Here is a 57,671-nt window from a genome sequence, read left to right on the forward strand (position 1 = left end):
TGTCGGCGCTCGTGCTCGGCGCCGCGCTGTTCGCGTTCTCGCCGCGCCCGCTGCCGGCGTTCCCGGTCACCGCGATCGAAGCCGCGAAGACGCACTACTACAGCGTCAACGACAACGGCACGCAGCAAGGCAACTACGCCAACGACGGCGCGACGGGCGTCAACTCGCTGGCAGCCGGCGTGAACGCCAGCGCGGCAGGCGCCAGCAGCGTGGCAGTCGGCGACGGCTCGAACGCGCAGACGGCGGGCGCAGTCGCCATCGGCCAGAACGCATCGGCCACCGGCGGCAAGGCGGTGTCGATCGGCTCCGGCAACACCGCGAGCGGCGACGGCGCGGTCGCGATCGGCGACCCGAGCATCGCGACGGGCACCGGCGCAGTGGCGCTGGGCGCGAACGACACGGCGACCGGCACCGGCGCAGTGGCACTCGGCAACGCGAACACGGCAACCGGCAACAGCGCGCTCGCCCTCGGCAGCGCAAACCAGGCCACCGCGGACAACACGATCGCGCTCGGCAATCAGGCGACGGCCAGCGCGATCGGCGCCCAGGCCTACGGCTCGAATGCGAAGGCCACGGCAACCGACGCCCTCGCCTTCGGCACGAACGCGCAGGCCAATGTCGCCAACTCGATCGCGATGGGCGCGAACTCGACCACGGGCAACGCCGTCGGCGTATCGAGCGTCACGGTGGGCGGCATCACGTACCCGGTCTACGGCACCTCGCCAGTGGGCGTCTTCAGCGTCGGCGCACCGGGTGCGGAACGCCAGATCACGAACGTCGCGGCAGGCCGGGTATCGGCCACCAGCACGGACGCGATCAACGGCAGCCAGCTCAACGCGACGAACCAGGCGGTCAACAGCCTGTCCACGTCGACCGCGTCGAATATCGCGTCGCTGTCGACCGGTATCGGTTCGCTGTCCACGGGCCTCAGCTCGACCAACAGCAACCTCACGTCGTTGTCCACGTCGACCTCGACGGCGATCAACTCGCTGTCGACGGGCCTCAGCTCGACGAACAGCAACCTCACGTCGTTGTCGACGTCGACCTCGACCGGCATCGGCTCGCTGTCGACCGGCCTGAGCACGACGAACAGCACGGTGGCTTCGCTGTCGACCGGCGTGACGAATCTTGGCGATCAGGTGAACCAGTTGTCGACCACGATCAACAACAACACGACACGTGCGGCGAACAACACCGGCATCGCGGCCGACATGAACGGCACCGGCAACGACCGGCCGACCGTCACCGCCGGCTCGAACTCGGTGGCGATCGGCGCGAATTCGAACGACGGCGGTCGCTCGAACGTGGTGTCGGTCGGCAGCGACACGCAGCAGCGCCAGATCACGAACGTCGCGCCGGGTACGCAAGGCACCGACGCGGTGAACGTGAACCAGCTGACGCAGGTGCAGACGACGCTGTCGACCGCCTTGTCCGGCCAGCAAGGGCAGATCAACGCGCTGGGTTCGCAACTGCAGCAGACCGACCAGATGGCGAAGCAGGGTATCGCGGCCGTCGGCGCGATGGCGTCGATCCCGCAGCTCGATCGCGACGCCAACTTCGGGATGGGTATCGGCACGTCGACCTTCCTCGGCCAGAAGGCGATGGCGGTCAACATGCAGGCGCGCATCACGGAGAACCTGAAGGCGTCGATCAACGGCGGCTTCAGCGGCGGTCAGAAGGTGATCGGCGCCGGCATGCTGTACCAGTGGAAGTAACCCGTCGCGCCGCCACGCCGCCGGCTCGCGAGCCGGCGGCGCCAGGGGGCCCCGACGGCAGGACGAGCCCGCCGCGCAACGCGCGGCGGGCTTCAGTCAACCCAAGTATTGAGGACGTAACCGTGAACAAACTCGCTCTTGCGCTCGCGCTTTCCGCGCTGGCCCTCGCCGCGTGCTCGACCGCATCCGGCCCGACCTTCAGTGCCTCCGAACTGCAGCCGCGCGACGGCGTGCGCACCTTCCAGGTGGACTGCCACGGCCTGCTGTCGGGCCCGCAGACCTGCATGAAGGCCGCCCGCAAGATCTGCGGCGACCAGCCGGTGCGCACCGTCGATTCCGCCCGCGCGCTGCGCGACAATTCCGATCCCGCGACGCTGGTGTTCCAGTGCGGCGCCGCACCGGCCCAAGCTGCGTCGACGGCCGAGCCGGCCCCCGCGCCGGCCGCGGTCGAACACGTCAACCTCGCGGGCGACGCGCTGTTCGCGACGGGCATGGCCACGCTCACGCCGGCCGCGCGTGCGTCGCTCGACAAGTTGCTGAACGAACGCGAAGACCGCACGTACACGCATGTGACGGTCACCGGCCATACGGATTCGGTCGGCAACGACGCCGCCAATCTCGCGCTGTCGAAGCGCCGCGCGGAAACCGTCGCAAGCTACCTGAAGGCACACGGACTGAAAGCGCAGGCCGTGTCGGTCACGGGCCGCGGCAGTGCCGATCCGGTCGCGTCCAACGCGACGGCCGAAGGCCGCGCGAGCAACCGCCGCGTCGAGATCTCGCTGCAGCGCTGAGCAGCCGGCCGTCGCGGCCCCGGCGCACCCCGCGCCCGCACGCGACGGCCTCGACCGGCAACGCGCAGCCGCCCCGCCGCCACCCCGCCCGACCGCACCGACCCCGCTTCGCCGGGGCCCCGGCTCCCGCGCGGGCGGCTATGTCAAAGTTCGTCAGGCCCCCTCCACAAGACGGCGCCTTCCGTGCCACAATCGCCGCAGACAGCTGCCGAGGCGTTCCGCCCGCGTCGCGCGCCGTGACCCGCCCGACGACACACCGGAATCCGGCGGCCGCCCCGCGATCCGCGCCGCTCGACGCATATTCCGGCGCGTGCCGGCGCGAACACAACCACGACAATCCACGGCGCGCCGTTTCGCGGCCACGGCCGAACGCACGACGCCGCAGAGGAAACCAACCGGTGACGGACATCAATCAAGCCGCCTCGGGCGGCACCCGCAAGCAACGGCCGGCCGTCGGCATCTCGCTGTTTGCGCGGGACGGCCAGGCGATCTGGGAAAACGGCATTCACCAGAACATCGCGTTCCTCGCGATGATGCTCAAGCGCTCCGATCGCGTCGGCCCCGTCTATTTCCTGAACGGCGGCGACGCCAACGCGTTTCCGGCCGGGCTCGATCTCGACGGCCTCGACGTGCCGCTCGTGAAGCCTTCCGACGTCACGCACGACCTCGACGTCGTGATCGAGATGGGCGCGCAATTGCCGCTCGAATGGCGCAGGCACATGAAGGCGCTCGGCAAGAAACTGGTCGCCTTCTTCTGCGGACACGTCTACGCCGGCCTGGGTGAAACACCGATCTTCGGCAAGCCGTCGGGACACATCTTCAACGACACGCCGTTCGACGAAGTATGGCTGCTGCCGCAGTACGAGCAGACCGGCGCACCGATGCTGCAAACCCTGTTGCGCGCGCCGGTGCACCTGATGCCGCATATCTGGTCGCCGTATTTCCTCGATCGCCGCATCGCCGCGCTGGCGAGCGAAGGCCTGACGTTCGGCTATCGGCCCGGCCGTCGCCCGTGGAATCTCGCCACGCTCGAGCCGAACATCTCGGTCGTGAAGTCCTGCCACTACCCGATGCTCGCGTGCGACGAACTCTACCGCGCGCATCCGGACGCCGTGCAGCATCTGTTCGTCGTCAACTCGATGCACATGAAGGCCCATCCGACCTTCGTGCACTTCGCGAACAGCCTCGACCTCGTGCGCCATCACAAGGCGACGTTCGAGCCGCGCATCGACCTGCCGGGCTTCATGGCGCGCCACGCGGACGCCGTCGTGTCCCATCACTGGGAAAACGCGCAGAACTATCTGTACTACGACGTGCTGTATGGCGGTTATCCGCTGATCCACAACTCGACGCTGATCGGCGACGCCGGCTACTACTACCCGGACTTCGATTCCGCCGCGGGCGGCCGCGTGCTGCTCGATGCCTGGCTGCATCACGACGAGCAGCTCGACGACTACCGCGCGAAAGCCGACCGGCTGCTGCGGTCGGTCTCGATCGACAACCCCGCGAACCTCGACGCGTTCGTCTCGCGTCTGGTCGCCTGAACCGGAGAATACGCATGTCGGACTCCAATGCCCGTCAAGCGCCCGGCGAGGGCAAGCGTCTCGTCGTCGGCGTGTCGCTGTTCGTGCGCGGCGCCGGCCAGTCGCTGTGGGAAAACGGCATCTTCCAGAACTGCCTGCTGCTGATCCTGTTGCTGCGCCAGTCGCCGCTCGTCGCTGAAGCCGTGATGGTGAACGGCGGCGAACAGCTCGCCGATCCGCAGATGATGCTCGGCGAATGGGACGTGCCGCTGCTGTCGATGGACGAAGCGCTCGAGCGCTGCGACGTGCTGATCGAAATGAGCGCGCAGTTCGGCGCCGATTACCTGCGCGCGTTCCGCGACCGCGGCGGCAAGGTCGTCACGATGCGGGTCGGCAACGACTACGTGATCGACATCGAGCGGGCGATGTTCGACAAGCCGTCGGGCTTCCTGTTCTCGGGCGCGCCGTACGACGCGGTATGGACGATTCCGGAATTCGAGCGCTCGTGCCTGCACTATTACCAGACGGGCCTGCGCGCGCCGGTGACGATCGTCCCGCACATCTGGCATCCGATGCTGTTCGACAAGGCACGCGCAACGCTCGGCGCCGGTTTGTCGTTCGGCTATCAGCCCGGCAAGCCGCGCTGGCGCGTGACGATGTTCGAGCCGAACATCTGCATGGTGAAGACGAGCATCATCCCGATGCTGGTGACCGAGGAAGCATATCGCGCGAAGCCCGATTTCGTCGAATTCGTGCGCGTGTGCAATACGCTGCACCTGAAGGAACATACGACGTTCGTCCATTTCGCGAAGAGTCTCGACATCGTGAACCACGGGATCACGACGTTCGAAAGCCGCTACGCGGTGTACGAGTTCATGGCCGCCTACGGCGACGCGGTGGTGTCGCACACGTGGGAAAACGCGCAGAACTACCTGTACTACGAACTGCTGTACGGCGACTATCCGCTGATCCACAACTCGCCGTTCCTCGGCAATGCCGGGTATTTCTATCCGGACTTCGACTGCCAGGCCGGCGGCCGCGCGCTGCTGCGGGCATTTGCCGAACACGACGCGAATCTGGATGCATACCGCGAGCAATCGAAGCACGTGCTCGACTCGGTCAGCATCTACAACCCCGACAACGTCGCCGCGTATTCCGACGCGATCGCGTCGCTCTATCGCGACGCTTGACGCGCACCGTCCGCCCGGAGCCGCCGATGAAAATCAATGTCGCGATTACGATGAACGTGCAGCGCGACGCGACGCAGTCGATCTGGTACAACGGCGCGAACCAGCATTGCGTGTACCTGTACATGCTGCTGAAGCGTTCGCCGCTGATCGGCGAAGTGTGGCTCGCGCACGACGACGGCATCACCGACTACCCGCAGGCGCTGATGATGGACGCGTTCGGCGACGCGCTGCGGCCGTTGTCGGCGATCGTCCACCAGACCGACCTGCTGATCGAGATGAACGCGTTCGTCGACCCGTCGCACACGGACGCGGTGCGCCGGCGCGGCGGCAAGTGCGTGTCGTACCGCTTCGGCAACGACTACGTGATCGCGGTCGAGACGATCAATTTCGAGAAGAACAACTGGCGGCCGAACCCGAACCGCGTGCAGTTCGACGAGATCTGGACCAACCCGCAGCACATGCACACGTGCGCGGCCTACTTCCAGGCCGTATATCGCGCGCCGGTGATCGAGCTGCCGCACATCTGGTCGCCGTACTTCATCGAACGCAGCCTCGACGCCGACCCCGAGCTGAAGGCGCGCTTCGGCTACCGCAACCACGGTCCGGCCAAGCGCATCGCGTTCTTCGAGCCGAACCTGAACGTCGTGAAGAGTTCGATCGTGCCGATGCTGGCCGCGAACGCGTGCTACGTCGAGCATCCGGAGCTCGTCGAACACGTGTACATGACCAACACGTTCGACAAGAAGGAAAACGTCGCCTTCAAGCATCTCGCGCTCGGGCTCGAGATGGTGCGCGACGGCAAAGCGACGGCCGACGTGCGCGCGCCGTTCGTCGCGTGGGCCGCGCATCACACCGACATCGTCGTGTCGCACCATTGGGAAAACGGCCTGAACTACCTGCTGTACGACGCGCTGTACGGCAACTATCCGCTCGTGCACAACTCGCCGTTCCTGCGCGACGTCGGCTATTACTACCCGGACTTCGAGATCTTCGACGCGGCACGCGCGATCGCGACCGCCGCGCAGACGCACGACGCGCGGCTCGACGACTACGCGGCAGCGGCCCGCCGCTGCCTGCAGCAGGTCGACACGCTCGCCGACCACAACGTCCGCGCGTATTCCGGGCAGATCCAGCGCCTGTTCGCCGGGCGCGCGCTCGGCTGACCGCGCCCGTTCGCCATCCGTTCATGAAGCACACCGTCCGCCACTTCGTCGTGATCGATTCGATCCACGGCCCGTTCGTCATCGACCGGCACAGCACGCGGCAGGCCGACGCGCTGCTGGAGACCGGCCGGCCGCACAACCAGGGCGAGCTCGACACGATCATGCAGGTGATCGACCAGTTGCCCGACGGCGCGCTCGCGGTGGACGGCGGGGCCAATGCGGGACTCGTCTGCGTGCCGATCGCGCAGCGCTTGCGCGATCGCGGCGGCCACGTCCACGCGTTCGAGCCGCGGCGCACGCTGTTCCATGCGCTCGGCGGCACCGTTGCGCTCAACCAGCTCGACAACCTTCATCTGCTGAACATGGGGCTCGCGAGCCGCAACGGCACGATGACGGTGCCCGACGTAGACGGCGGGCACCCCGCCGGCGCCGAACCGGCCGCACGCGTCGACGCGCACGCGGCCGACGGCACGCCCGCCCCGACCGTCAGGCTCGATTCGCTCGGCCTGCCGCGCCTCGATTTCCTGAAGCTCGACATCGACGGGATGGAGGTCGACGCGCTGCACGGCGCGCGCCTGCTGATCGAAACGCATCTGCCGTGGTGCTGGATCGCCTGCCGGAACGCGGATGACGCACGCGTCATCGATACGTTCGCCGGCCTCGATTACACGTTCTACCGGTTCGACGGGCCGAATCTGTTGTGCGTGCCGAACCCGCGCTGGGACCGGCAACGCCTGTTCATCTCGGGCGAGCCCGTCGGCCGCGTATCCGCCCGGGCAGACGATGACGCGAATGCCGCCGTGTCAGCCGAGGCCGACGACGCGCCCGAAACGCACTGGAACCGCGCGCTCGACCACGAATCCCGCTGCGAATGGGGCCACGCGATCGCCCGCTGGCTGTGCGCGCGCGGCCGGGGCCTCGACGACGATGCGATCGCGTTCCAGCTCGCGTCGTGCTACGGCTTCGCCGGCGCGCCCGACGCCGGGCTCGCGGCACTCGAACGCATCGGCGAACCGGCCGCGCTGCCCGACGCGCTGCGCGGGCGCGTCGAACTCGCGCGCTCGGCGCTGCTGCTGCGTGCCGGCCGACGCGACGAAGCCGCGCGCGCGACCATCGCCAGCGAGAACGTGCTGACGGCCGCACGGTTCGGGCTGCCGACGGAACGGCTCTACGACGGCCAGCCGCTGCACGGCAAGCGGCTGCTCGTGATCAGCTACGGCGGGGTCGGCGACCAGCTCCAGTACGCGCGCTACCTGCATGCGCTCGACGCGCTCGACGGCGTGGCGGTGACGGTCATCGTCCCCGCGGCGCTGGCCGACCTGATGCGCCATACGTTCCCGCGCATCGAAGTCGTCGCCGCACACGGCGCGTGGGTCGACACGTCGCAGATCGCTCACGACTACTGGTGTTCGTTCCTGGTGCTGGCCGCGCAGTTCGGCTACGCGCCGGCACCGGCCGGCGCGCCGGCCGCCTACCTGTCGTGCCCGCCCGAACGGGCGGCGGCATGGCGCGAACGCGTCGCGCGCGACGGCAACGCGCCGGGCACGCGCCGCATCGGCCTCAACTGGCGCGGCCGCGACGAAAGCGATGCGCGCTTCCTGCGCGCGGCCAGCCTGCGCGACCTCGCGCCGCTCGCGCGGCTGCGCGGCCATGCCGCATACTGCATCAACCGCGATATTGCCGCGCAGTCCGAGCCGTCGGATCTGCCGGTCACGTTCCCGCATCACGCGATCGGCGATTTCAGCGATCTGGCCGCACTGATGCTCGCGATGGACGCCGTGGTCACCACCTGCACCGCGCACATCCACCTGGCCGGCGCGCTGGGCGTGCCGGCCGTCCTGCTGCTGAGCCCGAAAGCCGATGCGCGCTGGGAAACCGGCTCGCGTACCGCGCTGTACCCGGGCATCCGGATCGTGCGCGCCGCGCATCCGGGCCGCTGGGACGATACGGCCGACCGTGCGCTGGCGCTCGTGCTGGGTGGCTTCGGGAAGGATTGACGAGTGACCTTGCCGCGCGACGCCGGGCGGTAGTGCTCCTGATTAGCGTGATAAGAGCCCGACGAGGACGTGATGCGCGAACCGGCGTCAAGCCGGAACACGCTGGCCCCGTCGCTCGGCGAACGCACGGCCATGTCGCCGGCCGATGCGCGCAAGCCTCGCGAAACAACGTGCCGCCGCGGGACCGACAGCGCCGGCCTGTTGCGCCAGGCTGCCCGATACACCGCACGCGATCGCCGAATCGTCGCCGCAAGCGCCCGCGAACACACCGGCGAAATAGTGTCGCGCCGCGCGCTCGCGACCGTCGGCATCGAGCGGCTTCATCCGGTGAATGTGTTGCGAGACGTCCTTCAGGCCGTGGAGAAACGGCATGACGTCGACCGGTGCAACGGTCGCGTCAATCGCGTCGGCGCCGAGTTGCTCCAGCATCTCGGCCAGTTCGGCGATCGCGACGAGCTCGCGCGCATCGGCCGCCTGCGTGCCCGTTCCGTGCCCGGCCTTCTTCGTCGCCGCCATGCCCACGCCCCTATTCAATTCTTCGTTGTCCGATGCCGGCGCGCCGCGCCCGCGCCGCAGCGTCATGCGGCGGCCGGTGACCGCCATGTAAAGCGGATGCCCTGCGCCCATGAGACGCCGGAATCCAGGATGATCTGCCGGTCGATCTCGTTCTCCACGCCTTCGACGACGACGTGCCGCGCGCTTTCGTGCGCGAACGCGATCAGCCGGCGAAACTGGTAGCGCCCGATCGCGTTGCGCTTGATCAGCGACAGGACCGACCTGTCGAGCTTCACGATGTCGGGATTGCCGACCACCAGGTTGTTCAGCGCGCTGAAGCCGACGCCGAAATCGTCGATCGCGACGCGGCACCCGGCCTGGCGGAACCGGTTCACGAACGACCGGCCCGCGACGGGGTTCAGCGGCCCCGTCTCGGTGATTTCGACGACCAGCCGCGCCGCGACCGACGGCTCGCGCTCGAGCCGCCTGAACAGCGCGAGCCACGCGTCGTCCACGACCGCGCTCGTCGCCGTGACGTTGCAGCCGTACACGGCCTTCGGATCGGCGCGCAGCGCGTCGATCGTCCGGCCCACCACGAGCCGGTCGAACCAGCGCATCAGCCCGAGCGATTCGAGGCGCGGCAGGAACGCGAGCGGCGGCAAGACATCGCGCGCGCCCCAGCGCAGCCGCGCGAGGCATTCGTGATACAGCACGCCGCCCGACAAATCGGCGCGGCAAACCGGCTCTCGCGCGAATCCGAGCCGGCTTTCGACGAAACTGCGTACCGACGCAAGGTCGGGGTGATCGTCAGGCGCGCCGAATACGAGATCGATCTCGTCCCGATTCGCTACGCTGTTCGCCTCCAGGCGAGGTTCGACCGCATTCATCCGGCGCTCCGGCAATTGTCGGACCGCCGATGACGGCCCGCGCTCTCGATACATGTGGCGCGAGCCGACCACGACGCGCACCACCGCCTACCCGGCCCAACCTCTTTTTCGATCTTTTTCGGGAGCGTACTTTTTATTCCGGCGTGCCGTCAAATCAGATATTGTCAATGATATTCAAACACCGAAAATACACCACACGCGCACGTCGACAACAGTGCGACAGGTTACACAAAAACGTCGACGATACTCCGATCGATACTGGTTATTTGCCCCATCCGAACATCTTCGGGTGAATCGATTTATCGCAAGACCCGTTTCAAAAATCGGATGTTTGAAATATCATATGACAAATGCGCGCCAGCGAAACGCGACCCGGACCCGACGGCCGGATTCCTCGCAACTGCTGGCAAACCGTGCAGCCATTGCATTGCGACGACGCATTCGGTCTCCACAGAATTCAATTTTGCCGTTTCAAACGATATTGAAAATATTTGAATGATAATCCGGCTGATTTGAACGACAATAATTAAGTCGAATTATACGACAACCATCCATCGAAAGATATTTAACAATCTTTCCGACTAGTTAACCTATAAAATTATTTTTGACGGACTTCCCTCGGAGCCGTCAAATTCGTGCCTTCAAAAACCGTCGAATCTCCCCGGTTCGGCGGTTTCTTTTTTAACGGCTCATTTCTTCAGACATTAACCCGGGTCAATCCGGTTGACGGCAGGCGGCGAAATCGAGCCGACCGCCTCGATCGCGCAAATCGCGATCGAATGCACCCGCTGGCCGCAGGCGGCGGCGCGTGCCGCGTCGTGCAGCCTTATGCCGCCGTCGCGCCGATCAGGTTCGCGAGCAGCGCGTCGTAGTCGGCGACGAGCGCGGGGTTCGCCGACGTATAGCGGCGCAGGATCTCGCGCTGCCGCCGCGCATACCCTTGCCAGTCGTCGTCGTGCGTATGCAGCACGTGCAGCAGCGCCTCGGTGCCCTTCTGCACATCGTTGCCAGGATAGTAGTAGCCGAGGTCCGGCACGAGGCTCGCGTTGTGCACGAGCGGATAACCCTGCCAGCACACGTCGAAATAGAAATAGTTGAGCGGGTTCGCCCATTGATGCGACACGACGATGTCGGTCATGTCGGCCAGGAACAACGGCGTGTCGAAACGCCCGACGAAGCTCGCCTTACCCGCGCGCACGATGTCCAGGTAGTTCATCAGCGTCACGAACTCGGGGCTGTTGTGCGCGAGGCGATCGGCGTTCGTCACGTGCGTGAAGCAGATCGCGTCGGGGTCGCGGCGATACGCCTCGTCGATGATCAGCATCGGATACATGCAGAACTTCACGACGTTGTGGTTCGGCTCCATCACCGTCAGCCGCTTGCCCGGTTCGCTGCGCGGCCGGTATTCGCCACGCTCCGGCAGCGATTGCGCACGCGCCTCCAGACACATCGGGTCCCACACGAACGGCACGACGCGCCCCGGGCAACGGCGCAGCGACTGCAGGAACGGCAGCGACGACTCCGCGATCTGCGGAATGGCCCACAATTCGTCGTAGCCGCGGTTGATGAACAGCGAATCCCACATGCGGCGGCCGAACAGTATCGATTCCATCGAGGTGATGTACTCGAAGCCGCAGCAGTAGCTGACGATCTTCGCGCCGCGCGCCTTCAGGTAGGCCGTCTGCTCGCCGTCGATCTGACCGCCCAGCTCGATCACCACGTCGAGCGCATCCTTCATGTCGGCGAACGCGCGCGTGTCGTATACGCGGCGATCCCAAGGCAGCGCGTCGGTAAGCGCCACGTCGGTCGTGTTGACCAGCGTCACGCGATACCCATGCGGCGACGCCATCAACAACTTCGCGAGAAACAACGCGTTCTGCTTGATGCCGTTGATCCACAGGCTTTCGTCGGGGGCGCGCAGGCCGATCGTGATACCGATGCGCAGGCCGTTCAGGGCAGGAGACTTCATCTCGTCGGCGGGGTGGTGATTGAATGGATGCAGTGTAGCTCACGGCAATGGCCACGTGAGCAATCCGCCAGTCTAGCGGAGCGCCGGCCGCCAGACTGTCAGGCATGGTCATACGCGATGCGGCAGCGTTTACAATGGAACAGGAGCCGGTTGTTGGCCCGACACGCGCGAATTGACCGACACTGGAGCACCAGGGCGGATGATCATCAATTTGAACGAATCGCAAATCCGCGCCCTGGACCAAGTGCGCGCCGTCCTCGACGGCACACGGACGCTCGACTTTGCACCCGCCGCGTGCCCTCACGAACGTCGCGAATGGGTCGCGTCCGTGCTGCGGCGCTTTCGCTACGATCAGCTCAAGCGGCCTCACCGCGGGCTCGTGCTGCGCTATCTGCGACGCTTTAGCGGTTTCAGCCGAGCTCACATGACACTGCTGGTACAGCGCTGGGTTCAAGGGCCAAGGCTCGCGTGGCTGAAGGGCACGCCGGCGAATGCCTTCGCCCGTCGCTAAACCGATGAGGACATCATCGCCGTGCACCGGGCTCCCGCGCCAGAGCTCCCTTTAACGATCGTCCCCCAGGAACTTCTCTTCTTCCAGGCTCCTTTTCGCTTTTGGAAAGTACCGACGCAACACGCGATGCTTTCGCACCGGTTATATCCTCCATCGTCCGGTCTCGATTGCAGACTCCATCATTTTAATGGTCAGCGGACGCTCCAGTATTTTATCCCTGGCGCCGGCACTGAACGGAGATCTCAGCACCTCCATCAAAAACTGACCGAATCGCATTTTTCTCGACGGATAGTAATAATCTATATCGAAGTCCGACATATCAACACCGAATTCATCCGAAAGCCTTCTCATTAGCCGCAACATAGCCCGATCGGAAATTTCGAGATCGACACAGAGATCTGTTTCCGGAGAAATTTCGAGCTCGCCCCACAATGGTGAGTCAGCTTCATCCCGCACCATCTCGATTAGACGAGCATCCATTAGATGCGATCCTCCGGCTTGACCAAGTCATTGTACTTGACTGCAGAACGATACATTATGATCGATATGTCGGCAGCGGTAATAACCCATCCAACCACCGGCACGGCCCGCCCGACAAATACACCGAGTTCCCTGGTAAATTTGACCTTCAGAAGCACAAGACTCTTGAATGACGTCACCGTCGGCAAAATTTTGTGCTTGACCTCATAAGGCAGCAATCTCCGCGAAACCCGCGATGCGATCGAGGTTCCCTTGACCGCTCCGCCAAACTTTCCCCTTGTCGGCACGAATCGTTGCCCCAGCAAAATCATTGCGATCCCGACCGCGTCGTCGATACCCAATTCATCGCAGGCTACGTCGATAACAATCAGGAAAAAAAGTTCTGGTGGCGTAAGGTTTCCATGCACCCCGTAATTATATTTCTTCGTCATCTCGATTCGTCTCTCGGCAACGCTCATTTGATGAGTGTGCAGCGCACATGCTGCACCCCGGCTGTTACCGTAGCCTAATCACTCGAACGCGGGCAGGAAGATGCGACCACTTCTCGAGCCGGCCTGACCTTTTTGACGCTTGCAAACGATGGTTACTGTGGCTCGCCCCCCTTCATTTACAAGAGGAAGAAGCCGGCTTGGCTTGACGAAGCAGCCCGGACAAGCCGGCTGTCAATTCTTCAACAACCGTTGCAGCAAACGACCAGTGCGAAACGGTGCCGCTGTGCCGCCGGTCAACAGTTGGAAACAGTTGAATTGTCAAAAGCCTCGACAGCGTTGCGTGCGTATCATTGTTTTTTTCTGCAGGCAACGAAAGCGACCGTCAACGCGAAATGCGGATATCGTCCTGATGCATTTGCGTCGGACATCCCGCTACAGGATGCTGCCGTAACGATTCAGCAGCACGAGCCACGATGGCCGGCGTCGGTCACCGCTGCGACGCCGGGCCTTTTTCTGCATCGAAGCGCGGAGCTTGCGCCATCCGTGAGAGTCGGCAGCGGCTCTCACGCACACACGTCACTCAATCTTCCGCCATCATCAGCAACTGCGCGCCATCCGCGACCTGGTCGCCGACGCCGTACAGCACTTCCGCGACGACACCCGCGCCGGGCGCGCCGATCGTGTGCTCCATCTTCATCGCCTCCATCACGATCAGCGGCGTGCCGGCCTCGACCTTCTGGCCCGGCTCGACCAGCACCGCGATCACCTTGCCGGGCATCGGCGCAGTGAGGCGGCCGCCGCCATGCTCGGCATCGCCAGCGTGCGCGAGCACGTTGCGCCATTCGAAGGTCTCGGCGACACCCTGCGTGAACACGTGGAAACTGTCGCCGTCCGCATACACCCGGCCGCTGCTGCGCACGCCGTCGAGCGTCACGTCGAAGTCGAGCGGCGTCGCGCCGCGCGTCCACGCGAACGGCTGCGCGGCCGCGTCGCCGGTGGCGAGGCGCGTGCTGCCGCCGTCGTCCTCGTAGGTGACCGTCACGTCCGCTTCGCGATCGGGCGCATGCCATTCGAGCGTGCGGCGATAGCCGCCGTTCAGCCGCCAGTCCGGCAGCGCGCCCCACGGCGACGCGCCTTCCCGTGCGGCCGCGCCGCGTTCGCGCGCGAGCAGTGCCGCGCAGGCCAGCGCGAGCGTCGCGCGCGGCGGCTGTTGCGGTGCGAACAGCGCATCGTGGTTGCGCTCGATCAGGCCCGTGTCGAGATCGGCGCTCGCAAACGGCCCGCAGGTGACGATCCGCTGCAGGAACGCGGCATTCGTGTGCAGGCCCACCACCTCGCAGGCCCGCAGCGCGCGCAGCATCCGGCCGAGCGCTTCCGCGCGGTCCGCGCCGTGCACGATCAGCTTCGCGATCATCGGATCGTAGAACGGCGTGATCGCGTCGCCCTCGCGCACGCCGCTGTCGACGCGCACCGGCGCGCCGATCGCGAACTCGACGCCTTCCGGCAGCCGCAGGTGCTTCAGCGTGCCGGTGGACGGCAGGAAGCCGCGCGCCGGATTCTCCGCGTAAAGACGCGCCTCGATCGCATGACCCTGCACGCGCAGTTCGTCCTGCTTCAGCGGCAGCGGCTCGCCCGCTGCGACGCGCAGCTGCCATTCGACGAGATCGAGCCCCGTGACCATCTCGGTGACCGGATGCTCGACCTGCAGGCGCGTGTTCATTTCCATGAAGTAGAACGCTTCGCCCGTCATGATGAACTCGACGGTGCCCGCACCGACGTAATTCACCGCGCGCGCGGCCGCGACGGCCGCCTCGCCCATCGCCTGGCGCACGTCTTCATGCAGCCCCGGCGCCGGCGCTTCCTCGAGCACCTTCTGGTGACGGCGCTGCACCGAGCAGTCGCGATCGAACAGGTAGACGGTGTTGCCGTGCGTGTCGCCGAACACCTGCACTTCGACGTGACGCGGGCGCGTCAGGTATTTCTCGATCAGCACGCGGTCGTTGCCGAAGCTGCTCGCGGCCTCGCGCTGGCACGACGCGAGCGCCGCCGGGAAGTCCTCGGAGCGCTCGACCACGCGCATGCCCTTGCCGCCGCCGCCCGCGCTCGCCTTCAGCAGCACCGGGTAGCCGATCTCGTCGGCTTCGAGATGCAGGTTCGCCGCGTCCTGGTCGTCGCCGTGATAGCCGGGCACGAGCGGTACCGCGGCCGCGTGCATCAGCGCCTTGGCGGCAGCCTTCGAGCCCATCGCCGCGATCGCGTCGACCGGCGGCCCGATGAACGCGATGCCGGCCGCCTCGCAGGCATGCGCGAAATCCTCGTTCTCCGACAGGAAGCCGTAGCCCGGGTGGATGGCCTGCGCACCGGTCGCGCGCGCGGCCTCGATGATGCGCTCGATGCGCAGGTAGCTGTCCGCGGCCGCCGCGCCGCCGATGTGCACGGCTTCGTCGCATGCGGCGACGTGCTTCGCGTTCGCGTCCGCGTCGGAATAGACGGCGACGCTCGCGATCCCGAGACGTTTGCACGTCGCGGCGACGCGGCAGGCGATTTCACCGCGGTTGGCGATCAGAATCTTGTCGAACATGGCTTCGATGTCGTCCGGAAAGTTAGGGGCACGCCGTCATTCACGCCACGAAGGCGTGCGTTTCTCGAGGAAGGACGCGATCCCTTCGCGCGCTTCCGCGCCGGCGCGGGTGCGCGCGATCCAGTCGGCCGTCTGCTCGATCAGCGTCGCGTCGAGCGGCCGGCCGGCCACGTCGGCGACGAGCCGCTTGCACGCCTGCACGGCGTCGGGGCCGTTCGCGACGAGCGTCGCGGCCAGCTTCGCGACCGTTTCGTCGAGCGCATCGGCCGGCACCGCGTCGTGAATGAAGCCGAGCGACGCGGCGCGCGCGCTGTCGAACACCTCGGCCGTCGTGAAGTAGCGGCGCGCCGCGCGCTCGCCCATCGCCCGCACGACGTACGGCGCGATCGTCGCGGGAATCAGCCCGAGCCGCGCTTCGGACAGGCAGAACTTCACGCCGTCGGCGGCGATCGCGATGTCGGCCGCCGCGACGAGACCCACGCCGCCCGCATACGCATCGCCGTGCACGCGCGCGATCACCGGCTTGCCGCAGCGATGGATCGCCTCGAGCATGCGCGCGAGCTTGCGCGCGTCGGCACGGTTCTCGTCGTCCGAGTAACCGGCCATCTTCTTCATCCAGTTCAGGTCCGCGCCCGCGCAGAACGCCGCGCCTTCCGCGGCGAGCACGATCGCACGCACGCCGGCGTGCGCGTCGAGCCATTCGAACGCGGTGGTCAGCTCGGCGATCGTCGTCTCGTTGAACGCGTTGCGCACGTCGGGCCGCGCGAGCGTGACGGTCGCCACGCGGCCGGCTTCGCTTACCTTGATCGTTTCGTATCGCATCGGTCAGCCCTCCCGGCCGTTACATGCGGAACACGCCGAAGCGCGTGTCGTCGATCGGCGCGTTCATCGACGCGGCGAGGCCGAGGCCCAGCACGTCGCGCGTCTGCGCGGGGTCGATCACGCCGTCGTCCCACAAGCGCGCACTCGCGTAGTACGGATGCCCCTGGCGCTCGTACTGGTCGCGGATCGGCTGCTTGAATGCCTCTTCGTCCTCGGCCGACCACGCGCCGCCCTTTGCCTCGATGCCGTCGCGGCGCACGGTCGCGAGCACCGACGCCGCCTGCTCGCCGCCCATCACCGAGATCCGCGCGTTCGGCCACATCCACAGGAAACGCGGGCCGAATGCGCGGCCGCACATCCCGTAGTTGCCGGCGCCGAACGAACCGCCGATGATCACGGTGAACTTCGGCACCTTCGCGTTCGACACGGCCGTCACCATCTTCGCGCCATGCCGCGCGATGCCTTCGTTCTCGTACTTGCGGCCGACCATGAAGCCCGTGATGTTCTGCAGGAACACGAGCGGAATCTTGCGCTGGCAGCACAGCTCGATGAAATGCGCGCCCTTCACGGCCGATTCGGAGAACAGGATGCCGTTGTTCGCGACGATCCCGACCGGATGGCCCCAGATGTGCGCGAAGCCCGTGACGAGCGTCGTGCCGAAGCGCGCCTTGAATTCGTCGAACTCCGAATCATCGACGATGCGCGCGATCACCTCGCGCACGTCGAACGGCTTGCGCGTGTCGACCGGAATCACGCCGTACAGGCTCTTCGCGTCGTAGCGCGGCGGCTTCGGTTCGCGCAGCGCCACCGGCGACGCGATCTTCGGCGCGAGGTGACCGACGATGTTGCGCGCGATCGACAGCGCATGCGCGTCGTTCTGCGCGAGGTGGTCGGCCACGCCCGACAGGCGCGTGTGCACGTCGCCGCCGCCGAGGTCCTCGGCGCTCACTTCCTCGCCGGTCGCGGCCTTCACGAGCGGCGGGCCGCCGAGGAAAATCGTGCCCTGGTTCTTCACGATGATCGACTCGTCGCTCATCGCCGGCACATACGCGCCGCCCGCCGTGCACGAGCCCATCACGACCGCGATCTGCGCGATCCCCGCGGCGGACATCGTCGCCTGGTTGAAGAAGATGCGGCCGAAGTGATCGCGATCGGGAAACACGTCGTCCTGGTTCGGCAGGTTCGCGCCGCCCGAATCGACGAGATACACGCACGGCAGCCGGTTTTCCGCGGCGATTTCCTGCGCGCGCACGTGCTTCTTCACGGTCATCGGGTAGTAGGTGCCGCCCTTGACCGTCGCGTCGTTGCACACGATCACGCACTCGCGGCCCGCGATCCGGCCGATGCCGGTGATCACGCCCGCGCCCGGCGCGTCGTCGTTGTACATGCCGTTCGCCGCGAGCTGCGACAGCTCGAGGAACGGCGCACCCGGATCGAGCAGTTGCGCGATGCGGTCGCGCGGCAGCAGCTTGCCGCGCGACAGGTGCTTGTCGCGCGCGGCCGGGCCGCCGCCTTGCGCGAGCTGTTCGATCTTCGCGCGCAGGTCGGCGACGACCGCCTCCAGCGCCGCGGCGTTCGCGCGGAATTCTTCCGAACGCGGGTTCAGTTTCGATTCGATGATCGGCATCGACGGGGCTCCGTTCGCGTGACGTGGGGCGTTACATCGTTTCCGCGAACAGCTCGCGGCCGATCAGCATCCGGCGGATCTCGCTCGTGCCGGCGCCGATCTCGTAGAGCTTCGCGTCGCGCCACAGGCGCCCGACCGGGTATTCGTTGATGTAGCCGTTGCCGCCGAGGATCTGGATCGCCTCGCCGGCCATCCACGTCGCCTTCTCGGCCGTGTAGAGGATCACGCCCGCGCAGTCCTTGCGCACCTGGCGAATATGGTCGCTGCCCGCCGAGTCGAGATGGCGGCCGACCGCGTACAGGTACGCGCGGCACGCCTGGAACGTGGTGTACATGTCGGCGACCTTGCCCTGGATCAGCTGGAACTCGCCGATCGACTGGCCGAACTGCTTGCGGTCGTGGATATACGGCACCACCGCGTCGAGACACGCGGCCATGATGCCCGTCGGGCCGCCCGACAGCACCGCGCGTTCGTAGTCGAGGCCGCTCATCAGCACCTTCACGCCGCCGTTGAGCTGGCCGAGGATGTTCTCCTCCGGCACCTCGACGTCCTGGAACACGAGTTCGCCCGTGTGCGACCCGCGCATGCCGAGCTTGTCGAGCTTCTGCGCGACCGAGAAGCCCTTCATCCCCTTCTCGACGATGAATGCGGTGATGCCGCGCGGGCCGGCGTCGAGGTCCGTCTTCGCGTAGACGACGAGCGTGTCGCAATCGGGGCCGTTGGTGATCCACATCTTCGTGCCGTTGAGCACGTAACGGTCGCCGCACTTGTCCGCGCGCAGCTTCATGCTGACGACGTCGGAGCCCGCGTTCGGCTCGCTCATCGCGAGCGCGCCGATGTGTTCGCCCGACACGAGCTTCGGCAGGTACTTCTGCTTTTGCGCGTCGGTGCCGTTGCGGTGGATCTGGTTCACGCACAGGTTCGAGTGCGCGCCGTACGACAGGCCGATCGACGCCGATGCGCGCGAGATCTCCTCCATCGCGACCATGTGCGCGGTGTAGCCCATGTTCGCGCCGCCGTATTCCTCGGCCACCGTCATGCCGAGCACGCCGAGATCGCCGAACTTCTTCCACAGATCCATCGGAAACTGGTCGGTGCGGTCGACCTCCGCCGCGCGCGGCGTGATTTCCTTCGCCGCGAACGTCGCGACGGCGTCGCGCAGCATCTCGATGTCCTCACCGAGCATGAATTGCACACCGGGCAGGTTGATCATGTCTCCTCCGTCTCCAGAAAGTGGGTCGCACGCGCCGATTTCTGAGTTTCGCTCAAATCGGATCAATGCGTCGATTCATTAAGCCAATACAGCGGAAATTTTGCACAGTTTCGCGCCTCGTCCGGCTTGCCGTCAATAGTTTTTTGAGTGACACTCAGATATCATTGCGAGATGACAGCCGCTACCGCCGACACCATGACCGCCACCGCCAAAGCCGACCGCGCCGAGCCGTCGCGCGCACCCGCCGGGCGCAAGTCCCAGCAGCGCGTGCAGGACATCCTGCGCGCCGGCCGTGAAGTGTTCGCCGAAAAGGGCTACGAGCATGCGACGGCCGCCGAGATCGCGCAGCGCGTCGGCGTGTCGGAGGCGACGGTGTTCAGCTACTTCCGCGGCAAGCGCGAGCTGTGCGCGCGTGTGATCGCCGACTGGTATGACGAAATCATTGCCGCGTTCGAACTCGGGATGCCGCAGGACGCGCCGGTGCAACAGCAGTTCGCGTTCATCGTGCGCACGCACCTGCGGCTGATGCTCGTGAACGGGACGGGGTTGTGCGCACTGGTGCTGTCGGAGGGGCGTGCGAAGCAGCATGCGCTGAGCGACGAGCTCACCGCGCTGCAGCGCCGCTACACGGCGCCGCTGATGGACGTGCTCGCGCGCGGCCAGGCGGCCGGGCAGGTGCGCCGCGACATGCCGCTGAGCCTGCTGCGCTCGATGGTGTTCGGGCCGATCGAGCACGTGCTGTGGGATGCGATCCTCGGGCACCGCAAGCTCGATACGGAAACGACGGCCACGCAGCTGATCGACATGCTGTGGGCGGCCGTGCAGCCGCCCGCGCCGGAGCAGGCGGCGCTGGTGCGCTTCAGGAACGAAGTCGCGGAAGCGGTGCGGCGGCTCGAAGGCGAGGCGTGACGCGGGCGGGCGACGGGCGCGGCCGCCGTGCTGCGTCGCGATCGTTGCGCGCGGCTCGGAGCCGCTACGATTCCTCGCTCACCCGCAGCGGCGCGCGGCTCTGCTCGTTGTTCAGATGGACGAACTTGCGCAACAGGCGCATCAGTTCCTGCGAATCGTCCTCGCCCATGCCGTCGAACAGGCCGGCGCGCAATTCCTTCACCGACGGAATCAGGTGCGTGAGCAGCTCGACGCCCGCCGGCGTCAGCAGCAGGCGCCGCTGACGCCGCGGCAGCACTTCGCGGACGATCAATCCTTTCGCCTCGAGCCGGACCGCGAGATCGGCAGTCGTCGACGTGTCGAGCGCCACCCGCTGCGCGAGCGTCACCTGATCGAGCCCCGGGCACTCGTAGAGCATCCGCAGGACCGCGTACTGCACCGGCGTCACGTCCCGGCCCAGCTTCTCGTAGAACATCGCGACTGCGATCTGGTGCGCGCGCCGGATCAGGTGCCCGGGCTCGTCGTACAGGTCGAGCGGGAAAACCGGCGTGTCGGCGGGATTCGTTTTTTCCATGAATGAGTCGATGACATAGGCGGCGCACGCCGTTGCGTGCGCCGACGGCATGGCGCTGCCTCGCGCCATTTCCCGGGAAAACCAGTATACCGCTCGCCTTGCTCCAGCCAATCTCAATGAGTACACTGAATCACATTCAGTACACGGAATGACGAGTTGCCGCGTACCGGCGGCACCGCCCTGAAGGAGACGAACAACGTGTTTCTCAAGAACGCTTGGTATGTGGCCTGCACGCCCGACGAGATCGACGGCAAGCCGCTGGGACGCAAGATTTGCAACGAATCGATGGTGTTCTACCGCGCGGCGGACGGCCAGGTCACCGCGCTCGAGGATTTCTGCCCGCACCGCGGTGCGCCGCTGTCGTTGGGCTTCGTGCGTGACGGCGTGCTCGTGTGCGGCTATCACGGGCTCGAAATGGGCTGCAACGGCAAGACGGCCGGCATGCCGGGCCAGCGCGTCGGCGGCTTCCCGCCGATCCGCAGCTTTCCGGTGGTCGAACGGTACGGATTCGTGTGGGTCTGGCCGGGCGACGCGTCCGAAGCCGATCCCGCCAGGCTGCCCGCGCTGCAATGGGCCGAAGATCCGGCCTGGGCGCACGGCGGCGGCCTGTATCACATCCGTTGCGACTACCGGCTGATGATCGACAACCTGATGGACCTCACGCACGAGACCTACGTGCATGCGACGAGCATCGGCCAGAAGGAAATCGACGAAGCCGCGCCGAAGACCACCAGCAATGGCGACGAAGTCGTCACCAGCCGCTTCATGGAGAACGTGATGCCGCCGCCGTTCTGGCGGATGGCGCTGCGCGGCAACGGCCTTGCCGACGACGTGCCGGTCGACCGCTGGCAGATCTGCCGCTTCACGCCGCCGAGCCACGTGATGATCGAAGTGGGCGTCGCGCATGCGGGCCACGGCGGCTACGACGCGCCGGCGGAGCTGAAGGCGTCGTCGATCGTGGTCGACTTCATCACACCGGAGACGGACACCTCGATCTGGTACTTCTGGGGGATGGCGCGCAACTTCCGGCCCGACGATCACGCGCTGACCGCCGAGATCCGCGAAGGCCAGGGCAAGATCTTCGCCGAGGACCTCGAGATGCTCGAGCGCCAGCAGCTCAACCTCGAGCAGTGGCCGGAGCGCAAGCTGCTCAAGCTCAACATCGACGCCGGCGGCGTGCTGTCGCGCAAGGTGATCGAGCGGCTGCTCGCCGAGGAAAATGCGGCGAGCCCGCAGCGGCCCGTGATTCCGGTCGCGCACATCAAGGAGGCGTCATGAGCGCCGCGACGCTGACGGTCCGCGTGGCCCGCAAGTGGCAGGAAGCGCGCGACATCTGCGGCTTCGAATTCGTCAGCGACGACGGTTCGCCCCTGCCGCGCTTCGACGCCGGCGCCCATATCGACGTGCATCTGCCGGGCGGGCTCGTGCGCCAGTACTCGCTGTGCAACCACCCGGAGCACGGCGATCGCTACCAGATCGCGGTGCTGCGCGATGCCGAGGGCCGCGGCGGGTCGCGCGCGATTCACGACGAAGTCCGGCAAGGCGATACCGTGCGGATCGGCATGCCGCGCAATCAATTCCCGCTCGCGCCCGACGCCCCGCACCACCTGTTGCTCGCCGGCGGAATCGGCGTGACGCCGATCCTCAGCATGGCCGAACGGCTGTTCTCGTCCGGCCTGCCGTTCGACATGCACTACTGCGCGCGTTCGACCGATCGCATGGCCTTCGTCGAGCGGATCAACGCCGCCGGGTTCCATGACCGCGTCCGCTTCCACGTCGACGACGGCGCCCCCGCGCAACGCTTCGACCTCGCCGCGGTGCTCGCCGCCGCGCCGGACGGCACGCACCTGTACGTATGCGGCCCGCGCGGCTTCATGGATGCGGTGCTGAACGCCGCGCGCGAGCGCAACTGGGCCGAAGCGCGGCTGCACTACGAGTTCTTCGGCGGCGCGGTCGAGTCGTCCGGCGCGGATCGCGCGTTCCAGGTCCGGATCGCGAGCAGCGGCAAGGTGATCGACGTGCCGGCCGAATGCACGGTCATCGCGGCGCTGGCGGCCAACGGCATCGACGTGCTGACGTCGTGCGAACAAGGCGTATGCGGCACCTGCATGACGCGCGTGCTCGAAGGCGAGCCCGATCATCGCGATTCGTATCTGACGGAAGCGGAACAAGCGGCCGGCGACCAGTTCATGCCGTGCTGCTCCCGATCGCGAAGCGACCTGCTGGTCCTCGATCTGTAGACGGACCGCCCGATACGCGGCGGCCAATCACAATACTGGAGACGATCAATGGAACGACCTGCCCAGGCCCCCATCAGTACTGCTCAATTCCCGGTCGATCGATGGTGGGTCGCCGCGCTGTCATCCGAACTGACGGACCGCCCCGTCGCCCGCACGTTGCTCGGCCGTCCGGTCGTGCTGTTCCGGTTGCCGTCCGGGGAAGTCGGCGCGCTGGAGGATCGCTGCTGCCACAAGTCGCTGCCGCTGTCGTGCGGCTCGCTCGAGGCGCGCGGCCTGCGCTGCGGCTATCACGGGCTGCTGTTCGACCGCGGCGGCACCTGCGTGGAGATTCCCGGGCAGGAACGCATTCCGGCGAAGGCGTGCGTGGCGTCGTATCCGGTGCAGGAGCAGGACGCGATCGTATGGATCTGGATCGGCGCCGACGCGCACGCCCAACCGACCTGCGCGCCGCCGCGCTATGCGTTCCACACGGATCCGCAATACCGGTTCGGCGGCGGCCACTACCATTACGACGCGCCGTATCAGCTGATTCACGACAACCTGATGGACCTGAGCCACCTCGGCTACGTTCATCTGAAAACGATCGGCGGTAACGCGCCGCTGCATATGGGCGCGGAAACCCGCGTCAGCAGCGAAGGCGACACGGTGACGCTGGTCCGCCGGATGCCGGCGTCCGACCCGCCGCCGACCTACACGGCCGCGTGGCCGTTCGCGGGCCGCGTCGACCGCTGGCAGGAAATCGAATTCCACGTGTCGCATATCCGGATCTGGACCGGCGCGATGGACGCAGGCACCGGCGACCTTCACGACCCGGCGCGCGGCGGTTTTCACATGCGCGGCTTCCACGGCATCACGCCCGAGACGGAAACGACGACGCACTACTTCTGGACCGTCGCGACCAATCCGCAACACGACGTCGAACGCATCGCGCAAACCGTCATCGAGCAATCCGCGGCGACGTTCGACGAAGACAAGACCGTGATCGAAGCGCAATACCGGAATCAGTTGCGGTTTCCGGACGGCCGCCAGATCGACATTCATGTCGACGCGGGCCCCAATCGCGCGCGGCGCGTGATCGAGCGGCTGCTGCTGCAGCCCGACCCCGCGTAACCCTCGCCCCGGCGCGCGAACGACGCGAGCCGGCCGCGACGGGCGTTCCCCGGGTTGCCCGTCAACCCACGCATTCGCTTTCGTCCCATTCGCCCTGTCGGCTTCGATTTCATCCCATTCGATTAGTCATACTATTTTAATCAAGGATCTTTGACGTGAGCGAAAATATCCGCAATACGATCGACGCGTCCCCGATGAGCGCGTTCCAGACGATGGCGGTCACGGCCTGCGTCGTGCTGAACATGCTCGACGGCTTCGACGTGCTGGCCATCGCGTTTGCCGCGCCGCACCTGGCGGCCGAGTGGAAACTGAGCGGCAAGGAAATCGGCCTGCTGCTGAGCGCCGGGCTGGCCGGCATGGGGATCGGCTCGGTGCTGATCGCCCCGCTGGCCGACCGCGTCGGCCGCCGCCGCATCATCCTGCTCTGCCTCGCCGTGATCTCGACCGGCATGCTGGCCTGTGCGGCCACGCACAGCACGTTGCAACTCGCCGTCGCGCGTGCCTACACGGGGCTCGGCATCGGCGGGATGCTCGCAAGCCTGACCGTCATCAGCGGCGAATACGCATCGAACAAATGGCGCAGCGCCGCGATCGGCATGCAGTCGACCGGCTACGCGATCGGCGCCACCGCGGGCGGCGTTCTCGCCGGTTACCTGCTGTCGGTATGGGGATGGCGCAGCGTGTTCACGTTCGGCGGCATCCTGACCTTGATGGCGATCCCGATGGTGCTCGCACTGCTGCCGGAATCGCTCGACTTCCTGCTGGCGCGACGTCCGGACGACGCGCTGCAGAAGATCAACCGCATCCTCGCGAGAATGAAGCGCGCGCCGATCGATGCGCTGCCGGCCGCGAGCGCATCCATCGACACGGCGAGCCCCGCCTCAAGTTGGACAGCCGTGCTGCGCGCGCCGCTCACGCGTCGCACGATCGCGCTTTGGATCGCATTCTTCCTCGTGATGGGCAGTTTCTATTTCGTCGTCAGCTGGACGCCGAAGCTGCTGGTCCAGGCCGGCCTGTCGGCCTCGCAGGGTGTGACCGGCGGCGTGCTGCTCAACCTCGGCGGCATCGCGGGCGCGTCGCTGTTCAGCCTGCTGTCGACCCGGTTCGGCCTGCGCAGCCTGCTGGGCGCGACGCTGTTGCTGGGCGGCGCACTGATGGTCGCGTTCGGCGCGAACACCGGCTCGCTCGGCACCGGGATGATCGTCGCGGTGTTCCTCGGCGCCGTGATCAACGCGTGCGTGGCCGGCATGTACGCGCTGTCGCCAACGCCCTATCCCGCCGAGATCCGCACGACCGGCATCGGTCTCGCGGTCGGCATCGGCCGCCTCGGCGCGATCCTGTCGCCAATGACGGTCGGCGCGCTGCTGGACGACGGCTGGTCCGTGCCCCATCTCTATTTCGCGTTCCTCGTGCCGATGGCCGGCGCGGCGATCGCCGTCGCCGTGGCGGGCGCGCGTGTCGCGGCGCCGCACCGGCAACGCGATCCGGCGATCTCGTAACACGCGACACCCGCAGTCCTGCCGATACCCGTCGGCATCCCGGGCAGGTCCGGGGCAATAAAAAAATCGATAAGTACATCTACATACTGTTTGGAGACAGCCATGAAAACGAAACTGGGCGTTGCACTCGCGACGGCGATGGCGCTGGCCGGGCCGGCCTGTGCGCAAAGCAGCGTCACGCTGTACGGGATCATCGATACCGGCGTGTCCTACTACAACAACGCCGCGCGCGGCGGGTCTTTCACCGGGATGCCGACGCTGACCGGCGAAGTGCCGTCACGCTGGGGCCTGAGAGGCACGGAGGATCTCGGCGGCGGCTACCAGGCCTTCTTCGTGCTCGAAAACGGCTTCCAGCCGGGCACCGGCGCGCTGAACTACGGCGGGCGCCTGTTCGGGCGGCAGGCCAACGTGGGCGTAAACAGCCCGTTCGGCGCGCTGACCCTCGGCCGTCAGATGAACATGTCGATGATCGTGCTGACCAATGCCGACGTGATCGGCCCGTCGATTCATTCGATGGCGGATTTCGATTCGTATCTGCCGAACGCGCGCAGCGACAATGCGATCGGCTACAAGGGCACGTTCCACGGCGTGACGCTCGGCGCGACCTACAGCTTCGGCCGCGACGCGGCCGGGCCGGCGGGGCCGTCGGCGACGGCCTGCGCCGGACAGGTGCCCGGCGACATCGTCGCGTGCCGCCAATACACGGCGATGCTCGCGTATGACGCGAGCAGTTTCGGGCTGGCCGCGTCGCACGACGTGATGCGCGGCGGCGGCGGCGCGCTCGCGCCGCTGAACAATCCGGCCTACACCGACACGCGCGACATCGTCGCGGGCTACGTGAAGATCGGCCCCGCGAAACTCGGCGCCGGGTGGATCCGCCGCAACCTCGCGGCGGCCGAACATCTGCAAGCCGACATCGTGTTCGCGGGCGGCACGTACTACGCGACGCCCTACCTCGCGCTCGACCTGCAGGGCGTGCGCTACCTGCAACGCCGCGAAAACAAGGAAGGCACGAACGCGACGCTGGTCGTCGGGCGCGCGAACTATTTCCTGTCGAAGCGGACGACCGTGTATACGTCGGTGGGCTACATGTTCAACAGCGCGCTGGCCGCGAACGCGGTCGCGGCCGGCGGGACGGTCGGCACCGGGATGAATCAGCTCGGCGTGATGGCCGGCATCCAGCAGAAGTTCTGAACGCCGGACACCACACCTCGATCAATCGGCGAGCCGGCAATGCGACAGCTTCAGCCCGGGCAGCACCGGCGCGTCGATGTAACCTTCGTTCACGCAGCTGAAGCGGAAATTCGCGGACGCCGTGAACGGCTTGATCTCGCCGCCCGGGAATTTCGGTTTCAACGCGGCCTGATCGGCCGCGTCGAAATGCGTGTCGAACTGCTCGCCATCGGCCGTCAACGCACCGAAGTACGTACCGCCCGGGTCGCTGCCCATCCGCATCACCGCGCCGACGAACGCGAGGCGCCTGCCGTCGTATTTCGTCTTCGCGGCGGCCATGTCCTGCGTGTAGGCCTCGATCACGGTGGCGTAGTGCGCGTCGATCGCGGGCTCGGCGGCCGGCGCAGCGTAGCCGCTCTGGTGAACGCCCGCCAGCATCGCGCAGGCAGCCAGCGCGGCCGTCATGAACGGTGCGGAACTCTTTTTCATTGGGTGGTCTCCCGTCAAGCGTGGTGGTTGAAGTAATCGATCGCGGCGCTTCGCCGGCTGCCCGGCGAAACACCAGGGAATGACGTGCGGCCGTTGCGTCAATCGTTCGAATCGTGGAACACGGCTGCAATCACTTCAGCACCCGCGTGGTCGGCTGCGGTGCGCGACGTCGCGCGGCACGCGACGTGACAGGAAGATGACATGGTGCGGCCCCCGGCTCTCATTGAATTTCACTGCGTCTATTTTTGGGCGCTACGGTAGCAGACGGCCGGCGGCCCGGCAATCACGATGCCCGGTCCGAATCGGCCTCTTTACAATTGCAAACGATTCTCATTACGTATATCATGCACATCCTCCGCGCGACGCAGTAACGGCGCTGCGGCCCGCGTCATCGTCCTTAGCACTCCGTCCATTCATCGATTCATGCCATCCCGCCGAACGCCCCACCGCGCCCGGACGCTTCGTCCGTGGCGCGCGAGCCTGCCTGCCCTGATCACGCTTTGCGTCGCAAGCGGCGCGCATGCGGATGCCGAACCTGCCGCCACGGCTTCGGCGGCCACGCCCTCGCCCTCGTCGACGCCCGCGCGCCCCGAACGCGAACTGCCGACGATCAGCGTCAGCGCATCGTCAGCAGTCGATCCGACCGTCGGCTACCAGCCGCGCACGAGCAGCGTCGCCGGCGGCGACGATCGCCCGCTCAGGGAGATTCCGCAATCGGTCGCCGTGGTCAGCAGCAGCGTGATGCAGGACCAGCAGGCGCGCTCGCTCGACGACGTGCTCGGCAACATCAGCGGCGTCACGCAGACCAACACGCTCGGCGGCACGCGCGATGCGTTCATCAAGCGCGGCTTCGGCTCGAACAACGACGGCTCCGTGCTCGTCGACGGCGTGCGCACGCCGGTGCTGCACAGCTACCTCGCGACGATCGACCGCGTCGAAGTGCTGAAGGGCCCGGCTTCGCTGCTGTACGGGATGCAGGACCCGGGCGGCGTGATCAACCTCGTCACGCGCAAGCCGGAGGACACGTTCGGCGGCTCGATCTCGGCCTCGCGCACGAGCCACGGCGGCAGCAGCGCGCAGTTCGACCTGACCGGCCCGCTCGGCAAGCCGGGCCAGGTCGCGGGCGGCACGCTCGCATTCCGGCTCACCGGCGAATACGACACGAGCCGCTACTGGCGCAGCTTCGGCCGCGAGCGCAATGCGCTGATCGCGCCCGCGCTGTCGTGGCACGACGCGAACACGTCGATCGACGTCAGCTACCAGTACGTCGACTACACGATGCCGTTCGATCGCGGCACGGTGCTCGTGAACGGCCGCCCCGACGATGCGCTGCGCTATCGCCGCTACGAGGAAGCGTGGGCGCAAAGCAGCGGCATCCAGGAAACGCTGCGCGCGCGCGTCGAGCACCGCTTCTCCGACGCATGGCGCATGCGCGCGACCTACGGCTGGGGCCGCGACCGCTACGATCAATACATCGCCCGCGCGACCGCCTTCAACAGCACGACCGGCGCGCTATCGCGCTCGTCCGACGCGAACCTCGGACGCAACGACTCCGACCAGATCGCGACGCTCGGCCTGCTCGGCAACCTGACGCTCGCGGGGATGAGCCACGCGCTCTATGTCGGCGGCGAATACGAGCGGCAGCGCAGCTTCCGCGGCGACACGATCCGCGGCACCGCGACGAAGGGCTTCGATCTCTACGATCCCGTCTACGGCCTGCTCGCGCCCGGCGGCACGGTGAGCGCGAAGCAGAGCGATTCGCTCTCGAAGGTCCACACGTACTCGATGATCGTGCAGGACTCGGTGAAGATCACCGACCGGCTCACCGCGGTCGGCGGGCTGCGCTGGGAGGACTGGCAGCAGGAATCGGGAATGGGGCGGCCGTTCGTGTTCGCCGACCGCTCGCACGGCAACGTGTGGCTGCCGCAGTTCGGGCTCGCGTATGCGCTCACGCCGTCGCTGACCGCGTATGCGAACGTGAGCCGTTCGTTCAAGCCGAACGTCGCGTCCAACGTGGCCGCGCCGCTCGCGCCGGAATTCGGCCGCGTGCTGGAAGCCGGCTTGAAGTTCAGCCTGAAGCCGGGCATCACCGGCACGCTCGCGGCCTATCAGATCGACAAGCGCAACGTCGCGGTCACGGTCAACGACATCACGTCGACGATCGGCACCGCGCGCTCGCGCGGGATCGAACTCGACGTCGCGGGGCAGCTCACGCGGCACCTGAGCCTGATCGGCAGCTATGCGTACACGAACGCGAACGACCGCGACAGCAACACGCCGCTCGTCAACGTCGCGCGCCACACCGGCAGCCTGTTCGCGGTGTACGACACGGCGATCGCGAACCTCCCGGGGCGCTGGCGCTTCGGGGGCGGCGCGCGGCTCGTCGGCGCACGGCCCGGCGACACCGCGAACAGCTTCACGCTGCCCGGCTACGTGACCGTCGATGCGTTCGCGGCCTATGAAACGACGATCGGCAAGTTCCCGACGCGCATCCAGCTCAACGTGAAGAACCTGCTCGACAAGACCTACTACCCGTCGAGCAACAGCAACCTGATCGTCGCGGTCGGCGAGCCGCGGCTCGTCACGCTGACGACGACGGTGTCGTTCTGACGCATCTTCGCGCCGGGTGGCCGGGGCTGGGGCCGTGCCACGCGCCCCCGCCGGCGACACGAGCCGATCTCACCCGCCCGCGAAATCGAGCAGGATCTTGCAGCTTTTCTCGGGATTGCGCTCGGCCATCTCGAACGCCTGCGCGATGTCGCGAAAGCCCACCTTGTGCGTAACGATGTGCTCCGGCTGGATCAGCCCGCGAGCAATCCAGTCGATCACCTGCGGGAACATCGCGCAGTTCAGCCGCGATGCCGCGAGCGTCAACTCCTTCTTCGTCAGCTCCGCCTGCACGATCGCCGACGGTTCCGACGAAAACCCGAGCACGCCGATCCGGCCGGCCGGCGCGGCGATCCGCACGGCCTCCTCGAGAATCGACGGATGGCAGACCGCATCGAAGATCAGCGTCGGGCCGCCGTCGACGCCGCGCTTTTCCAGCGCGTCGGGCAACGACTCGACGCTCGTGTCGATGATTTCGTCCTCGGCCGCGCCGCACTTGCGCGCGAGCTGAAGCCGTGCATCGAGCCGGTCGGTAATGAATGCGCGAATGCCGTACACGCGCTTGAGCACCTGCAGGATCGTCAGCCCGACCGTGCCGGCGCCATAGATCAACGCGACGTCGCCCGGCAGCACGCCGGTGCGCGACGTCGCGTTCGCGGCCACCGCGAACGGCTCGACGATCGCCGCGCAGGGTTCGGCGATCGCGTCCGGAATCCGGTACGCATTGCCGGCCGGCACACACGTGTACTGGCTGAAGCCGCCGTCGCGATGCACGCCGAGCACGGTCAGGTGCCGGCAGACGTTGCGCCGGCCGATCGTGCACGCGTGGCAATGCCCGCAGCTGATCACCGGATCGACCGCGACGGTCTCGCCGAGCCGCGCGGCGTCGACGCCCGCGCCGACCGACTCGATCGTGCCGACGAACTCGTGGCCGATGATGCGCGGATACGACACGAACGGATTCTTGCCGTGAAAGATGTGCAGGTCCGACCCGCAGATGCCCGCATAGCGCACCTTCACGCGCACTTCGCCGGCTGCGGGTACGGGCAGCGGCACTTCGCGCACGCCCATGCTGTTCGGACGATCGACAACGACGCTCAACATTTCGGTTCTCTCCTTCCGGTCTTCGGCGCTTACCAGTTCCACATCGATCCGTCGCGCAACCGGGCGACCGGCAGGTACGCGCGCTCGTACGGGTATTTCGCGGCCAGTGTCTCGTCGATGTCGACGCCGAGGCCCGGCACGTCGTCCATCACGAGATAGCCGTCCTCGAAGCGGTAGCTGTGCGGAAACACTTCGTCGGTCAGCGCGCTGTGCGGCATCAGTTCCTGGATGCCGAAGTTCGGCGCCCACAGCCCGAAGTTCACGGCCGCCGCCATGCAGACGGGCGACAGGTCGGTCGCGCCGTGGAAACCGGTGCGCACCTGGTACATCGCCGCGTAGTCGGCGATGCGCCGTACGTGCGTGATGCCGCCAGCGTGCACGATGGTCGCGCGGATGTAGTCGATCAGCTGGTCGCGGATCAGGTCCTTGCAATCCCAGATCGAGTTGAATACCTCGCCGACCGCGAGCGGCGTCGTCGTGTGCTGGCGAATCAGGCGGAACGCGTCCTGGTTCTCCGCGGGTGTCGCGTCCTCGAGCCAGAGCAGGCGATACGGCTCGAGATCGCGGCCGAGCCGCGCGGCTTCGATCGGCGTGAGCCGGTGATGTGCGTCGTGGAGCAGGTGCGGCGCATCGCCGACCGCGTCGCGCACCTTGCGGAACAGTTCCGGCGTGTGGCGCAGGTAGAGCGCGGTGTCCCACGGCTCCTCGGGCGGCAGCCCCTTCTCGGCGGGCTCGTACGCGCCGGCCGTCTTGCCGACGCCGTACACCTTGTCGAGCCCCGGCACACCGGACTGCACGCGGATCGCGCGGTAGCCGGCGTCGATGTGCGCGCGCACCGCGTCGACCGCTTCCTCGTGATCGCGCCCGTTCGCGTGGCCGTATACCATCAGGCCGTCGCGGCTCTTGCCGCCGAGCAACTGATAGACGGGCATGCCCGCGAGCTTGCCCAGGATGTCCCACAGCGCCATGTCGATCGCGGCGATCGCCGCCATCGTCACGGGCCCGCGCCGCCAGTACGCGCCGCGATATAGGTATTGCCAGATGTCCTCGATGTTGCGCGGGTCGCGTCCGACGAGGCACGGAAACACGTGGTCTTCCAGGTACGCGCGCACCGCGAGCTCACGCCCGTTGAGCGTCGCGTCGCCCAGGCCGTAGACGCCTTCGTCGGTCACGATCTTCACCGTCACGAAATTCCGGCCCGGACACGTGACGATGGTCTGCAAGCGTTCGATTTTCACTGCGCTCCTCCAGCGGGCGTTTCAGTCGACAAAGTAATGGGGCGCGCGGCTGCGCACTTCCGGCAGATGCGAGCCGATCCGGTCGACGTGCGACGCGACCGATGCGCCGAGCAGCGCCATGTTGCGCGACGCGATGTGCGCAAGGATCTGTTCGTGTTCCTGCAGCGCGCGGCGCGCGTGATCCTCGACGCGGTCGAGCAGCAGCCAGCGCACACGGTCGAACTGGCGCTTCATCGGCTGCAGCATTTCCCACACGTGCGGCCGACCCGCGAACGCGAACATCCGGCCGTGCATTGCCTCGTCGAGATCGAAGAACGCTTCGACGTCGCCCGCGGCCACCGCCTCGCGCTGCGCGTCGATGATCCGCGACAGCTCCGCGAGCTGCGCCGGCGTGATCTTCTGCGCGAGCTCGACATGGTTCGCGCATTCGAGCGTGCTGCGCGCGAAGCGCCCTTCCTCGAGGATCGACACCGGAATCGGCGCGACCAGCGTGCCGACCTTCCGGATGATCTGCACGAGCCGCTCGTCGGCGAGCTGCGCGAACGCTTCGCGCACCGGCGTGCGGCTGACCTTGATCGTCGTGGAGATCACCGCCTCCGACAGCGCGGTGCGCGGCGGCAGCGCACCGCGCACGATCGCGTGGCGCAGCAGCGCATGCACCTGCTCCGTATACGACCGGCTCTCGTCCAGCGAGAACCCCTGCAACGCCGTGACCACGACGTCCGCTTCTTCCAGTGCTGCCGTTTCGCTCATGGTTGCGATGGATCCGACTTGATATCGATGCCTACCATGGTACATAAGCAGTCGATTTCAGGCGATCTAGCGTTTACACCGATAACTTCGCGCTAAAACTCGAAATAACCTGCACGCATTCCATCATCTACCATGGTACAAACCGTTACCGACCGTCATGCTATCTGCCCCCGATTTTCTGCGCACTGCGCCGCCCGGCACGGGCCGTCCCGGTTATGACCGGCAGGCGGTTCGCACGGGTATCGTCCATCTCGGCCTCGGCGCGTTCCATCGCGCGCACCAGGCGCTGCATACGGAGACGGTGCTCGAACAGGGCGACCTGCGCTGGGGCATCGTCGGCGTCGAACTGCGGCGGCGGCATACCGTCGACCTGCTCGCCGCGCAGGATCACCTGTATACGGTGATCGAACGCGATGGCCAAGGCGCGCGCGCGCGCATCGTCGGTGCGGTGCACGACGCGCTGTTCGCGCCCGAATCGCTGCCCGCGCTACTGGCGCTGATCGCCGATCCGGCCGTGTCGATCGTCAGCCTGACCGTCACCGAGAAAGGCTATTGCCGCCGCCCCGGCGGCGGTCTCGATACCGACGATCCTGCGATCCGGCAAGATCTCGCGACGCCCGGCACGCCGCGCACCGCGCTCGGCGTGATCGCGGCCGGCCTGCGCCTGCGGCCGGCCCATGCGCCGCTGACCGTCGTCTGCTGCGACAACATGACATCGAACGGCGACACGCTGCGCGCGCTGCTGATCGACTACGCGGAACGCATCGACGGCGCGCTCGCGCGGCGCATCCGCGACGACGTCGCGTTCCCGAACAGCATGGTCGACCGGATCGTGCCGGCCGCGACGCCCGAATCTCTCGACTGGGCGCACGCCCATCTCGGCGCGCGCGATGCGGCTGCGATCGTCTGCGAGCCGTTCTCGCAATGGGTGATCGAGGATCGCTTCGCCGGCCCGCGCCCGCGCTGGGAAGACGCCGGCGCGCACCTCGTCGGCGACGTGCGGCCCTACGAAACGATGAAGCTGCGGCTGCTGAACGGCTCGCATTCGGCGATCGCGTATGCGGGACAGTTGCGCGGCCGCGCGACGGTGTCCGACGCGATGGCCGATCCGGCGATCGCGGCGCTCGTCGACGGCGTGATGACGCGCGACCTGCTCGCGACCGTCGACGTGCCGTCCGGCTATGACGCGCACGGCTATTGCGCGACGCTCGTGCAGCGCTTCCGCAATCCGACTCTCGCGCATCGCACCGAACAGATCGCGATGGACGGCACGCAGAAGGTGCCGCTGCGCTGGCTTCCCGCGCTCGCCGAAAGCGCGCGGGCCGGCGTCGAGCGGCCCTATCTGGAACGCGCGCTCGCGCTCTGGCTGCACTACCTCGCCAACGCGCGCGACGAATCGGGCCGCGCGCTCGCGGTCAGCGATCCGGGCGCGGCCGCACTCGGCGCGGCGCTGTCGGCAGCCGGCGATGCCACCCGCGCGGTTCGGGCTGCCCTCGGCAGCCTCGCGCTCGCCGGTTCGGCGGCATGGCCCGATGCAGTGATCACGCGCATCGGTGCCCATCTCGCGACGCTTCGCGCGAGCGGCACCGATGGGCTGCTCGCACCGTTGTACGCGCGCTGAACGACCGCTTACCCCGGTTCGCTGGACTCCTGATCGAACCGCGCAGTGCCCTGCCCGCCGACGCACATGCCGACGCGGCAAACGATCGACAAGACAACCATGACAGCCGGCCCACCGGCACGAAGGAGACGGACATGAAGCAGAAGTCGCAGGCGTGGTTCACGGTATTCCTGCTGTTCCTCGTGTATGGCATCAACTATCTCGACCGCGTCGCGCTGTCGATCGTCGCGCCGATCGTGCAGACCGATCTCGGCATCGACGCCGCGCAGATGGGCCTCGTCTTCAGCACGTTCTTCATCGGCTACGCGCTGTTCAATTTCATCGGCGGGCTCGCGTCCGACCGGCTCGGGCCGAAGCTCGTATACGTGCTGTCGGTCGGGCTGTGGTCAGTGTTCTGCGGAATGACCGCGCTCACCGTCGGCTTCGTGAGCCTGCTGATCGTGCGGCTGCTGTTCGGCATGGCCGAAGGGCCGCTGTGCTCGGCCGCGAACAAGATGGTCAACAACTGGCTGCCGCGCGACGCCGCCGCGACCGCGATGGGCCTGCTCAGCGCCGGCTCGCCGCTCGGCGGCGCGATCGCCGGGCCGATCGTCGGCCTGCTGGCCGCGCAGTTCGGCTGGCGACCGGCGTTCTGGATCGTATGTGCGATCGGGCTCGTGTGGGTCGTCGTGTGGATGATGTCGACCTCGGACCGTCCGGCCACGCCGGTCGGCGGCGCAGCGGGTGCGCCCGCAGCGACACCCGCCGCTGCGCCCCCCCACGCAGGTGCCGCCGCCGGCCCCGCAACGCCCGCACACACGCTGTCGCACTACGTGCGCCAGCCGCGCATCCTCGCGACGGCCGCCGCGTTCTTCAGCTACAACTACGTGCTGTTCTTCTTCTTGAGCTGGTTCCCGAGCTACCTCGTGCGTGCGCACCATCTGAACATCAAGGAGATGAGCGTCGCCACCGTCGTGCCCTGGCTCGTCGGCACGGTCGGCCTCGCGTGCGGCGGCGCGATCTCGGATGCGCTGTACCGGCTCACCGGCAACCTGCTGCTGTCGCGCCGGATCGTGCTCGTCACCTGCCTGCTCGGCGCCGGCGCGTGCGTGGCCGTCGCGGGCGCCGTGCAGTCGACGCAAGGCGCGGTCGCGCTGATGTCCGTGTCGCTGTTCTTCCTGTACGTGACGGGTGCGATCTATTGGGCGATCGTGCAGGACGTCGTGCACCCGGCGCGCGTCGGCGGCGTCAGCGGCTTCCTGCATTGCATGGGCAGCCTGTCGGGCGTGATCGGGCCGGCGGTGACCGGCTTCATCGTCGAGCGCAGCGGCTCGTTCGCGTCCGCGTTCGTGCTGGCCGGCGCGATCGCACTCGCGGGCGCGGTGCTGGCCGGCGTGTTCGTGCGCAACGCACGGCCGTCGGAAGTGCTGCGCGAACGCACCGCACACTGACCTTTCAAGGCTGACGAAGGCCGCGCGGCGCCGCATGAGTCAGCACCGCGCGGCCTTGTCGTTTCATCCAATCATCGCACCCTCGAATATCTCCCATCCGATATCGCGATTTCCGCTGTCGATCGCGCGCCTCTAGACTGGCTACGCGATGGCGACGCTGCGCAGCGGCACGCCCCCACGAAAACGATATGGGAGAGTTCGATGTCCGACCGGGATGCGCGCCGCGGCGCGCTCAAGACACTCGGCCTCGCGGCCGCCACGGCGCTGCTCGGCGCCGCGCGCACCGCTCAGGCTGCGACGCCCGAATCCGGCGCGCTGCTGGCCGGCGGCGCGACGCGCCTCGCCGACCTCACCCGCCGCCTCGCGGCCACGCCGAGACGACGCGACTTCAAGACGGTGCCGATGATCGTCGAGCGCCCCGATCAATGGGATCACGCGGCGCTCATGGAAGTGATCGGCTATCGCGGCGGCCCGAAGCAGGTGTGGGACAACACCGAGCTCGCGGCCCGTGGCTGAACCTGATGCGCAATGCGCTGAACGCGCAGGTCTGGGGATTCGGTCATCCGGACTTCCTCGTCGTGTCGGCCACGCACGGCGCCGCGCATCTCGCGCTGTTCGACCCGGCCGCGTGGGACAAATACGGCCTCGCGACATTCGCCGGCGCCGCGTTCGCGACCAACACGCTGCTCGCCGCGGAACCCGCGCAGTCGAAAGACGCGCAGGATCACGAACTACCTGATGGCGCGTTCTCGTCGCACGACAACAGCATCGCCGCGCTGCAGCAGCGCGGCGTCGTGTTCCTGGCATGCCACAACGCGATCTGGGAGCTCGCGGAACGGCTCGACCGCGCGAATGCAAATCCGGACAAGCTCCCGCTCGACGCGCTCGCCGCCGACCTGACCAACCACGTGATTCCGTCGGCGATCGTCACGCCGGGCGTGGTCGGTACGCTGCCCGAGCTGCAGCACGCCGGTTTCACTTACGCGAAGTGAGGCGCCCGATGACATCGATCCGCACGCGTTCTCCGTGGCGACGCCGGTGGCTCACGGCGCTGTCCGCCACGCTGGCCGCGCTCTGCTGCACGTCGGCGCTGTCGCTCGCTGCCCCGGCCGATGCTTCAAACAGCGTCTTTCCGCCGTGGCAGGACGGCCGCAACAACGACGCGACGAACCGCGGCCTCGAATTCACGGTGCCGCAGGTCGACGTGCTCGCCGATTTCCACGGCGACCTCACCGCGCCGAAGCTCGTGCTGTACGTCGGCGGCAACTACTTCTTCGTTATACAGACAGGTTAAAGACCATAGATTGAAGTCTGTAGCTCACCCGCACATAAGCAGGTATGGACGTTCACCCCGGAATCGGAAGCGTATGGACGTCGGCCGCGAGCGTATGTCTTTGTGACAGACGAGTAACGGCGGTCCCGGCCCAGCCTACGAGCGTTAGGCAACAGATCCGAATCGACCGACAGCAACCCTCTCGGGTTTTCCATTCCTCTTTTTACAGATAGGGGCGAGTTGCCAAAGCCGGCGCGTCAGACGTTCGAGTGTGTGCAACTGTGGTACCGCCCGCAGGGCGGCTGTCCACACCCTTGTGGTGTGGGCAGCAGAGTTGTGCATACGGGGACCTTGCAGTGCACCGTCATCATGACAACGGCCATTGTTACAGATGATGCTGCTCGTTCTCGATGAGCGCACTCAATCGGTCAAAACTTCTGCTCAAGTTCAGCGACGAACTGGCTGGCTGTAATGTCCAAAACCTCACACCAGCTACATAGCTCAATAACATCCAGCCGGCGCTCGCCGCACGGATATCTGGGCGCGCATTCGCGCGTAAACTCGCTTGCTAAACCAGCATGTGCGGTATGTTGTACATCTGCGCCGTCCAAGTGCTGGACCGTCGACCGTACCCGCATGTTGCTGTCGACCGCCACAGCCGGCGACAAATCCCTCGAACCAGACTCGAATCTTCCTAGCCATAGCGGGAACGACAATTGTGGTGAGTGATAGTAGGTACACCGTGCTCGTGCTCGACCAGCCGACACCTACCCTCTTCGTCGACTATGACGGCACGCTCCACCGGGGACACGCCGCTCTCGACCAGAACGGCGATGTGTTACTGGATTCGGGACATCCGCTGTTCGAATTTGCTCCTTTGCTGGCGGAAATGCTCGAGCCGTACCCGGACGTACAGATTGTCCTGACAACGTCTTGGCTCGACACACTACCGCTCGACCAGGTCGTCTCGTACCTGCCGGCTGCGCTTGCCAGACGGGTCGTGGGCACAACTTGCGGCATCAAAGCGCGCTTTGGGTATCTGATGGACGGGTCGGCACGGACCTATATCATCAGGTTTTACGTGTTCGCGAAACGCCTGAAAAATTGACTGGCGATTAACGACTCAGTCTACGGTGCATATCACCTGAGCACCGATTTCCTCGACCTGAGTCCGCACCTGGTCTTGCTCGACGCCCAGCGCGGAATTGGCGACGCGCAAGTCCAGCAGCGCATCCGGGAGTGGCTGGTCGAAGTGCATCCACCCTTGAGTTCCTAGCATCCAGCCGATGGTCCAGCGACTGCAGGAGGTGGTGGGCAAGCTGTACAAGCCACCGGCGGACGGTGCACGCCAGGTGTTTGCGCTGTCGCGCCGCGACGCCGAGAAACTGCCGCGGCTACCGTCGGTTGCCATCATCTCGGTCACCGCACCGGAGCGCCCGCCCGCCAGCCTCGATGGCTTCGCCCATCTGCTTCGCCTGAGCTTCGCGGACGTCGATTTCCTGAGTCCGAGTCTCTCGGAGAAGGCGCGGGAAAAGCTGGGGGAGGCGTTCACCGCAGAGCAGGCTCAGGCGATTCGCGCGTTCGTCGAGGCCCTGCCTGACGAAGTCGTGTCGGTGGTCGTCCACTGCGAAGGAGGTTGCTCGCGTTCATGTACCATCGCCTTGGCGCTCCACCAGCTATATGGCTATCGCGCGGAAATCGAACATCTTTCTCAAGCCAACCCCTCAGTCGTTCGCACGCTGATAGGAAATGACCGTAAAGCTCATCGCGAGCGGCAACGGGCCCGTCGTTGAGACGTTTCAACGACCACGCCCGTTGTCCTGCAACAGGCAGCGACGCCCCGTCATGCCTTTATTGAGCCAAGAGTCTGTGACGCCACCAGCTTCGGCAGTGGCTCACATTTGCATTGGCACAAATCGTTCTCCAATGCGACCTGCTTACCCATCATCGTCATCGTGCGCGGTGAGCCGCCGCTTATGATGACGCCCGTCGTACCACAGGCGGGGCACTGAACAGGGGCGCCCAGATAAGCGAAAGGTTGGCCTTGCAACGAGGTCCCAGCGATACCGTCAACCACGACACCGTTGCGGTCAGTCTTATCGCCCTGACGAATGAACCGTCGGCTCATACCGGAAGCCCCGTGGACGAAGCCTCGGCATTGCACGCACGTTCGATATTTGCGGGCCACACCGGTTCGCGGCAAGTCAGTTGGGCGAACCACTGCATCAGGGAGAAAATGAATGCTGGAAGTGCGCCAATACCCATTACCAGCCACACCATCGGATTGCGCGAGTTAGTCAGGGCAGACCAGCCTTCAAAATTCAACCTAAGCGAATTGCGCAGGGAGGCTCCCCTCGGCAGAAACTCTGTCACGGGCGGCACGGAAGCGGGACCTTCCTCCATAAACCGCCGATAAAACTCGAAGTCTTGGTAAAGGATTTTCATGACCTCCCGGCCTCCCACACTGCTCTCATCGAATGCCATGACGACTCGTGTTCCTATCGAAAAAGTGTCCCTAACCAGTCCCTTGTCGTCAAGAACAAGGCAGCGAACCATACGCGGCGTGGTACGCGCGAGGCCCTGTCTGGGTTTGCGTTCAACGTACAGGAAAGCACTATCCCAAGGTACTGACACAACCCCGCCAGGGCCATTGTGCCTGAACGCATAAATCATCCGGTTGCGCCGGTCAAAACGGACGGGTTTGCTGATGTAGTTGAAACAGTCGCGCGTCAATGCCCAAATGCCAATCCCCGAGAAGCAAAGCCCGACAAACAGGAAAAAGCCCAGCGCACCGTACATGAAGCCCTGTTGTCCTCGCTGCTCGTAGATTGGAGGTACATGAGTCAGCATCCAAAGTAGGGCCGCCGTGAATGCCAACGAACCGAGCCCTGGCAGCATAAAGGCAAAAACCCCCCAGCCCTTCTCCGAGTAGGTTCCATCGCGGACCTCAAGACAGGTATCGCTCATCGAGAATACGGAACGGTCGTCCTTGGGCGTGTCAGATGCAGGCTGTCCGATTGCGAGACGAGCACCCTGTTCTTCCTCGCTGACCGGCCGATTCAGGCGGTACCACGAGAGTCCATCAAATGCCATCTCTTTTCTCCATCACGAAAGCATTGCCGCAAATGCCTTTTGGTCTTCGGCCAGAGTCGGAAACCGGTCTTTCGCCTCTTTCAACTTATAAAACATCGTTCGAGCTACTCATCCACTTTCTTTCCTTTGAAGTAGTTGTGCCGCAGGCCGGACACTGAACGTGTGGCGCCCAGATATGAGAAAGGTTGACCTTGAAACGAGGTCCCTGCGATACCGTCAATCACAGCCCCACTCCGGTCGGTCTTATCGCTCTGACGAATGAACCGTCGGCTCATGCTGTAAGCCCGTTGGATGGCGTCACAGCGTTGCACGCCCGCTCGACTTCCTCGGGCCACACCGGTTCGCGACAGGTCAGTTGCGCGATGTAGTAGGCAACAGCCAGGGCGAGTGTCGGTACCGCTGCAATAACCGTCATCAGAGACATAACCAGACTCCCCGACTTCAACAGGTCCGATGCGCCGTCGAACTGCAACTTTAGCGAATTTCGAAACGAGACTTCCGTACTGAGAAACTCGGCTACCGGAGGTACGGCAGATGGCCCCTCTTCCATGAAACGCCGATAGTATTCAAAGTCTTGATAGAGTTCTTCCATCGCCTGCTGTCCAGCCGGGCTGTTCTCGTCAAATGCCAGCTCTACGTATTTTCCGACGGAGAACGTCCCGACAACCACCCCCTTGTCGTTAAGCACAAGGCAACGGACCACACGAGGCGCGGTTGCCGCGAGCCCAGCTTTTGGCTTGCGTTCAATATACAAAAATGCGCTATCCCACGGAACTGAGAAGACGCCGCCTGGCCCATTGTGACGGAAGGCGTATATCGTGCGGTCCAGGCGGTTAAACCGTATCGGCTTGCGAGTGTAATTAAAGCAATCGACGAGAAGCGCTCGCACTGTTATTGCGAGCCCTCCAATGCCAGCCAATGTGAAAATGGTCAGCAGGAAGTAAACAATACCCTCCTGCCCTTTTTCCCGGACAGCGATTGGCATGTGTGTCGCTATCCACATAAACATCGCGACTAGGCACAAGAAGAGGAGACCAGCGGTAGAGAATGCCAGTAACCCCCAGCCTTTTTCACGATAAAGGCCATCACACACCTCAAGGTAGGAATCGGTTGCTTTGAAGGCCGTCCCAACACTCTTTGCACTATCAGTGCACCGTTCGTTGACATACAGTCGTGCTGATGACTCCGTATCCGTTACCGGTCGATTTAGTTTGTACCGGGAGTGTCCGTCGAAAGCCATACTGGTTCCATTCAAGAAAAAATTGCTGTAAACGCCTTCCGATCTTCTTCAAGGCGCTCAAATCTTTCACTAGTCGCCTTGATACCGAAATAGCATTGCTCTAGCCAATCGTCCACTTCGCGACTTTTGAAATAATTAATCAATACACCGATAAGAGCAGCGAGAAGGAGCAACGGCAACGTCAGAACACTTCCCAAAAACGCGGCAACGACCAAGGCTCCTCCGATAAGTGCCGACGTGGTGTAGAGCGCAAACATAAGAATATTTCCGTGCTCCAGTTCGTCGTAGGCATGGTATGCATCGATAGCCGCCGATACTAACCCGACTATAGCCCCACCGAACCTGCCCACGATGGCTAGGAACCGCCCAACCTTGGCCAAGCTCTCGGAAAGCTTGACGCCCACCTTCTCCATCTGCTCAAGCGCGGATGAACCATATTGTGCGACGCCCGCTACGAGCCCACCGACTGCATTGTCGAACTTGATGCCAGCTTCCGTCTGATTGAACCGATTCGCTTTCTTCAACTCCTCACGAGCGAAACGAAGATTGATTGCACCGAATATCGCACCAATACCCGCAAACCCGGGTTCTCCCTTCGTCATAAGCCGGAACTTCGGCATGTAAATCGTCTCGACCACTTCAGACGTCAGCGTCGCACCGGCCAACTTCTCGAAGCCGGGTTTGGCCTTAACGTTTGCCAGGGCGGCGGCCTCCGTCGCAGGGCTTTCGACTAGCACGAATTGCTTCGCCTTAATTTCCGGCTCGGCACTTCCTCCTACGGTGGCCTTGTCCTGAAGCTGTTTCTTCAGGTCCTGCACGCTAATTTTCTGCCGACCCGGCATCATTTCCTGCATCTGGCGGGCGACGTAATTCACCCACTGGTTTACCGACCCGTATACGGCCTTAAACTCGAACAGCTGTTTCGTCCGCATGCACAACGTGACATACAACGTCTTCGCCGCCGCAGTCTCCACGCCCGTACTGACCGCTTGAACGACTGGCCCACCGGTCTCGTGCAACAGTCGCGCCAGGGATTTCGCGACGGCAACCTTAATGCCCTTGTCCTTCGAATCCTCCACCTGCTCTATCTTGCTGTAGGACTCGATGAGCTTCGCCACAAACTCCCTCAGTTCCATGTACGGGTAACTGGACGCTTCCTTGACCTTCTCGGCCAGCACCGGGCTATTTAAGACGAACGCGCGCAGCAGCGGGTTGCGGGTATCGGATACGCTTCCTTGGGCCCACTTGACGAGCACGTCAATGGTTTCTTTGCGGTCCGCCGAGCCTTCGATGCACCGAGTAAATGTGTTGGTATAGTTCAGCCCGCAACGCCAGCTTCCCGACTCGTAGTCGAATTCGAACACATTGAGAAGCGCGGGACTGGAAAGCCATACCTGATGGTCTTGCGATAGCGGCACAAGCGTACTAGTTTGCTCCTGCCTCATGTCGTTTGCCATCTTTTGCCGAAAGTCGACGATGGCCTGCTGCCGATAGTGGGTCGTATAGGGCTTCCATGCCTCCGGTCCGGCCGTTGCAAGCTCCGCCGTCTTCTTCGCCTCAATGCTTTTGAGTTGCTTCTCAAGCGCCTTGCCACCATCGAACAGCGCTCCGAGGCTCATACCCTCATAGGCATTGGCTTCTAACATACTGGCGCCACGTTCAACGTCCTCTTTCGCCGATACCGCGACCGCTTTTTGCAGCGCACCGATTGCGCTGGCGGCCCAGATGCCGTGTTCATACGGTGCAAGCGCAGCGCCGAAAGCGACGCGCTGCTCGAAGTTGAGCTCCTGCGTGATACCGACCGGGTCCCACAATGCGAAGAACAGCCCCTTGTCCGGCAGGATGGTATCCATCGCCTTTTTCAGGGCCGGCTGCTGCCCGGCACGGTCATGGTACGGAAAGCAACCGGTAACGAGCGCATCGGGACGGCCGCCCTGGTATTCGCTCAGCAGCCCCTCGAGATGGTCCAGGCTATCCGCGTGCGGCTGGTTCATGCTGCCGTTATACCAGGCGGTCGCATCGAACTTCTGCATCCGCTTGTCACGACAGCCCATGAAATTCTTCGCATAGGTGTCGCGGACCTTCTGCGTCCAAAGCTCATCGCTGAACGCCAGATACACGGCTCCGGCATGTTCAGCGTCTTCAATGGTGATGCATTGGGCCAGTTGCGCATGCCCGGGTTGATGACAGCTGAACGGCTTCTCGAAACTACGGTCGAGCTTGATGCCGACCGGATAGTCGTACAAGTATCCTTCCGCCGTAACGGCATATATCTGCCACCGCTGTGTTTTCGGATAGAAGATATACACGTAGCCATAGCGCAAAGTGCGCAGCGTGTACTTTGCCTTCTTGAGCGCAATGCTGACAACGCCGTCGCCAAACTTGCCGCCCATGAGCGACATCGCGCCAGCAGAGCTGTGGGCCTTCGAGTTGGCCACGGCCCCGTAGCGGACGGGCAGAATCGGCAATCCCTTCTTCTTGCACATATTGCATGAATTGGGCGCGCGCGAGCTTGTCTGCATCGCGGACTGCGTGAGCTGGGAAATACTCGCAAAGTTCGTGTCGAGTGCCATTCTGTATCTCTCTCGTGCCCCCACTCGGGCTTATTGATATTGGATGCTCTCGCGCGCAATCGCTTCCCAGTCTGCTGCGCTCCAGTTCGCCACCGCTTCAGCATACGGGCCTTTCCGCGGCGCCTGCAGAACGGCCCGAACACGCGGGTGACGGTCGAAGTACGGGGAGACGAGTGTGCCGTGAAGTGCAAAAGCAAGCAGGTCCCCGCCAGCGAGTCCATGAGCTTCGCCTTTTGCAAGCTGCGCATCGAGCAGTGCCGGAATTTCGGGACGCGGCGCCGTACCATTGCGCCGGAGCAAGTCAAGCGCGCGCTGAACCAGCTCGATGCGCGCGATTCGTGCGTGCTGGTCCGCCGTAACAGCGAAGGCTGCGTCCAGTTCGGCGGCGCCGTTGACCACCGTCCAACCGCTCATGGGGTCGAGGTACGTCCACGATGCAACCGGCCCCAGAAGAGCACCCATCTGCTCAGCCTTCAAGATGCGACCCAAGTGCGGAAACACGCGCGGGTCGTAGTAGCGGAAGACCGCATCGCCCGAAGTTGGCGCCCGCAGTATCAACCGGTCCGCCAGATGGTGCTGTAGCCGGCCCGTCGCCTTGCCGCATTCGACAATGGCGCAAACGACCGGCGGCAAGCCATTCTCCAGGTCCGATTCGGCGCGCTCTCTCAACGCTGGCAATTGCAGTTCGGGATGCTCGGCGCAGTACAGCACGGGAGCCACGCCCTCGAGCTCGGGACGAGCCGCGGGAACCAACTCACCGACTTCATAGACCGGCGGCACGCCAAGCAGCTCGAGCTTCCCGTTGACGACTTCAACGATAACGTAGTGAACCATGCTGACCGCCCTACACGAGTGCCGAGCCGGCCTGCGCTGCGGCTGCGAACTGCTGGGCGCACGACTTTGAAGGCGCAAGCTGCGCCGATGCGTTATCGCCCCCCGGGCCATCGAAGACGAGTGGACTGCCCTTGACCTCGACCAATCCCGGCGCATGGATGAAGATTTTGCCGTCGGCGATGCGAATCGTTGCGCCGCCGGCGGTGAGGGTGATTTCCTTCTGGGCCGTAACATTCACCGAATCGGACGTGGACACGACCTTCACGGTTTTGTCTGCCGTAAGTTCGATGTTGTCCGACTGCGCCTGCACTTCGACCTTGCCTTTGCCGGCAAACAGCTTGATACCGGCGTTCTGCACAAAGAAGCTCAGTTTCTCGCCAATGCTGGCAATCCATGACTTGGCCGCCGACACATAGGTGCTCTCGCCGCTGACCAGATTGACGTGCTGGGTGGCTGCTGCGTGGAGTGATTTCTGCGTCGACAGTCCCATGTCAGCCGGGCTCGCGAGCAGCATGACGGGTTGCGAAAATGCGTTGGCGCTTCCGGTGCCGCCACCCGCTGTCCTGCCGCCCGCCATAGAGCCCTGCGCATCGCTCTGCGTCGTCGCAGCGAAGTCCTTGATGGCGTCCTGTGCGTCGTCCAGGGTCTCGGCCTTGCCGTCAGCTGCCGCGAGTGAGCGATGCTGAATCACGCCGCTCGAATCGATAAGGTGTTGCGTGGCTTCCTTCACATCCAGCGGCTGACTCGACGTACCGCCGCGGGCGTAGGTCGACACGTAGAGCCCGCGTCCGGCCCGCAGTGCGCCTGACGCCTCGGTCTTCAGTTCGAATCCCGCTCCAAGGTAGTTGCCGCGCGTATTGCCGCTGTGGTCGATGAGATAGCCGATGTGCAGATACGAATTCGCCGTCGAGCTGAAAAGCTGCGCCCGGTTCTGCGACGTGGAATCGTCGAAGACGAGTTGATTGAAACCCTGCCCGCTGTACTCCTGCGACTTGAAACCGGACAGCAGGCCGTTCGAATGCCAATGTGGCGTGTTGACAGCGTGAAAGAGCACTCCGCTGACGACCGGGCGGTCGCAATCCCCGTCGAGGTAATTGACGGCCACTTCCTGCCCGATTCGCGGAACAAACACACCGCCGAACCCTTTGCCGGCGTGCGGCAGTATCACCCGCATCCAGCACGATGACGTCTCGTTATTGCTACCCAGACGGTCCCAGTGCATCTGCGCCTTCACCCGGTTCAACTCGTCCGTGTACACCTCCTCACCCGCCGGTCCCACGATAGTGGCCGTCTGCATGTGCATGACCGGCTTTCTGTGCTCGAACGGGCTGCGGAATGGCACCGAGCGGCGCTGGACCTCGATTTCGGCCAGCACGAAGCTTTCATTACCTAACGGGTCTTTGGACACGAATGCGGCCTGCCGGTCCTTGTATTCGGCACGCAGACGCGACAGGCGCCGCTGCAGGCTACCCGGGAAGGGACGGCTGTTGCCCAGCGGCAGATTGTTCTGGATAGCCCAACGCACGCCGAGAATCGCGAACTCGCGGTCCTCAGGCTTGTCTGCTTCGTGCTCGGGATGGTCTTCGAGCGTGAACCATCGACCGGCGTCCATGCACGGCACACTGCCCACCCCGAAAAACCGTTTGCTGCGCGAGGCCATCTCTTCAAGTCGAATTCGCATAGCGCGCTCGCCACGGTCGTAGGACTCGCCGGTAACCGGAAAGCTATAGTGGCCCGCGTATTCGTAGACTTCCAACTGCTGCGGGATATCGCCTTGGTCGACCGTAGACCGGTCCGCCCGCTGCAAAGCGCGCGTTGGACGTTTGTAATCCGCCGTGCTGAACGCATATCCGACGCTTTGCGTCGTACGCTCGCCGCTCCATTCGACGAGTGTGCCGGCCTGACCGTCTTGGTCGCCGCGGTAGAACGGTACTCGCTGGGTAGCGAGCGCCTTGCAATTGAAGAGGTCGTCGGTCACGACAACCGTATGGGACTTACCGTCCTCGGCATACTCCACGTACGTGAACCACCCCTCTGACTCCATCAGCCGATGGACGAAATTGTGGTCGGTTTCGTACTGGGTGCAATAAGACCGCACTGCGCCCGGGTCTTTCGTGTCAACACGGAAGTGGCCCTTTGCCTGCATGTGGCCGCTGAACACTTCAGTCAGGATGTCGGCAGTCGTCAGGTCCTGGAAGATGCGCGCATCCTTGCGGTACTGCAGAAAGCGCATCCACGATGAAAAGGAAAGCTGGTAGTAAACGAGTCCCCCGTCCGCGCCGAGGCGTCGCGTGGCATAAACGTAGCCGTGCCAGGGCAGGTAAGACTCGTCGGCTTGACGCACCCATAACGTGACAGGTTGCGCCATCAGGTTCTTCAACTGGAGCGCTTGCTCCCGGGAAACGACGTCGACTGTGAGCTCGAAATCCCGGCCCACGCGAGATTCACCGATAACGCGCTGCGGCAAAAGCACTCTTGCCCCGAGAGGAGTGTCCAGGATGAGCGTCCGGTTCGTCTGCTCGATACCCGCGTCGAGCATCAACGCGTTGGGCAACCTACCCATATCGAATATCTCCTCGGGAAATTAACATGCACATAAATCGAAAGGACAAAAGGTCAGACGAGATTTTGACACAACGACCTTCCCGATTTGATAACAAACGTAAAAACAGCAAGCCTGCAATATTTTCCGAGTCAATGCACCGCAATCTCTCTCCTCGGGAGCATTGGTATTTTTTACATCACCCCAACGTACAGCAATCGCCCAGTACCATCTGTGATAAAAGCGAACAGTTCCCGCGCGTATCGTCCTTCATGGCGTGAGGGCGCTCACATTCTAAAAAATGCGCACCAAATGGACCTCCGCACAATCGCGTTGAGTTATTCAATTTTTCGAAAAATATAACGGCGAAAAATAAGCAACTGTCAGAAATTACTGGTCACGCAAATTTCGTCATGTGTCGCCGCCCTGCCCCGGCGACGTGATTGAACTCCATTCCAAAAGTTGATTCCGGAATACCGCGGCCGCATCTACTCGGAAACGACCCCGCCCGGCCTGCTCGTGAAGCAGATTCACGCGGGCGGTACGATCACCGTCGGCAACATGACGTGGACGGTCGAGCCCGAAGCGTATTTCGCCGGGCTCGGCAAGATCGACGAACTGATCGCGGACGGCACGCCCGACGGTCCGGCCGTACCCTACGTGACCAACCAGTTGACGATCATGGTGCGCGCGGGCAATCCGAAGCACATCGCGTCGCTGAGCGATCTCGCGCGGCCCGACGTGAAGCTCGCGATGCCGAACCCGGCGTTCGAAGGCGTCGCGCGGCAGATCCGCGCATCGCTCGTGAAAGCCGGCGGCGGCGATACGCTCGCGCGCACCGTCTACGACGACAAGGCGCGCGCCGGCACGACCGAACTCACGCACATTCATCATCGGGAAACCGCGCTGTTCCTGATGCAGGGACGCGCCGACGCCGGCGTGCTGTGGCAATCGGAAGCGGCGTTCCAGGAACAGGTCGGGCATCCGCTGATGCACATCGACATTCCGGCCGCGCACAATACGACGGCGATCTATGCAGGCGCGATGGTGAAGCACGCGCCGCATCCGGACGCCGCACGCGCGTGGCTCGCGTACATCCAGTCGCCCGAGGCGTTCCGGATTTTCGCGCGCTACGGCTTCGGGCAATATGACGCGACGGCACCGACACCGCAGCTTGCGCCACGGCAGGACCGGCCCGACGCGGGTTGATCGCGCAATTGCGCACGCCACAAGACAGACAATGAGGAGGGGACCCGTGAACGATTCGGGCGACACACCGCGACGCCGGTTCGCGCCGCTGCTGCTCGCCGCGGCAGCGCTCCTGGCCGGCAACGCGCGCGCGGACGACGTCGCGCTCGGCAAGACCATCGCCACCCGGGGCACGACGACGGGCGTGGCTGCATGCATCGGCTGCCACGGTGCCCAGGGCGAAGGCAACGCGGCCGCCGGCTTTCCGCGGCTCGCCGGCACACATGCCGCCTATCTTTCGGCTCAACTCGCCGCGTTCGCCGACGGCAGCCGCCAGAATCCGGTCATGCAGCCGCTCGCGAAACTGCTGTCGCCGCGCGATCGCGACGCGGTCTCCGCGTACTTCGCGAGCCTGCCCGTGCCGCCCGCCATTGCCGCTTCCGACGCCGCGTCGATCGACCCGGCGAACACCGGCGCGTGGCTCGCGACGCGCGGACGCTGGTCGCAGGGCCTGCCCGCCTGTGCGCAATGCCACGGCGCGGGCGGCCTCGGCGTAGGCACCGCGTTTCCGCCGCTCGCCGGCCAGCCGGCCGCGTACATCGCGAGCCAGCTGAACGGCTGGAAGCGCGGCACGCGCGCGCCCGGCCCGATGGCGCTGATGCCGATGATTGCCGGCAAGCTGTCCGACGCCGATATCGACGCGGTGGCCGCCTACTATGCGCGCGGCGGCGCCGCGAACGGAGAACAACGATGATCGACCGCTCGGTGGTGGTCCGCGGCGCGCGTGCCGCGCTGCTCGGTACGGCCTGGCTGCCCGCGCTCGCGTGCGCGGCCGCGCCGCAGGACGCCCCGGCCGCCGCTTCCGCTTCCGCTTCCGCCTCCGCCGCTTCCGCCTCCGCCACAGCCACCGTTCCCGCGACGACGACGACGGCGAAGCCGTTCACGCCGCCGCCCGAATCCGCGATACCCGCCGACGACTTCGGCAAGACCGTGAAGCTCGGCGAGCAGATCTTCCTGCACACACCCGAGCTCGCGGGCAAGTACGTCGGCAACAAGCTGACCTGCGCGAGCTGCCACCTCGACGCGGGCCGCCGGCCCGATTCGAGCCCAATGTGGGCCGCCTACCTGCTGTACCCGGCCTACCGCATCAAGAACGGCCACGTGAACACGTTCGCCGAACGCCTGCAGGGTTGCTTCAGATACAGCATGAACGGCAAGGCGCCGCCGGCCGGCGATCCGATTCTCGTTGCGCTCGAAACCTATTCGTACTGGCTCGCGAAGGGCGCGCCAGTCGGCACGAAACTGCCCGGCCAGGGTTTCCCGAAACTGCCGCCGCCCGCACAAAAAGCCGACTACGCGCGCGGCGCCGCCGTCTACACGCAGCACTGCGCGCTGTGTCACGGCGCGGACGGCCAGGGACAATCGAGCGGCGGCAAGCCGGTCTTTCCGGCGCTCTGGGGCGCACGCTCGTTCAACTGGGGCGCGGGGATGGGCGACATCCGCAACGCGGCCGGCTTCGTGAAGGCCAACATGCCGCTCGGGCTCGGCGGCACGCTGACCGATCAGGAAGCGTGGGACGTCGCGACCTTCATGGACAGCCACGAACGCCCGCAGGACCCGCGCTTCACCGGCTCGGTGCAGGACACCCGCGCGAAATTCCACGACACGCCCGACTCGATGTACGGACGCGAGGTGAACGGCCGCGTGCCCGGCGCGCCATGAGACCTGGCCGGCCCGGGCGGCGCCGCTTGCACCATCACGGACGCCAGCGATACACGACGAGGCTCGACCCGTTGTAGTTGTCCTTCGTGATCACGTATTCGCCGGTCGAGCGCAGGTACGCACGGATGCCGTACATCGAGTCGACGTCGTTGCCGACGTCCATCGCCGACGTGTTCGAGTTCGTCAGCGTGGTGACGAGGCTGCCGGTGTTCAGGTCGAACACGTCGACGTTCGGCACCGTGTGCACGTAGCCGACGAACAGGTAGTGGCCGGCCGCAGCCATCGATTTCGGATTCGCGCTCGTCAGGTTGATCGCCACGTTCGGCGTGCTCGTGTTGCCGGCCATCCAGCCGCGATAGACCTCGATGTGCCCGTTCATCGCGGTCCAGTCCCAGCTGCCCGAGATGCCCTGCGCGAGGATCATCGTGTCGCTGTCGGCCTGGTAGATGATCCGCGTGAGCGGCAGCACGGTGCGCGGAATCGGAATCTGCACCGGCTTGCCCCATGTCGGCTTCCCGGCCGCGTCGAAACCCGTCATCGGATAGTGGGAGATGTTGTTGGTGCGATCGAGCCCGGCCCACACGTCGCCGTTGTCGTCGAGCGAGAAACCTGCCGTTACCTGCAGCGTCGTGTTGAACGGCTTGCCGGGAATCGAGCCGTCCGGAATCGCGATGTAGCCGCTCGCGCCGTTGAAGTGATAGAGGTTGTAGTTGCCCGGGTTCTGCCCGGTCGCGACGAGCATCCGGGTGCCCTTTACCAGCGCCAGCTGGCCGAAATGCTGGCCGCGCTGGTAGTCGTTCATGTCGAGGCGCGGGTCCTTCGGATAGCTGAACGGATCGATCGTGTTCGCGACGAACGTGCCGCCCGCGGTGCCGGTGTACACGTTGTTGCCGCTGTAGAAGAACGCGCCGTCGGTCGCCGGATCGGGCGCGGCGGCACCCTCGAAGTTCAGCGCCTGCAGCTTCCATTGCAGCGCGCCCGTCGGGTTGTACGAATGCAGGTCGGTGCTGCCGTTGCGCCCGAGATCCCAGCCGCCGCCCCACGCGTTGTTCAGCACGTACAGGTTGCCGGCCGCGTCCTTGCCGATGCCTGCGACGCGCGTGAAGCGCTTGTCGCCGACCTGCCCCTTGATGCCCGACGTCGTGTCGAGATAGCCGCCCTGCACGCCGAACGTGCCGAGCTGCACGGGCTGGCCCACGAGCGCGTAGATCTTGATGTTCATGTCGGGGCCTTCGTCGCCCACCAGCAACTGCCCGCGCGGCGCATCGAAATACAGCGATGCCGGCCGCGAACGGGCCGCCATCTGGATCGTGCTCATCGCCGTGCCCGTCGGGCTGAACTGCGCGACGACGCCCGCACTCTTGCGCGCGACCCACAGGTTGCCGGCCGCGTCGAGCGCCAGCGCGCCGGGCCCCGATACGCCGATGTCGCGCTGCCACACGCCGTCCGTCGTGTAGACGCGCACGCGATTGCCATAGAAGTCGCTCGCGTACAGCAGGTTGCCGGCCGTCGCGAGGCCCGTGATCACGTCCGCGTACTGGATGCCCGTCCACGTGCTGACCGGAATGCGCAGGTCGCGCTGGTTCGTGCTGCGGTTGTAGCGGCCGACCGAGCCGCTGCCGAACGTGCGGTTGTAGCCGAGCGCGACGAACAGCGCGTTCGCATTGCCGGTGATCGCGCCGCCCTGGAATTCGTCGTGGATGCCGATCGTGCCGAGCGTCTGCCCGTTCTGGTAGATCGCGACGCCGCCCGCGTTCTCGTCCCAGCGCGAAGCCGTATAGATCACGCCCTCGGGGGCGACCCACAGCGAGCGCGCGCCGTTGCCGACGTGCGCGGCGAGCGTGCCGAACGTGTTCGCGAGCCAGTCCGTCGTGTATTGCGCTTGTGCGTGACTGACCGGCACCAGCATTGCCATGCACAATCCAAGCAATGCCGCGCGAATTTGTTTCGATAACATGAATGATGCTCCCGGACGATCGTTTTTCGACACTCTAATTCGCCGCGTATGAAATATCGGTGATTTTTTCAAGAACCGGTTCAATTACCGTGCAAGCGATTCATTACGTTCCCTTACCGCACGACGCGAATTGACCAGCGATGGGGCATGCCGGGGTCACCACCGTGAAACCCGTCAACCAACGCCGTTGCGATCCGTCATTACCGGCACTTTGTTCCGGATTTCCTAATGCTCGCACGTCATTTTTTCTGACATGCGAGCATTGATTTTCATTTCCAGGAAACCGATTCGATTATTACAAATCGAAATAAAAATGAAAGAGAAAAAATATTATCCGGCGCACGCAGCCTTGCCGGGTAAATCGTGAATATATGAAATAAGGCAGTGTGCGGCGGAATGCCGTTGCCGATGAAGATGCGGACGAGGTCCGGGATGTACCGCGCGTGCGGCGAAGGGAAGTGGGCGGCGGTGAATGAGCACGGCCGCACGCCGGCGGGTGGCGGCCGGTTAAGGTCAGCTCGCGCTGTCGAGCGTCGGGCCGTCCCGGCCGTCGAGGTACTTGGGCAGCGCATCGACGACGTCAATCACGCGCTGCCGGTGGAACAGATGCATCCACGCAACCGGCGGCCCGCATCGAACGCGAGCCCCCGGTCATGCGCATGCCATCAGAACTTCTGACGCAGCCCGAGGCTGACGATCGCCTGCGATCGCGAGTCGGACGAGTGGCCGTTCGCCTTGTCCGACACCGACGCGGTCGCCGCCACCGGCCGGCCGAGCGCGTCGAGCGTCGTGCCCGACGCATGCTGGTACGCACCGAGCAGGTACACGCTGGTGCGCTTCGACAGGTCGTAGACCGCACCGAGCGTGACGTTGTGATACTGCGCACGGTTGTCGATGCCGTCGACTTCGCTGCCGCGCGTGTAGCTGTAGCCCGCGAACAGTTGCGTCTGCGGCTGCACGTTCCAGCGCGTGAACACGCCCGCGACGTTGAACGTCGCATGGCCGCTGAACAGCGACTGGGCACCGCTGCGGTACTGCACGTTGCTGTAGTTCACGCCGACCACGGCCGGGCCGAAGTCGTACGTCGCGCCGGTCGCGATGATCTGCTGCGACTGCGCGCTCGCATAGCCTTCGTTGATCGACGAGTTGAACAGGCCGTCGTCGGTGCTCCGCCATTTGCCGGCGGTCGGGTCGGTCGCGCCCGTCTTGCTGTTGTCCGAATGCTCGTAGCCGACGCCCACACGCAGCGGCCCTGCCGCGTACGCCGCGCCGACGCTCCACGTGTTGCGCTGCTTCATGCTGCCCGGCTGGCTGCCGAAGCCGTACAGCGCGCCGAACGTGAAGCCCGCGTAGTTCGCGCTCGTGTACTTGATCGAGCTGTCGACGCGCGCGGTCTGGTCGAGGTCGTCGATGTCGCCCGGATGCGCGCCGAAGCCGCCGATGAACGACGACGGGCCGACCGGGCTCACGAAGTCGTCGAGCGACGTGTACTGGCGGCCGAGCGTGACCGTGCCGTAGCGGTCGCTGCCGACGCCGACGAACGCCTGCCGGCCGAACTGGCGGCCGCCCTGGCCCGACGTGCCGTTGGTGATGTCGAAGCCGTTCTCGAGCACGAACAGCGCGCGCATCCCGCCGCCGAGATCCTCGGCGCCCTTGATGCCCCAGCGGCTGCCGGACAGGTTGCCGGTAGTCAGGGCGACGTCCGAGCGCCCCGTATAGGCGCCCGGCGAGCCGACCCGTTCGTTGCTGCGATAGGTCACGCCCGCATCGACGATGCCGTACAGCGTGACGGAGCTTTGCGCGGAGGCGATGCCCGCGAGCGAGAGCAGCAGCGGTGCTGCGATCAGTTGCTTGTTCATGATTTTTTAGCGTCTCCGGGCGGTGAGCCCGTTGTTCTATGCGAGTAGCGCGTGCGGTCGGCGAGATCCGCCGGCATGGCGAGGCCGGCAGCGTCCGCACACGGGAACGCGCGCATGCGAAACGCGCGCGCGACGTCGCGGCCAGCATGCCCGCCGCGGCCGCCATGGTAGTTGGAACCGGTTCCGGTCGATAGCGCAATAATGAAAACAGCTTCTTGCCAAAATCGAGATAATCAGCCGCGCGGCGGACGTCCCTGTACAGCGCGAGGCCGCGCGCCCGATAATCGGGCACCCGCCTTCCACCGGGAGTCTTCGGCATGCATCAATCGACCCTGCTGATCTTCGCCGCCGTCGCGTTCGTCGGGATCGCGACGCCCGGCCCGACCGTGCTGCTCGCACTGACCAACGGCTCGCGCTACGGCGCGCGCCGCGCGGCCTACGGCTTCGCCGGCGCGATGCTGTCCGACTTCGTGCTGATCGTCGCGGTCGCGCTCGGCCTCGGCGCGCTGCTGATGGCCTCGGCGTTCTGGTTCTCGGTGGTGAAATGGCTCGGCGCCGCCTATCTCGCGTACGTCGGCATCCGGCTGCTCACGTCGAAGGGCTCGCTCGACGTCGCCGTCGCGCATGGCGGCGCGGCGTACGAACGCAACGCGTCGATCTTCGCGAAGAGCTTCCTGACCGCGGTGACGAATCCGAAGGGCTATCTGTTCTTCTCCGCGTTCCTGCCGCAGTTCCTCGATCCGGCCGCCCCGCTGGCACCGCAATACGTTGCGCTCGCGGTCACGTTCGCGCTGCTCGACGGCGCCGTGATGTTCGGCTACGCGCTGCTCGGCGCGCGCGCTATGCGGCTGCTGAAGCGCTCGGGCGCGCTGTGGCTCGAACGCACGTGCGGCGCGATGCTGCTCGCGCTGGCGGGATCGCTCGCGCTGTATCGGCGGCATGCTGCGTAGGAGCATCGGCATGCGCGGTGCTTCGGGCGCTTCGAGCGCTTCAGGCGCGCCGTTCGCGCGGGTCGCATTACCCGCAACGTTCTCAACGGGCTCGCGATGAGAATCGACGTCCCGCCCCGCTCCGGTTTCCCCGGCCTGTCGCTGCGCCAGCTCGACCGCGCGGATCTCGACACGTGGTACGCATACCTGTCGAATCCCGACGTCGTCCGCCACACGAGCTGGAACCTGCATGCGCGCGACGATCTGCTGCCGCTGTTCGACGGCATCGAATCGGCTCATCCGGATTCGATCCGCCGCCTCGCGATCGTCGACGACGCGTCGGGCGCGCTCGCCGGGACCATCGGGCTGCATACGGTATCCACCGCGAACCGCTCGGCCGAGATCGCGTACGACCTCGCGCCGTCGCACTGGGGGCGCGGCATCGCGAGCGCGCTGTGCGCGAGCGTCACCGCATGGGCGTTCGCCGAAGGCGGCTTCATGCGGATCCAGGGCGTCGTGCTGACCAGCAATGCCGGCTCCGCGCGCGTGCTGCAGAAATGCGGCTACCGGTACGAAGGATTGCTGCGCGCATACCGGATGGTGCGCGGCATGCCGGGCGATTTCGCGCTGTACGCGCGCCTCGCGACCGACTGACGGGTCGACGCGACGCGCGACGCGCCGATCCGCACGCCGTCGACGCGAATGGACGACCCGCGGCGAATTCGCGACAATCGCCGTTCCCCGCCTCGACTCCTTCGCCATGAAAATCGCCGCGCTGTCCGACATCCACGGCAACCTCGCCGCGCTCGACGCGGTGCTCGACGACGTGCGCCGCCGCGGCGCCGACGTGATCGTCAACCTCGGCGACATCGTGTCGGGCGCGCTCCATCCTGCCGCAACGGCCGACCGCCTGATCGCGCTCGACCTGCCGACCATCAAGGGCAATCACGAACGGCAACTGCTGACCGGCGATCGCGACACGATGCGGCTGTCCGACCGCTGGGCGCACGACACGCTGCGCGACGACCATCGCGCATGGATCGCCGCGCTGCCCGAGCGCCTGACGCTCGGCGACGATGTACTGATGGTGCACGGCACGCCCGCCAGCGACCTCGTCTACTTCCTCGAAACGGTCACGCCCGACGGCTGCCGTGCGGCGACGCCCGATGAAATCGCGCAGCGCGCGGGCGACGAGACGGCCTCGCTGATTCTGTGCGGCCATACGCATGTGCCGCGCCTCGCGAAACTCGACGACGGCCGGCTGATCGTCAACCCCGGCAGTGTCGGGCTGCAAGCGTACGCGGACGATCTACCGCACCCGCACCGGATCGAAACGGGTTCGCCGCATGCGCGCTACGCGATGGTGTCGCGCACGCCGGCCGGCTGGCACGCCGAATTCCATGCGGTCGAATACGACTGGCATACGGCCGCCGCCACCGCGGCATCGCGCGGCCGCGACGACTGGACCGTCGCGCTGCGCACCGGCCGGTGCTGACGCATCGCCGCCTTCCATTCACCCGCTTCGTTCACCAGAAAGCCGATCCGTCATGCCCGTTCCGTCACAACTGCTGTTCCTGCCCGGCGCGTCGGGCAGCACCGCCTTCTGGCAACCGCTCGCGAGCCGCCTCGCGCATCCGGCCGAGCGTCGGATCGTCGGCTATCCGGGCTTCGGCGACACGCCGCGCGATCCGGCCGTCGACGACTTCGACGGTCTCGTGCGCCATGTGCTGAGCGCGATCGACCGGCCGACCGCCGTGATCGCGCAATCGATGGGCGGCGTGATCGCGATGCGCGCGGCACTCGAACGTGCACCGCTCGTCACGCACCTGGTGCTGACGGTCACGTCGGGCGGCCTCGACATGCAGGGGCTCGGCGCGCAGGACTGGCGCGCCGGCTTCGCGCAAGCGAACCCGCAATTGCCCGACTGGTTCCTGACGTTGCGCGCCGACCTGTCGCAGGGCATCGGCCGCATCGCGCAGCCGACGCTGCTGCTGTGGGGCGACGACGATCCGATCAGCCCGGTCGCGGCCGGCAAACGCCTGCTCGAACGGCTGCCCGATGCACGGCTGCACGTGGTGCCGGGCGGCCGGCACGATCTCGCGGCCGTGCATGCCGAAACGCTCGCGCCGCTCGTCGACGCGCATCTGCAGCGCGTGTGACGCAGCCCGCTTCGACCCAGAAGCCCGCGACGCGCTCGACGCCGCATCTCGGGGCGCCCCGTCAGGTCGCGTTCACCAGCGTCAACCGCGCTTCGAGTCCGCCGCCGTCCGGCCGGTTGCGCAACGTGAGCGTGCCGCCCATCGCGAGCGCAAGCTGCCGCGCGATCGCGAGGCCGAGCCC

Annotated in this window: 48 protein-coding genes and 4 pseudogenes (1 of these 52 running past the window's edge); 27 read left to right on the top strand and 25 right to left on the bottom strand. The window is 65.5% G+C overall.

What is annotated here, in order from left to right; all coding sequences use genetic code 11:
• From DIE16_RS22775 to DIE16_RS22800, 6 genes are all read left to right on the top strand, one after another.
• Positions 1–1,715: YadA family autotransporter adhesin (locus tag DIE16_RS22775; protein ID WP_260434434.1), on the top strand; the 1,715-nt coding region annotated here is incomplete at its 5' end.
• 122 nt (positions 1,716–1,837) lie between these two features.
• On the top strand, positions 1,838–2,506 hold the full coding sequence (locus DIE16_RS22780) for an OmpA family protein (protein ID WP_124488636.1): 669 nt from the start codon (positions 1,838–1,840) through the stop codon (positions 2,504–2,506).
• A 398-nt stretch (positions 2,507–2,904) separates the two neighbouring features.
• Positions 2,905–4,050 carry a DUF2827 domain-containing protein gene (locus DIE16_RS22785; protein ID WP_124893463.1) on the top strand — a complete coding sequence of 382 codons (1,146 nt, stop codon included), beginning with the start codon at positions 2,905–2,907 and terminating at the stop codon, positions 4,048–4,050.
• A 14-nt stretch (positions 4,051–4,064) separates the two neighbouring features.
• Positions 4,065–5,219, top strand: coding sequence for a DUF2827 domain-containing protein (locus tag DIE16_RS22790; protein ID WP_124523286.1), 1,155 nt, complete (start codon positions 4,065–4,067; stop codon positions 5,217–5,219).
• A 26-nt stretch (positions 5,220–5,245) separates the two neighbouring features.
• On the top strand, positions 5,246–6,382 hold the full coding sequence (locus DIE16_RS22795) for a DUF2827 family protein (RefSeq protein WP_044847402.1): 1,137 nt from the start codon (positions 5,246–5,248) through the stop codon (positions 6,380–6,382).
• A gap of 23 nt (positions 6,383–6,405) precedes the next feature.
• Positions 6,406–8,379, top strand: coding sequence for an FkbM family methyltransferase (locus DIE16_RS22800; protein WP_124523288.1), 1,974 nt, complete (start codon positions 6,406–6,408; stop codon positions 8,377–8,379).
• An 87-nt stretch (positions 8,380–8,466) separates the two neighbouring features.
• Here the strand turns inward: DIE16_RS22800 and DIE16_RS22805 are convergent, their stop codons facing one another.
• The 3 genes from DIE16_RS22805 to DIE16_RS22815 form a co-directional block, all read right to left on the bottom strand.
• Positions 8,467–8,895, bottom strand: a complete 429-nt coding sequence (locus DIE16_RS22805; protein WP_124523341.1) for a hypothetical protein — start codon at positions 8,893–8,895, stop codon at positions 8,467–8,469.
• Positions 8,896–8,957: 62 nt separating this feature from the next.
• Positions 8,958–9,761 (bottom strand): EAL domain-containing protein, encoded by an 804-nt coding sequence (locus DIE16_RS22810; protein WP_044847404.1) that lies wholly within the window; start codon positions 9,759–9,761, stop codon positions 8,958–8,960.
• Positions 9,762–10,587: 826 nt separating this feature from the next.
• Positions 10,588–11,730: a DUF2827 domain-containing protein gene (locus DIE16_RS22815; RefSeq protein WP_124488642.1), complete on the bottom strand. Its 1,143-nt coding sequence runs from the start codon at positions 11,728–11,730 to the stop codon at positions 10,588–10,590.
• 199 nt (positions 11,731–11,929) lie between these two features.
• Between DIE16_RS22815 and DIE16_RS22820 the strand changes: the two genes are divergently transcribed.
• Positions 11,930–12,241, top strand: coding sequence for a hypothetical protein (locus DIE16_RS22820; protein WP_124488643.1), 312 nt, complete (start codon positions 11,930–11,932; stop codon positions 12,239–12,241).
• A 141-nt stretch (positions 12,242–12,382) separates the two neighbouring features.
• Here the strand turns inward: DIE16_RS22820 and DIE16_RS22825 are convergent, their stop codons facing one another.
• The 6 genes from DIE16_RS22825 to DIE16_RS22850 form a co-directional block, all read right to left on the bottom strand.
• The gene (locus tag DIE16_RS22825; RefSeq protein ID WP_124488644.1) at positions 12,383–12,721 is read right to left on the bottom strand and encodes a DUF1493 family protein; all 339 of its coding nucleotides are present in this window, start codon (positions 12,719–12,721) and stop codon (positions 12,383–12,385) included.
• Positions 12,721–13,152 carry an STM2901 family protein gene (locus tag DIE16_RS22830; RefSeq protein ID WP_124488645.1) on the bottom strand — a complete coding sequence of 144 codons (432 nt, stop codon included), beginning with the start codon at positions 13,150–13,152 and terminating at the stop codon, positions 12,721–12,723. Before DIE16_RS22830 ends, DIE16_RS22825 begins: the two co-directional genes overlap by 1 nt.
• A gap of 580 nt (positions 13,153–13,732) precedes the next feature.
• Entirely contained in the window at positions 13,733–15,733 is a 2,001-nt protein-coding gene (locus DIE16_RS22835) for an acetyl/propionyl/methylcrotonyl-CoA carboxylase subunit alpha (RefSeq protein ID WP_124488646.1), read from the bottom strand.
• Positions 15,734–15,769: 36 nt separating this feature from the next.
• A complete protein-coding gene (locus DIE16_RS22840) occupies positions 15,770–16,555 on the bottom strand; it encodes an enoyl-CoA hydratase/isomerase family protein (protein WP_014898432.1) in 786 nt (261 codons plus the stop codon).
• Positions 16,556–16,574: 19 nt separating this feature from the next.
• Positions 16,575–18,182, bottom strand: coding sequence for a carboxyl transferase domain-containing protein (locus tag DIE16_RS22845; protein WP_124488648.1), 1,608 nt, complete (start codon positions 18,180–18,182; stop codon positions 16,575–16,577).
• 31 nt (positions 18,183–18,213) lie between these two features.
• Positions 18,214–19,395: an isovaleryl-CoA dehydrogenase gene (locus DIE16_RS22850; RefSeq protein WP_124893464.1), complete on the bottom strand. Its 1,182-nt coding sequence runs from the start codon at positions 19,393–19,395 to the stop codon at positions 18,214–18,216.
• A 171-nt stretch (positions 19,396–19,566) separates the two neighbouring features.
• On the opposite strand from DIE16_RS22850, the gene DIE16_RS22855 reads away from it, so the two are divergent.
• Positions 19,567–20,304, top strand: a complete 738-nt coding sequence (locus tag DIE16_RS22855) for a TetR/AcrR family transcriptional regulator (RefSeq protein WP_124893465.1) — start codon at positions 19,567–19,569, stop codon at positions 20,302–20,304.
• Positions 20,305–20,368: 64 nt separating this feature from the next.
• Here the strand turns inward: DIE16_RS22855 and DIE16_RS22860 are convergent, their stop codons facing one another.
• Positions 20,369–20,857, bottom strand: a complete 489-nt coding sequence (locus DIE16_RS22860; RefSeq protein ID WP_044847436.1) for a MarR family winged helix-turn-helix transcriptional regulator — start codon at positions 20,855–20,857, stop codon at positions 20,369–20,371.
• Positions 20,858–21,055: 198 nt separating this feature from the next.
• Here DIE16_RS22860 and DIE16_RS22865 point away from each other — a divergent pair, with 198 nt between their 5' ends.
• The 5 genes from DIE16_RS22865 (at position 21,056) to DIE16_RS22885 (ending at position 26,900) form a co-directional block, all read left to right on the top strand.
• Positions 21,056–22,135, top strand: a complete 1,080-nt coding sequence (locus DIE16_RS22865; protein WP_124893466.1) for an aromatic ring-hydroxylating dioxygenase subunit alpha — start codon at positions 21,056–21,058, stop codon at positions 22,133–22,135.
• Entirely contained in the window at positions 22,132–23,097 is a 966-nt protein-coding gene (locus DIE16_RS22870) for a PDR/VanB family oxidoreductase (protein ID WP_124893467.1), read from the top strand. Before DIE16_RS22865 ends, DIE16_RS22870 begins: the two co-directional genes overlap by 4 nt.
• 48 nt (positions 23,098–23,145) lie before the next feature.
• The gene (locus DIE16_RS22875) at positions 23,146–24,207 is read left to right on the top strand and encodes an aromatic ring-hydroxylating dioxygenase subunit alpha (protein ID WP_124893468.1); all 1,062 of its coding nucleotides are present in this window, start codon (positions 23,146–23,148) and stop codon (positions 24,205–24,207) included.
• A gap of 155 nt (positions 24,208–24,362) precedes the next feature.
• Complete coding sequence (locus DIE16_RS22880) at positions 24,363–25,706, top strand: MFS transporter (RefSeq protein ID WP_124893469.1); 1,344 nt, start codon at positions 24,363–24,365, stop codon at positions 25,704–25,706.
• A gap of 102 nt (positions 25,707–25,808) precedes the next feature.
• Positions 25,809–26,900, top strand: coding sequence for a porin (locus tag DIE16_RS22885; RefSeq protein WP_124893470.1), 1,092 nt, complete (start codon positions 25,809–25,811; stop codon positions 26,898–26,900).
• 21 nt (positions 26,901–26,921) lie between these two features.
• Here the strand turns inward: DIE16_RS22885 and DIE16_RS22890 are convergent, their stop codons facing one another.
• A complete protein-coding gene (locus DIE16_RS22890; protein WP_044847414.1) occupies positions 26,922–27,368 on the bottom strand; it encodes a hypothetical protein in 447 nt (148 codons plus the stop codon).
• Positions 27,369–27,791: 423 nt separating this feature from the next.
• Between DIE16_RS22890 and DIE16_RS22895 the strand changes: the two genes are divergently transcribed.
• On the top strand, positions 27,792–29,978 hold the full coding sequence (locus DIE16_RS22895; protein ID WP_124893471.1) for a TonB-dependent siderophore receptor: 2,187 nt from the start codon (positions 27,792–27,794) through the stop codon (positions 29,976–29,978).
• A gap of 69 nt (positions 29,979–30,047) precedes the next feature.
• Here the strand turns inward: DIE16_RS22895 and DIE16_RS22900 are convergent, their stop codons facing one another.
• From DIE16_RS22900 to DIE16_RS22910, 3 genes are read right to left on the bottom strand one after another with little or no spacing between them, the layout of a single operon-like run.
• Positions 30,048–31,079 (bottom strand): Zn-dependent oxidoreductase, encoded by a 1,032-nt coding sequence (locus DIE16_RS22900; protein ID WP_124488656.1) that lies wholly within the window; start codon positions 31,077–31,079, stop codon positions 30,048–30,050.
• Between the two features lie 29 nt (positions 31,080–31,108).
• Positions 31,109–32,317: a D-mannonate dehydratase ManD gene (gene manD / locus DIE16_RS22905; protein WP_124488657.1), complete on the bottom strand. Its 1,209-nt coding sequence runs from the start codon at positions 32,315–32,317 to the stop codon at positions 31,109–31,111.
• A gap of 21 nt (positions 32,318–32,338) precedes the next feature.
• Positions 32,339–33,070, bottom strand: coding sequence for a GntR family transcriptional regulator (locus tag DIE16_RS22910; RefSeq protein WP_124488658.1), 732 nt, complete (start codon positions 33,068–33,070; stop codon positions 32,339–32,341).
• Between the two features lie 157 nt (positions 33,071–33,227).
• On the opposite strand from DIE16_RS22910, the gene DIE16_RS22915 reads away from it, so the two are divergent.
• The 5 genes and pseudogenes from DIE16_RS22915 (at position 33,228) to DIE16_RS22935 (ending at position 38,502) form a co-directional block, all read left to right on the top strand.
• Positions 33,228–34,691 (top strand): mannitol dehydrogenase family protein, encoded by a 1,464-nt coding sequence (locus DIE16_RS22915; RefSeq protein ID WP_124488659.1) that lies wholly within the window; start codon positions 33,228–33,230, stop codon positions 34,689–34,691.
• Positions 34,692–34,825: 134 nt separating this feature from the next.
• Complete coding sequence (locus tag DIE16_RS22920) at positions 34,826–36,121, top strand: MFS transporter (RefSeq protein WP_124488660.1); 1,296 nt, start codon at positions 34,826–34,828, stop codon at positions 36,119–36,121.
• 201 nt (positions 36,122–36,322) lie between these two features.
• Positions 36,323–37,113, top strand: a pseudogene (locus DIE16_RS37570) (transcriptional initiation protein Tat).
• Positions 37,114–37,121: 8 nt separating this feature from the next.
• Positions 37,122–37,403: pseudogene (locus DIE16_RS22930) on the top strand (ABC transporter substrate-binding protein); the annotation flags it as partial.
• A gap of 733 nt (positions 37,404–38,136) precedes the next feature.
• On the top strand, positions 38,137–38,502 hold the full coding sequence (locus DIE16_RS22935) for an HAD domain-containing protein (protein WP_124488661.1): 366 nt from the start codon (positions 38,137–38,139) through the stop codon (positions 38,500–38,502).
• 15 nt (positions 38,503–38,517) lie between these two features.
• Here DIE16_RS22935 and DIE16_RS37225 read toward each other — a convergent pair whose 3' ends face one another.
• Positions 38,518–38,652 carry a hypothetical protein gene (locus DIE16_RS37225; protein WP_259645653.1) on the bottom strand — a complete coding sequence of 45 codons (135 nt, stop codon included), beginning with the start codon at positions 38,650–38,652 and terminating at the stop codon, positions 38,518–38,520.
• Positions 38,653–38,680: 28 nt separating this feature from the next.
• Between DIE16_RS37225 and DIE16_RS22940 the strand changes: the two genes are divergently transcribed.
• A complete protein-coding gene (locus DIE16_RS22940; RefSeq protein ID WP_124893472.1) occupies positions 38,681–39,187 on the top strand; it encodes a hypothetical protein in 507 nt (168 codons plus the stop codon).
• Positions 39,188–39,237: 50 nt separating this feature from the next.
• On the opposite strand, the gene DIE16_RS22945 is transcribed toward DIE16_RS22940, so the two are convergent.
• The 6 genes from DIE16_RS22945 to DIE16_RS22975 all read right to left on the bottom strand — a co-directional run bounded on the left by DIE16_RS22945 (position 39,238) and on the right by DIE16_RS22975 (position 47,697).
• On the bottom strand, positions 39,238–39,522 hold the full coding sequence (locus DIE16_RS22945) for a PAAR domain-containing protein (protein ID WP_124488663.1): 285 nt from the start codon (positions 39,520–39,522) through the stop codon (positions 39,238–39,240).
• Positions 39,519–40,487, bottom strand: coding sequence for a DUF6708 domain-containing protein (locus DIE16_RS22950; protein ID WP_124488664.1), 969 nt, complete (start codon positions 40,485–40,487; stop codon positions 39,519–39,521). The genes DIE16_RS22945 and DIE16_RS22950 overlap by 4 nt, the downstream gene beginning before the upstream one ends.
• A 271-nt stretch (positions 40,488–40,758) precedes the next feature.
• Positions 40,759–41,472 (bottom strand): DUF6708 domain-containing protein, encoded by a 714-nt coding sequence (locus DIE16_RS22960; protein ID WP_260426201.1) that lies wholly within the window; start codon positions 41,470–41,472, stop codon positions 40,759–40,761.
• A 266-nt stretch (positions 41,473–41,738) separates the two neighbouring features.
• Positions 41,739–44,300, bottom strand: coding sequence for a T6SS effector BTH_I2691 family protein (locus tag DIE16_RS22965; protein ID WP_124488666.1), 2,562 nt, complete (start codon positions 44,298–44,300; stop codon positions 41,739–41,741).
• Positions 44,301–44,330: 30 nt separating this feature from the next.
• Positions 44,331–45,134, bottom strand: a complete 804-nt coding sequence (locus DIE16_RS22970) for a DUF4123 domain-containing protein (RefSeq protein ID WP_124523290.1) — start codon at positions 45,132–45,134, stop codon at positions 44,331–44,333.
• Positions 45,135–45,144: 10 nt separating this feature from the next.
• Complete coding sequence (locus DIE16_RS22975) at positions 45,145–47,697, bottom strand: type VI secretion system Vgr family protein (protein WP_124488668.1); 2,553 nt, start codon at positions 47,695–47,697, stop codon at positions 45,145–45,147.
• A 447-nt stretch (positions 47,698–48,144) separates the two neighbouring features.
• Here DIE16_RS22975 and DIE16_RS22980 point away from each other — a divergent pair.
• The 3 genes and pseudogenes from DIE16_RS22980 to DIE16_RS22990 all read left to right on the top strand — a co-directional run.
• Positions 48,145–48,885 (top strand): annotated as a pseudogene (locus tag DIE16_RS22980) (substrate-binding domain-containing protein); the annotation flags it as partial.
• A 46-nt stretch (positions 48,886–48,931) separates the two neighbouring features.
• The gene (locus DIE16_RS22985) at positions 48,932–49,618 is read left to right on the top strand and encodes a c-type cytochrome (protein WP_185500324.1); all 687 of its coding nucleotides are present in this window, start codon (positions 48,932–48,934) and stop codon (positions 49,616–49,618) included.
• Positions 49,615–50,586, top strand: coding sequence for a c-type cytochrome (locus DIE16_RS22990; protein WP_124893473.1), 972 nt, complete (start codon positions 49,615–49,617; stop codon positions 50,584–50,586). The genes DIE16_RS22985 and DIE16_RS22990 overlap by 4 nt, the downstream gene beginning before the upstream one ends.
• 34 nt (positions 50,587–50,620) lie before the next feature.
• Here DIE16_RS22990 and DIE16_RS22995 read toward each other — a convergent pair whose 3' ends face one another.
• The 3 genes and pseudogenes from DIE16_RS22995 to DIE16_RS23005 all read right to left on the bottom strand — a co-directional run bounded on the left by DIE16_RS22995 (position 50,621) and on the right by DIE16_RS23005 (position 54,402).
• Positions 50,621–52,543, bottom strand: a complete 1,923-nt coding sequence (locus DIE16_RS22995) for an SMP-30/gluconolactonase/LRE family protein (protein ID WP_124893474.1) — start codon at positions 52,541–52,543, stop codon at positions 50,621–50,623.
• A gap of 513 nt (positions 52,544–53,056) precedes the next feature.
• Positions 53,057–53,155: pseudogene (locus tag DIE16_RS23000) on the bottom strand (aldehyde-activating protein); the annotation flags it as partial.
• 53 nt (positions 53,156–53,208) lie between these two features.
• The gene (locus DIE16_RS23005) at positions 53,209–54,402 is read right to left on the bottom strand and encodes a porin (protein ID WP_124523296.1); all 1,194 of its coding nucleotides are present in this window, start codon (positions 54,400–54,402) and stop codon (positions 53,209–53,211) included.
• Positions 54,403–54,719: 317 nt separating this feature from the next.
• Here DIE16_RS23005 and DIE16_RS23010 point away from each other — a divergent pair, with 317 nt between their 5' ends.
• The 4 genes from DIE16_RS23010 (at position 54,720) to DIE16_RS23025 (ending at position 57,490) form a co-directional block, all read left to right on the top strand.
• Positions 54,720–55,352, top strand: coding sequence for a LysE family translocator (locus DIE16_RS23010; RefSeq protein ID WP_124488673.1), 633 nt, complete (start codon positions 54,720–54,722; stop codon positions 55,350–55,352).
• Between the two features lie 96 nt (positions 55,353–55,448).
• Positions 55,449–55,985, top strand: a complete 537-nt coding sequence (locus DIE16_RS23015; RefSeq protein WP_124488674.1) for a GNAT family N-acetyltransferase — start codon at positions 55,449–55,451, stop codon at positions 55,983–55,985.
• Between the two features lie 106 nt (positions 55,986–56,091).
• On the top strand, positions 56,092–56,826 hold the full coding sequence (locus DIE16_RS23020; protein ID WP_124488675.1) for a metallophosphoesterase: 735 nt from the start codon (positions 56,092–56,094) through the stop codon (positions 56,824–56,826).
• Positions 56,827–56,878: 52 nt separating this feature from the next.
• On the top strand, positions 56,879–57,490 hold the full coding sequence (locus DIE16_RS23025) for an alpha/beta fold hydrolase (RefSeq protein ID WP_044847427.1): 612 nt from the start codon (positions 56,879–56,881) through the stop codon (positions 57,488–57,490).
• 61 nt (positions 57,491–57,551) lie between these two features.
• Here DIE16_RS23025 and DIE16_RS23030 read toward each other — a convergent pair whose 3' ends face one another.
• Positions 57,552–57,671: the final stretch of an ATP-binding protein gene (locus tag DIE16_RS23030; RefSeq protein WP_124523299.1), read on the bottom strand. It continues 1,203 nt past the right edge of the window; only the last 120 of its 1,323 coding nucleotides appear in the window; its start codon lies off the right edge, out of view — the gene reads right to left on this strand; the stop codon is at positions 57,552–57,554.

This window comes from Burkholderia sp. Bp9090 (genome assembly GCF_003857985.1).
Lineage (GTDB): Bacteria > Pseudomonadota > Gammaproteobacteria > Burkholderiales > Burkholderiaceae > Burkholderia.

Bases quoted from the DNA above. Each gene is read 5' to 3' on its own strand.
- DIE16_RS22790 (WP_124523286.1), top strand. From the start codon at position 4,065: ATGTCGGACTCCAATGCCCGTCAAGCGCCCGGCGAGGGCAAGCGTCTC.
- DIE16_RS22795 (WP_044847402.1), top strand. From the start codon at position 5,246: ATGAAAATCAATGTCGCGATTACGATGAACGTGCAGCGCGACGCGACG.
- DIE16_RS22800 (WP_124523288.1), top strand. From the start codon at position 6,406: ATGAAGCACACCGTCCGCCACTTCGTCGTGATCGATTCGATCCACGGC.
- DIE16_RS22805 (WP_124523341.1), bottom strand. From the start codon at position 8,895: ATGGCGGCGACGAAGAAGGCCGGGCACGGAACGGGCACGCAGGCGGCC.
- DIE16_RS22810 (WP_044847404.1), bottom strand. From the start codon at position 9,761: ATGAATGCGGTCGAACCTCGCCTGGAGGCGAACAGCGTAGCGAATCGG.
- DIE16_RS22815 (WP_124488642.1), bottom strand. From the start codon at position 11,730: ATGAAGTCTCCTGCCCTGAACGGCCTGCGCATCGGTATCACGATCGGC.
- DIE16_RS22820 (WP_124488643.1), top strand. From the start codon at position 11,930: ATGATCATCAATTTGAACGAATCGCAAATCCGCGCCCTGGACCAAGTG.
- DIE16_RS22825 (WP_124488644.1), bottom strand. From the start codon at position 12,721: ATGGATGCTCGTCTAATCGAGATGGTGCGGGATGAAGCTGACTCACCA.
- DIE16_RS22830 (WP_124488645.1), bottom strand. From the start codon at position 13,152: ATGACGAAGAAATATAATTACGGGGTGCATGGAAACCTTACGCCACCA.
- DIE16_RS22835 (WP_124488646.1), bottom strand. From the start codon at position 15,733: ATGTTCGACAAGATTCTGATCGCCAACCGCGGTGAAATCGCCTGCCGC.
- DIE16_RS22840 (WP_014898432.1), bottom strand. From the start codon at position 16,555: ATGCGATACGAAACGATCAAGGTAAGCGAAGCCGGCCGCGTGGCGACC.
- DIE16_RS22845 (WP_124488648.1), bottom strand. From the start codon at position 18,182: ATGCCGATCATCGAATCGAAACTGAACCCGCGTTCGGAAGAATTCCGC.
- DIE16_RS22850 (WP_124893464.1), bottom strand. From the start codon at position 19,395: ATGATCAACCTGCCCGGTGTGCAATTCATGCTCGGTGAGGACATCGAG.
- DIE16_RS22855 (WP_124893465.1), top strand. From the start codon at position 19,567: ATGACAGCCGCTACCGCCGACACCATGACCGCCACCGCCAAAGCCGAC.
- DIE16_RS22860 (WP_044847436.1), bottom strand. From the start codon at position 20,857: ATGGAAAAAACGAATCCCGCCGACACGCCGGTTTTCCCGCTCGACCTG.
- DIE16_RS22870 (WP_124893467.1), top strand. From the start codon at position 22,132: ATGAGCGCCGCGACGCTGACGGTCCGCGTGGCCCGCAAGTGGCAGGAA.
- DIE16_RS22875 (WP_124893468.1), top strand. From the start codon at position 23,146: ATGGAACGACCTGCCCAGGCCCCCATCAGTACTGCTCAATTCCCGGTC.
- DIE16_RS22885 (WP_124893470.1), top strand. From the start codon at position 25,809: ATGAAAACGAAACTGGGCGTTGCACTCGCGACGGCGATGGCGCTGGCC.
- DIE16_RS22890 (WP_044847414.1), bottom strand. From the start codon at position 27,368: ATGAAAAAGAGTTCCGCACCGTTCATGACGGCCGCGCTGGCTGCCTGC.
- DIE16_RS22895 (WP_124893471.1), top strand. From the start codon at position 27,792: ATGCCATCCCGCCGAACGCCCCACCGCGCCCGGACGCTTCGTCCGTGG.
- DIE16_RS22900 (WP_124488656.1), bottom strand. From the start codon at position 31,079: ATGTTGAGCGTCGTTGTCGATCGTCCGAACAGCATGGGCGTGCGCGAA.
- DIE16_RS22910 (WP_124488658.1), bottom strand. From the start codon at position 33,070: ATGAGCGAAACGGCAGCACTGGAAGAAGCGGACGTCGTGGTCACGGCG.
- DIE16_RS22915 (WP_124488659.1), top strand. From the start codon at position 33,228: ATGCTATCTGCCCCCGATTTTCTGCGCACTGCGCCGCCCGGCACGGGC.
- DIE16_RS22920 (WP_124488660.1), top strand. From the start codon at position 34,826: ATGAAGCAGAAGTCGCAGGCGTGGTTCACGGTATTCCTGCTGTTCCTC.
- DIE16_RS37225 (WP_259645653.1), bottom strand. From the start codon at position 38,652: ATGCACTTCGACCAGCCACTCCCGGATGCGCTGCTGGACTTGCGCGTC.
- DIE16_RS22940 (WP_124893472.1), top strand. From the start codon at position 38,681: ATGGTCCAGCGACTGCAGGAGGTGGTGGGCAAGCTGTACAAGCCACCG.
- DIE16_RS22945 (WP_124488663.1), bottom strand. From the start codon at position 39,522: ATGAGCCGACGGTTCATTCGTCAGGGCGATAAGACTGACCGCAACGGT.
- DIE16_RS22950 (WP_124488664.1), bottom strand. From the start codon at position 40,487: ATGGCATTTGATGGACTCTCGTGGTACCGCCTGAATCGGCCGGTCAGC.
- DIE16_RS22960 (WP_260426201.1), bottom strand. From the start codon at position 41,472: ATGCCAATCGCTGTCCGGGAAAAAGGGCAGGAGGGTATTGTTTACTTC.
- DIE16_RS22965 (WP_124488666.1), bottom strand. From the start codon at position 44,300: ATGGCACTCGACACGAACTTTGCGAGTATTTCCCAGCTCACGCAGTCC.
- DIE16_RS22970 (WP_124523290.1), bottom strand. From the start codon at position 45,134: ATGGTTCACTACGTTATCGTTGAAGTCGTCAACGGGAAGCTCGAGCTG.
- DIE16_RS22975 (WP_124488668.1), bottom strand. From the start codon at position 47,697: ATGGGTAGGTTGCCCAACGCGTTGATGCTCGACGCGGGTATCGAGCAG.
- DIE16_RS22990 (WP_124893473.1), top strand. From the start codon at position 49,615: ATGATCGACCGCTCGGTGGTGGTCCGCGGCGCGCGTGCCGCGCTGCTC.
- DIE16_RS22995 (WP_124893474.1), bottom strand. From the start codon at position 52,543: ATGTTATCGAAACAAATTCGCGCGGCATTGCTTGGATTGTGCATGGCA.
- DIE16_RS23005 (WP_124523296.1), bottom strand. From the start codon at position 54,402: ATGAACAAGCAACTGATCGCAGCACCGCTGCTGCTCTCGCTCGCGGGC.
- DIE16_RS23010 (WP_124488673.1), top strand. From the start codon at position 54,720: ATGCATCAATCGACCCTGCTGATCTTCGCCGCCGTCGCGTTCGTCGGG.
- DIE16_RS23015 (WP_124488674.1), top strand. From the start codon at position 55,449: ATGAGAATCGACGTCCCGCCCCGCTCCGGTTTCCCCGGCCTGTCGCTG.
- DIE16_RS23020 (WP_124488675.1), top strand. From the start codon at position 56,092: ATGAAAATCGCCGCGCTGTCCGACATCCACGGCAACCTCGCCGCGCTC.
- DIE16_RS23025 (WP_044847427.1), top strand. From the start codon at position 56,879: ATGCCCGTTCCGTCACAACTGCTGTTCCTGCCCGGCGCGTCGGGCAGC.